This window comes from Chloroflexota bacterium, from assembly GCA_034717495.1.
Taxonomy (GTDB): domain Bacteria; phylum Chloroflexota; class Anaerolineae; order JAAEKA01; family JAAEKA01; genus JAYELL01.
Map to the genome: position 1 here is coordinate 145,218 of JAYELL010000001.1, position 57,671 is coordinate 202,888.

A 57,671-nucleotide genomic window follows, 5' to 3' on the forward strand; every position below is an offset into this window, starting at 1 on the left:
GCACCTGCCATAATTTACGGCGATCCCTACACCATCACGACACGGTACACCACCTCAGGCGTACCCATCGCCAAGGCCATCGATTACATGATCGAACGCCTGGAACGATTGGATCTGCCAGTGTCAACCCATACCTGGGATGTGACGAAACCCCCCAACATCATTGCCGAGAAGGCAGGTCGATCGCAAGAGGCAGGAATTTACATAATCTGTGCCCATCTCGACTCGAGAGCGCGGGGCTATCCCCACGACCCCGCCCCAGGCGCCGATGACAACGGCAGCGGTTCGGTTGCCGTTCTGGCTGCCGCCGAGGTGTTGGCTCCCTACACCTTCGATGCCACCATTCGTTTCATTTTGTTCACAGGGGAAGAGCAGGGATTGTATGGAAGCCGAGCCTATGCTAACATGGTACAGGATGAGGATATTCGCGCCGTGCTCAATATGGACATGATCGCATGGGACTCGGTTGGCGGACCCGAGATGGATCTCCATGCCCGAGACACCGTGCCTGGCAGCCTCGATATGGCCACATTGTTTGCAGATGTGGTAAGTGCTTATGGCCTGAACTTGACGCCGCAAATTATTCCCAACGGCGTCCCGGCCAGTGACCATTCGCCATTCTGGGATGAAGGTTTCCCGGCGATTCTGGCAATCGAGGATTATTTTGGTACCGGCGATTTCAATGCCTACTACCACACGGTGAATGATAAAACGATCTATTACAACCAGGCGTTTTTTGACCAGATGGTGAAGGGTTCAATTGCCACGTTCGGGCATCTGGTTGGCCCGCCCGTGGCCAGTTATTGGGCAGATCTTAGCTACGACGGCAAAGTGACCGTAGAAGATATAATGATGACTTCGAGGCGTTGGGGGGCAGAGATGGGCCAGTGGAACTACCATGTTGTGTATGACATCGATCGCAATGGTGTCGTGGACGCTGTCGATATCCAACTGATTGCGACCGAGTGGGGCTGGACGGAGAATCCATAAAAAGGGGGAACTATTCGATGAAGACCCATGCAAGGCTGGCACGGTGGAAGGCTGTGCTGGCAATCTCGCTATTGGTTGTTTTGGCGGTTGCGGGCTGCGGATCAAACCAGGACGTGACCGATGAGCCTGCCGGACAGGCAGCTCGAACCGATTACGGTTTTCCGGTGGCACAGTCCAGGGTTTCTGTTTCTGCGCTGCCCGATGAGGGGATGGATCCGTTTCTTGAGGCCATCGATGGCGCGCGGGATAATATCCGCCTCAAGGTTTATCTGATCACCGAAGATCGCGTCATAGACGCTCTTAGACGGGCCGCCTCGCGCGGCGTTGATACACGGGTGATGATCGAGCCAGAACCCCAGGGCGGCGGCGACAGCAACCGCGCGGCAAAAAACGAACTCGAGTCTGCCGGCGTCTATGTAAAGGATGCTCCCTCGACCTTTCGCATGTCCCATGAGAAGAGTCTGGTGTTAGATGGCAGCCGTGCCTGGATCATGACGCACAACCTGACCCATTCCTCGTTTTCGAAGAATCGAGAATACCAGGTGGTAGTAGATGATCCAACTCTGGTTGACGAAGTCAGCCGGGTCTTCGATGCCGACTGGGACCGGAAACGGGTGGATCTCGACCAGTCGCCACTGGTCTGGAGTCCTGATAACAGCCGCCAACGGCTCCGGGCCCTGATCGAAGGTGCCGAAAAGAGCCTGGACCTGGAGCAAACATCGGTACTGGATAACGACGTGGTGGCGTGGCTCATTGCCGCGGCCGAGCGGGGCGTGCGGGTCCGGTTGATCACGCCAGCCGTCACGGATCCTGACGACTGGGAATATGAGGATCTCAGCCGTCTCGCCGGCAATGGGGTGGCAGTCCGTTTTCTGGATGATCCCTACGTTCACGCCAAGACGATGGTGGCAGACGGCGCCGTTGCCTTCGTGGGCTCACAGAATCTGAGCGATTCTTCCCTGGATCAGAATCGCGAGTTGGGCATCATGTTTGACGATGCGGCGGCGGTCAACCGCCTTGCCAGCTATTTCGGACAGGACTGGAACCGGGCAGAGCCAATGGCAGGGTCCAGGTTGGACGTCCCTGAACCCAAGGCAGTCCTCCCACCCGCCAGCGGTGTTGTACCCTGGCGCGAGGCGGGAGACTATGTTGGCCAGACGATTACCGTGGCAGGGGTTGTTGTCGATGCCTACGACGCCGGGACGATCACTTTTCTGAATTTCGACCGGGACCGCACCTTCACCGTCGTAATCTTTGATGAAAATTATGATCGATTCCCCGCGCCACCCGCTGAACTTTATTTCGAGCAGCGCGTACTGGTAACCGGTGAGGTGGAATTGCATGACGGAGACCCGCAGATCGAGGTGAAACACCCGGACCAGATCGAAATTGAGGGTGGTTCATCCCAGGACAGGGCCAAGCCCAAGCCTGCGGCCACCAAACCCTCCAATGGAGCCATTCCGTGGCAGGAAGCAGGAGACCATGTTGGCCAGAAGATTTCGGTCGAAGGCGTTGTGGTAGATTCCTACGACGCCGGGACGATCACCTTCCTGAACTTCGATGAGGATCGCACCTTCACTGTTGTGATCTTTGACGATAATTACGATCGATTCCCTGAATCACCTGAAGACCTTTACTATAAGAAGCGCATCCTGGTGACGGGTGAGGTCGAGCTACACGATGGAGACCCGCAGATCGAGGTCGAACATCCGGACCAGATCGAAATCCTGGAAGACTTATCCCGCGACGGAGACAAACCGGCCGCGACGATCCCCTCCAATGGGCTCGTTTCGTGGAAGGACGCAACCAACTATATCGGCCGCAGGGTGACCCTGGAGGGCGAGGTAGTTCGTAGCTACAATAGTGGAAAGGTCGCTTTTCTCAACTTCGCCGAAAACTATAAGGACACGTTATCCGTAGTGATATTTGCCAGCGACTTCGCAAAGTGGCCTGAAGCGCCGGAGGACTTTTACCTGGGAAAGCATATCCACGTGCAGGGCAAGGTCAAGGAATACCGCGGTGCGCCTGAGGTGATCGTTGAAGCGCCAGGACAGATCGAGGTGATCGGCACATCACAGTCAGCAGATTCGGCAACGCCTGCGACCGGCCCGCCAATTTCATGGGAGCAGGCGGGTGCCCACGATGGCGAGCAAGTCACCGTTGCAGGCACGGTGATTGACAGCTACAAGTCGGATACCGTTATACTGCTCAATTTCAGCCCGAGCCGGGAGGCGTTCAAAGCCGTGATTTTTGAACGCAACTGGCATAAATGGGGTGAAACCCCGGATCGAGCATTGCTTGGGCGGGACGTTCTGGTATCTGGCAAGATTCAGCTGTATAAAGGGGTTCCGGAGATTGTCGTGAATAGTCCCTATCAACTGGAGATACTCGATTAGATGGCCAACCAGAAAGCGGTTTTTTTCGGCCTGAGGGAGGGCATTTGACAGGTGTGATACCGATCATTGACGACATCTCAGTTGCTGAAGAATCGATCCTCCGGCGCGCCGGCTGGGATGAGCAAAAACTGCCCCCGGCGTTGCTTGACGGGATTGAAAGCATCTTTGGGGAAAGGTTGACACCGGAAGAAGCAGTGGACCGCGTTCTGGCCGACGTGCGCCTTCGGGGTGACGCGGCGTTGCGTGATTGGTCTCAACGAATCGATGGTGCAAGCCCGGAGGAGTTCTCGGTGCCGGAGGTTGAGATCGAGCATGCCGTGGCTGGTCTGGCACCCGATATGCTTGAGGCTTTGACTATCGCGGCGGATCGCGTCGAGGCCTTTCACAGGAAGCAACCGATTGGATCGTGGATGGACGTCACGCCCGGCGGCACATTGGGTCAGCTCGTGCGGCCGCTTCGCCGTGTTGGCGTCTACGTTCCGGCCGGCACGGCGCCGCTGCCGTCGTCTCTACTGCATACGGCGATTCCGGCTCGGGTGGCCGGCGTGCCTGAGATCATCGTATGTACCCCTCTTGACCGCGCTACGGGCAAGGTTGCTCCGTTGACCCTGGCGGCGGCCCACATTGTGGGCGCCCAGGCTATCTATCGCCTGGGGGGTGCCCAGGCAATAGGCGCCATGGCCTATGGCACCGAATCGCTGCCCCGGGTGGATAAAGTGGTTGGACCCGGCGGGCTGTTCGTTACACTGGCCAAACGTCAGGTGTTTGGCCAGGTCGGTATCGACGGTCTGCCCGGACCCACGGAGACCCTGGTGATCGCCGATGAGACGGCCAGCCCTGCTCTGGTGGCGGCCGATCTGCTGGCGCAGGCGGAGCATGATGTCATCGCTTCCGCGATTTTGCTCACGCCGTCAAAGGACCTTGCTGCTCGTGTCCAGGTGGAAGTATCCCGGCAGCTGGACAATCTAAGCCGCGCCGACATCGCTGCTGCTTCGCTGGCGGCCCGCGGTGGCATCGTGATAACGGGCGATCTGACTCAGGCTATTGATCTCGCCAACGATTTCGCGCCCGAGCACCTCTGTCTGCTGGTCGCAGACCCCTGGGCGCTGGTCGGCAGGATCGAAAACGCGGGTGGTATTTTCGTCGGCGAACACAGTTTTGAGGTCCTGGGTGATTATGTGGCAGGTCCCAGTCATGTGATGCCCACCGAGGGCACGGCTCGCTTCGCCAGCCCGGTCAGCGTCGCTGATTTCGTCAAGCGCATCAGTCTGATTGCCCTGGAGCCGGCGGAAGGGCAGCGCCTCAGCGGTCCGGCGGCGCTGTTGGCGGACGGTGAGGGTCTGACCGCCCATGCTGCGGCCGCCCGGGCGCGCATGACGGGTCTGGATGCCTGAGTGCCGGACGAGAACCTTTTCGAGGAGTAGATACCTTGACCAGGATTACCAAAGCTGAAATTGACAGCCTCATGCGGCCCGAACTGGCTGCCCTGGAGCCGTATGTTCCCATCCATCCTTTCGAGGTGCTCAGCGGTCGGCTGGGCCGCGCGCCAGAGGATATCACCAAACTGGATGCCAACGAGAATCCATACGGCCCTTCGCCCCGCGTGATCGAGGCCCTGGCAAGCTATCGGTGGTATCAGGTGTATCCCGATTCCCAGAGTACCGCGCTTCGGACGGCGCTTTCCAGCACGCTGGATTTGCCCGTCGAAACCCTCATGGTTGGACACGGCGCCGATGAATTGGTCGATCTCGTTTGTCGGCTTTTCCTGTCACCGGGCGATTCGCTGCTCGATTGCCCGCCGACCTTTGGCATGTACCGCTTTGACGCGGCCATCAACGGCGCTCAGATCGTCGACGTGCCCCGCAAGGCTGATTTCAGCCTGAATGTGAAAGACATCGTCGATGCCATCGCAGCGAAGCGGCCCAAGCTGCTTTTTCTTTGTTCACCCAACAATCCGGACGGCGGTGTATTGGATCAGGATATCCTGGATACTTTGCTTGAACTGCCTATTGTGGTCATCGTCGACGAAGCCTATGTTGACTTTTCAGACCTGGATGCCAGCTACATCCACCAGGTATCGAATCACAACAATCTGGTCGTGCTTCGAACTTTCAGCAAATGGGCAGGACTGGGCGGCCTGCGAGTCGGGTTCGGGGTTTTCCCGGAGGGGATCATCCGGCAGCTTTGGAAGATAAAACAGCCCTACAACGTCAATGTTGCTGGGACCCAGGCTGCCCTGGCGTCGCTGGAGGACAGGGTGGCTTTGTTGGAGAATGTAGCCCGTCTCGTGGCTCAGCGCCAAAGACTGGTCGTGGAATTGGACCGCTTCACATTCCTGGAAACCCATCCGGGCAGTCAGTCCAATTTTGTTCTCTGTCGGGTGATGGGTCGGGACGCCCGCCAACTCAAGCTCGATCTGGAACGGCAGGGTGTACTGGTCCGCTATTTTGCCCGGCCGGGCCTGGAAAACTGTATCAGGGTTTCGGCGGGTCGGCCATTGGATACAGATCGACTGCTCGCTGCATTGAACACTCTATCCCAGACCGCGCTATATTGACATAATGATATAGCGGCATAATGACATCGATATCCCTTCCTCCTGGAGTATAACCTATGCGAAACGCCGCGATCGAACGCATTACGGCAGAGACATCTATCGAGCTTGAGCTAACCATCGATGGCACTGGTGAGGCCGACATCAAAACGGGAATCGGCTTCTACGACCACATGTTGACCCTTTTTGCCTCCCATGGACTCTTTGACCTTCAAGTGCGTGCCGATGGCGATCTCCAAGTGGATGAACACCATACAGCCGAAGATGTAGCGATCTGTTTAGGTATGGCATTGGATGAAGCGCTGGCAGACCGCGCCGGAATCGTACGCACAGCACATGCCTATGTGCCTATGGACGAGGCTCTGGGATTCGTCGCCCTCGACCTGGGTGGACGTCCCTACTGCGTCTTTGAGGCGGATTGGCGGACGCCGAGATTGGGCTCGTTGGGTACCGACATGATCGGGCATATCATGGAGTCCTTTGCGATTCATGGACGTCTGAACCTGCATGCCCAGCTGTTATATGCCAGGAACGACCATCATGCCTGCGAGGCGCTTTTCAAAGCGCTGGGCCGTGCGCTCGACGCGGCAACACAGGTTGATCCCAGGCGGCAGGGCGTTCCATCCACGAAGGGTGTGTTGTAGGTGAAGACGGAAATAAATCGGGCTATCGAGCCGGCTGGCACGGCATCTTCTGAGGGGGAAATCTGTACAATCACCAGCGGCGAGTGGGCCCGCTGGGCCGGTGCGGTGGGCTATCGTGCCGACGTGCTGTCCGATATCCTGGTGGAGCGCCTGGTGTGGGGCCCGGAGATCGAGGCCGATTCGGGCGACTTCCAAGGCCTGAAGGGCCCGGGTTTCGTATGGTTTCGCTTTTGGGTACCTCGGGATCAACAGATTGTCGAGCGCTATTTCGACAACGAGGGCCGTTTGCTTGGCACCCGGGTAGACGTGTGCACACCGTTCACGGAGGATGCTGGAAACTGGGTTACCAGGGACCTTCAGCTTGACATATGGATCGACCCCGGGGGACGGGTCACGATGCGAAACGAGGTTGCTTTCGAAGAAACAACTACAGGTGGTAGTCTGTTGCCTGAGGAGGCAGATCAAGCTGAAGAGCACGTCAGGCGTCTCACGACCGGGATATTCCAGGGAAATTTCCCGCCGGCGCTGGTGCGCAACTGGCAGCTTGATCTCAAGAGCCTGATGGAGTCCATTAAACCATGATCGCCATCATTGACTATGGCATTGGCAACCTGCGCAGTGTCGAGAAGGCTCTCCATTTTGTGGGCGCGTCTGCGATCTTGACCAGTGACAGCGAACAGGTTCGGCAGGCATCCGGTGTAATCCTGCCTGGTGTTGGCGCCTTTGGCGCGTGTGCATCGGGCCTCGAGAATGCCGGTTTTGTCCCCATCGTCAAGGAATTAGCCGCCTTGGGCCGTCCCTTGCTCGGTATCTGCGTCGGCATGCAGTTGCTTTTTGACGACAGTGAGGAGATGGGTTATCATTCCGGCCTTGGTTTATTGCCGGGCAGTGTACGTCGTTTCAACGATGATTTTGAGGGCCCGGATGGACACATCTTAAAGGTGCCGCAGATTGGTTGGAACCAGCTCTGGCATAATGATACAGATGCGCTTTTGAAGGGTGTGGCGAGCGGTAGCTATGCTTACTTTGTGCACTCGTATTACTGCGACCCCCGAGATTCCTCGGCCATCATCGCCCGGACCGATTATGGCATCGATTACGCTTCTGTGGTCAGGAAGCCGGCTGGCGACGTCTGGGGAGTGCAGTTCCATCCTGAGAAGAGCCACGACGTTGGACTTCAGATCCTGCGTAATTTCGTAGATATTGTGGAGATAGGAGAATCGACAGGTGACGGCAACTGAGCACCCTCGCATGAAACGGGAACGGCGAACCATTGGGGTGATGGTCGCCATTTACTGCCGCCAAAACCACGGGAACAAGGGGCAATTATGCGCTGAGTGCTCTGAACTCCAGGAGTACGCATTGCTGCGGCTCGACAAATGTCCCTTTCAGGAGGAGAAAACGACCTGTGCCAACTGCGCGGTGCATTGTTACAAACCTGAGCGGCGGGAGCAGATTCGTGAGGTCATGCGCTTCGCTGGGCCCCGCATGATCTGGCGACACCCCTACCTGGCGATGATGCATATTCTTGACGGGCGAAAGAAAGAGGCGGAACTACCGGCCCGCGCCAAAAAGCCGGCTTTAAAAGGTTGATCCCCAAATTTTTACGCGGCATCATGGAGACAGAGGATCAGGGGGTCAGAGTGGCAGAGGATCAGAATGTCTGAGAGTCAGAAAGGACCTGATACGGTTCCTCCGAGACTCTGAAACTCCGAGACTCCGCCCTGTGCCCATCCGAACAACCGGGCTTTTTGCCGGTCGGTGATTTGCTGCCTGGCTGGGATCGGGTTATACTGCGATGCTAAGGCTGGTAATCCATCAGGTAAGGACAGGTGTACAATGCGACAGAACATCGGCAGGTTGATGGAGGAGCGAAACCTTGACGCCGCAGTCGTGATGGGATCGACTGTCGAGAGTCCCACTGTGTATTATCTCACCGGTGGAGTCAAGCTGGAAGGCGTCATGTTGATCTTCCAGAAGGATGCACCATCTCTCTTGATCCACCACCCTATCGAACGGGATAATGCCGCCGAGACAGGCTACGACTGTCTGCCGTACACCCATTGGGATATTGGCAAGATCTTCCAGGCCGTTGAAGGCAACGCACTCATGGCCCGTGCCGAGCTGATTCGACAGATACTTGCCGAGTCAGGCGTGCGCGGCCAGGTGGGGTTCTACGGGCACGGGGAGATCGGTTCGGCCCATACCTTGCTTTCTGCTCTGCAAACAAGGCTACACGCGAGCGAAATCGTCACCGAATATGACCGGGACCTCTTTTCCCGCGCTCGGGAAACAAAGGATCAGGCTGAAATCGATGTGATGAAGGACTTGGGGCGGAGAACCTGTCAAGTGGTGGGGGCAGTTGCCGATCTTCTGACGAGCCGGCCTGTCTCGAACAACCATCTGGTGGCCAGCGATGGCGAGCCGATGACCATCGGCCATGTCAAGGATTTTATTCGTGGCCAACTGGCCAATCTGGGTTTGGAAGAGCCTGCCGAGAATATCTTCGCTACAGGCGCAGATGCGGGTGTTCCCCACAACCACGGTGATCCCAATGATGTCCTGGAACTGGGCAAGTCGATTATCTTTGATATCTTTCCCAGGCCGCAGGGTGGCGGCTACTACCACGATATGACGCGCACCTGGTGCCTTGGATATGCTCCGCCTGAGGTTGAACAGGCGTACGAGGATGTCATGACAAGCTTTGATCTGGCGGTGGCAGCTCTCAAGGTAGGGCGGCTGACCGCGGAGTATCAGGTGCTGACTTGTGAGTACTTCGAATCTCAAGGCCATCCAACGTCGATGACGGATTTTGCTTCGCAGTCGGGATATGTGCATAGCCTTGGCCATGGCCTGGGCCTTCAGGTACATGAGGCGCCAGGGTTCTCCCATCTGCCGGGGAATACCGCTACCCTTGAACCGGGGACTGTGTTTACGATTGAGCCCGGCCTCTATTATCCCGAACTGGGCTATGGTGTTCGGGTTGAGGATACCTACATTTGTGACCACGATGGCGTGTTTCATAGCATTACGCCATTCGCCAAAGACCTGGTTCTGCCAGTTGGCAGATGATCTGATTGGAGGATTTGTCCATGCAAGTATTGACTCCCGGGGGTCGCGCTCCCGATTTTGAATTGGTCGACATCACGGGCCAGCCGGTTCGCTTGTCGCAGGTTCTTGAGGTCGCCAGTGTGGCCGTTGTATTGGATTTCTGGTCCGTCGAGTGTTCCTGGAGCACCGAATACGATGAGTGGTTTGCCGAAGTGAGCGAGGATTGGGTCGGCGATGGAATCGTGTTCCTGGCAATCGCGTCCAATAGTAACGAGACCTTTCCGATGATCGCAGCTGCGGCCAAGGAGCGGAAGCTTGGATTTCCTATATTGCACGACAAGGGCGCAGTTGTCGCTGATATGTATGGCGCTTTGACCACGCCTCACATCTTCGTGGTTGATGCGAACGGTTTTCTTGCCTATAGCGGCGCAATCGATGATCGGACCCTTGACAGTCCGCAGGCAACGGTCAACTATCTTGAATCGGCGCTCGATGCGCTCATTCGCCGGCATCGCCCCGAGCCGGCCACTACGGAACCCTTCGGGTGTGTATTGGTGCGAACAGAGGTTGATTGATTAAATCGATTGATAGATTAGATCTATGGCGGTAGCTGAACCCACCCTTTCTCCAGAAGCCAAACCCGAATCCGGATCGCGGGAATGGAACCAGCCAATTGAGGTTCCATTCCTCTCCGTAGTTGTCACCCTCGTTCTGGCGGTTGCCATTCTTGGTGCGCTCGTTTGGGGATACTTTTCCACCGCTGCACCGGTTACCATCTCGATCGATGGTCTGACCGCGCGCGTTAACAGCCATCAGAGCACGGTGGGCGATCTCCTGGGCGAATTGCAGGTTACGCTGACACCGGAGGATCGAATCACGACCCCCCTGGGAAAGGGGCTCCTACCGGGATTGGTGATAGAGATCGTGCGGGCCAGGCCTGTGGTTGTACAGGGCGACAGCCGGGAACGCCATCTACGAACCCACCTGACTACGGTGGGCGGCGTCTTGAACGAGGCAGGTATCACCACGGGCCCCCACGATGAACTGACGCTGGCCGGACAACCTGCCAATGTCGATACGCTGTTACCCCTGCCCGAGTTGCTGGGTGGGCGCCAGTTCTCCGGGATTCCCGAGCCCTTGCCCTGGCAGGGCACAGAGCTTTCCGCGGTCGAAATTGCAATCGTGCGCGCCGTGCCGTTGGTGCTTCACGATGAAGGTCCCTCGGTCACCCTCTGGACGACGGCATCGACCATTGGGGAAGCGTTGACGGAACATGGCCTGCAGTTTTTCATCGGCGATCGAGTTCGGCCGGGGCTGGGGACACCCGCGAGCGCCGGTGCTCAGATATTCCTGGATCGTTCCAAGCCTGTCAGCGTCCGTTCCGGGGATGGAATCTGGCGTACCAGGACCCGGGCGGCAACGGTCTCTGATCTCCTGACCGAGAATGGACTGGTATTGGCTGGGTTGGATCGGGTAGAACCATCGCTGGAGACTGTCGTGACCGATGATCTGGAGGTCACCATCACCCAGGTTGAACATCGCTTTGACGTGGAGGAAGAAGTCACGCCATATTCGACGATCTGGCAGGCTGATCCTGAGCTGGAAATCGACCAGCGCCGCATGGAAAACGAGGGGGTTCGGGGTATCCAGCGCTGGCGTTACCGGACTGTCCTGGAGGATGATGAGCCTGTCGATCGTTTTCTTGAGGACCATTGGCTGGCCCAACAGCCAATTACCCGCGTGCTCAAGTACGGCACAGATATCATCCCTCGGGAACTGGAGACCACGGAAGGCACTCTAACCTATTGGCGCAAGGTACGCATGTTTGCTACCTCCTATTCCGCGGATGAAGCGGGAACCCCGGTGGACGCGCCCTATTATGGTCTCACCCGGTCAGGAACCCCGGTTGGCTACGGGGTGGCGGCCGTGGATCCAAGCGTGGTGAAACTTGGCAGCAAGGTTTATGTGCCCGGGTACGGGGTTGCCGATGCCCTCGACACAGGCAGCGCTATCAAGGGCCGGTGGATCGATCTGGCCTACGAAGAGGGTCAGTTGGTGCCCTGGAGCCGTTGTGTCGACGTGTATCTGTTGACGCCGGAGCCACCCTCCTATCAGATCGAGTATTTTTTGCCCGACCGGCCCAGGGTGCGTTGTTTGCAGCAGTAACAGGATCGCATAGAGGGGAAGCATGCTTGTCCTGATTCCCTCCAGGGGTGGGCATCTGCTTCCTTTCGACTGAGCGATCTCAAAATGATCGAAGTTGCGTATGTCGCAAGCCGAAAAGCCGAAGAAGCGCACGAGCGGTTGGTGGGTCGGTGCGTACCTTGTACTGATTCTACTGACCGCATTTTTTTTGCGCGTCTTTCACATTGATTGGGCAGATGGTCACCTTCCTCATCCGGACGAACGCTCGACCGTCGCTTTTTACGCGCCTTCAATTCACCTGCCACCTGACGGCATTAGCCTGCTTGACACGCGCCAGTCTCCCCTGAATCCTCTGTGGGATGTCAATAAACAGAGCCGGCGCAGCTATACCTACGGGCACTTTCCCCTTTACCTGGTAGTTCTTGCTGCTAACGGTCTTCACGAACTGGCACCACTGGCCGAAGGGCTGGGATTGCCAGGTGAGCTGGTCGAGACCTTGCGAACAGCCAATGGCGTGCCTGGATTTGCCCTGGTCGGCCGCCTGATCACAGCTATTGCCGATACCTTCACCGTGTTGTTGGTCTTTTTACTGGCTCAGCATATCTACGGGCGGCGGCGCTGGTGGGTGGGATTGCTGGCGGCGGGTTTTTCTGCCTTTACCGTGCTTCAGATCCAGCTCAGTCACTTCTTCGCCGTCGATCCCATCAGTACTGCGTTTACCCTGCTGGCGCTCTACGGCGCGCTTCGCCTCGTGGAATTGGCCCAGCGCGGTCGCGTCTCGTGGATATGGGCGGTCATAACTGGTATCGGCGCGGGTCTGGCCATCGCATCAAAGTTCAGTGCTTTGCCGGTATTGGCTGCACCTGTAGTAGCAGGCTTGATGATGCTGTGGCGGGGGCGTGGCTTCGAAGCAACAGATCTGGCCGGCGAACGACCTTCGTCTTCCCAGATTGCCCTTTTGGTAATCCTTGCCTTGCTCGTCGCTGTAGCGACCTTCGCTGTGACTTCCCCCTTTGTATTGCTCGATTGGGAAAACTTCAATCGGGCGGTGCTTATCGAGCAGGGCGCTATGGTACGCGGCGAGGCGGATTTCCCCTTTACTCGCCAGTATCGAGGCAGCGTGCCGTACCTCTATTTCCTGGAACAGCAGGTCAAGTGGGGAATCGGCTGGCCCCTGGGACTGCTTTGCATGGTTGCCCTGATGTGGGTGTTGGTCAAAGTGCTGCGTGGCCGTTCCCTGGCGGGCGAGCTGATCATCCTGAGTTGGGTCATACCCTATTTTGGCATGACCGGCCTCTTCCTGGCCAAGTTCAATCGCTACATGGTGCCCATTGTGCCCTTGCTCATGGTGTTCGCCGCGGGCCTGGTTGCTGCCATCGCAGGTGAGGTGCCTCGCAGGGCAAATTCGCCTGAACCCAGCGTCGTCGCTGAAGATGACGCGATTGTCCGGCAGTCGTCAAGCCGGCGATGGATGGCTGCTATTGTCGGTGGAGCTGCACTCCTGGGAGCTGTTCTCTGGTCCGTTGCTTTTGTCAATGGCGTCTACGGGCAGGAACATCCCTTCATCCGGGCCTCTCGTTGGATGTACGATACCATTCCTGACAACAGTGTCTGGATTACGGAACATTGGGAGGAGGGCTTACCCCTCTCGCTGCCCGAAGACGACGGCAATCCAGGCGCTCATGGCTGGCGTAATCTGACTATGCCCATGTACGAGGAGGATACGGAGCGAAAGTTCGAGACACTGAGGGATAACCTGCGCGAAGGAGATACCTACGTGCTGGCAACCAAGCGTCTATACGGCGCTCTGCCGAACTTGCCCGAGCGTTATCCCATGAGCAATCGGTTTTACGAGTTGCTCTTTGCCGGCCAGCTGGGATATGAGTTGGCAGCCGAATTCACCAGCTTTCCAGGTCTGTTCGGTGTGGAGATCGACGATCAAAGTGCCGATGAAAGCTTTTGGGTTTACGATCATCCCCGAACTCTCATCTTTCGCAAGGTCAGGGATCTGAGCGACGCCGAGTGGAATGCGTTGCTGGGCAACAGCTGGGCCGGCGCCAGGGCATGGCACGTAGGTGAGCCCACCTTGATTCAGCGCATATGGTCGGTGTTCGATGGCCAGGGAGTCAGCCGGCAACCACAGGAACTCGAGGAAAGTCCTGATCTCCTTCTGGATCAACCGCTGGACGAACTTCCGGTAGTTCAGGATTTCCGTTGGAATACTGCGGCCAGCAGGTCGGTGCCCCTGGCGGTGATCAGCTGGTGGCTCGCTCTTTTTTTCATCGGCTTGCTGGTATGGCCCTTTGCCTTCTCACTTTTCAGGAATCTGCGGGATCGTGGTTATCTGTTCTCCCGATCCTTGGGCTGGCTCACGGTCGGATATGGCGTGTGGCTTGCAGCCAGTCTGCGAATAGGCCAGAATTCGCTCGCTTTTATCCTGGTGGTAGCGCTGGGAGTTGCTGCAGTATCCTTCTGGTTTGCCTGGCGAAATCGAGAGGAGATGGCGGCCTTCTGGCGTTCGCGAAAGGGTATCCTGATTTTCGGTGAGGCGCTGTTCGGAGTCGCCTATCTACTGTTTGTTGTCGTTCGGCTCCTGAATCCCGACCTGTGGCAACCCTGGAATGGCGGCGAGAAGTTCATGGAGTTCGCTTTCCTGAACGCAATCCTGCGCAGTGCCAATTTCCCCCCGATTGATCCCTATTTCGCCGGCGGCACAATCAACTATTACTACTACGGCCATTACCTGGTGGCCCTGTTGGCCAAGCTCACGGGAATCTGGTCGTCGGTGGCCTTTAACCTGGCCGTTCCGACCCTGTTTGCCCTGACGATTGTCAACGTGGTCAGCCTGGGCTACACGCTGGCCGGAAGGCTGTCATGGAGGGGAACCGCCGAGCCTGTTGAACAGGATTCGACTGTGACGAAGGAGCAAGGAATTCCGTCGCCAGGGTCGGGCCGCCGGCTCGATAGCTTTTCCGGGCAGCCAGTCTCGTACGGGATTGGGTCTGGACTGTTGGCAGCTTTCTTCGTCGCGCTTCTTGGCAATGTCGATGGTGGTGGTCAGATGGTGCGCAACCTGGCGCTGGCTGCGGGCACCGGGTTCGAGAGTCGATTACCCGGTGTGCAGACGGCCGTTGGCGCCGTCGATGGACTGGTGCAGGTCGCCAACGGCACCGCTCGTGTGCGGGGTTACTGGTATTGGGATCCCAGCCGGGTGATTCCCTATACCATTAACGAGTTTCCCTATTGGAGTTTTCTATTTGCCGATCTTCACCCCCACATGATCGGCATCCCCTTTACCGTGCTTTTCCTTGCCATGGCCTACAGCATGTTAGTTGAGACCTCGCCAAAGGTCCTGACCATGGGAGCTACAGGACGGCAATGGTTGACATATGGCATTCGTTCGCTCACCGGCGACGGGCTTTTTCCGGCAATGGCGCTGGTTCTGGGTGCCCTGGCCGTTCTGAATACCTGGGACCTGCCGACCTACTTTGGTCTGGCTGTCCTGGTTTGGTTGGTGCGGGAGTGGCGCAGCGGCCGTCTCTATCGATCTCCCGGCAGGTCGCTGCTACGAACGGTGCTATTTGCCATCCTGTTGTTGGTACTGGCAATTGGGCTCTATCTACCCTTTTTCCTGAATTATAAGGCCATCGCGGCCAGTGGTGTGGGAATCGTTACCACGCCGACCGAACTGGGATTGTGGCTCAATATATGGGGCTTCCTCGGGTTTTTGCTTGTTACCTACATTCTTGTGGAACTTCGACGAAAACCTGGTGTTGGCCGCGCTCGCGAGCTGCCGATTCTCCGTTGGCTTGGCATCTCCCTCGACAGCCTCCCGGGGGTGCCCCGTCTCACAAAATTGACGCCTCGCCTGAGTACCAGCATATATCTCATACTTGCCCTGATTGTAGCTTTGGCGGTGTTGCTCTGGAGCGTCGATTGGCGGGTGCCTGCAGTACTGCTGTTACCGTTGTTTGGTGTTTCCCTCTTGCTTTTGCGCCGCCAGGTTAGCGCCGCCCGGGTCTTTTTGTCAGTACTGGTCTTCACGGCCCTGCTGGTTCTGTTCGGGGTCGAGATATTCTACTTGAAGGACCATCTTCAGGGTGGCGATTACCGGCGGATGAATACGCTTTTCAAGTTCTATATCCAGGTTTGGGTCATGCTCGGGCTGGCCCTTGGGGTAGCACTTCCCGGGATATGGCGCTTTATACACGAGCGCTGGCGCCTGGGCTGGCGAATCCTGTGGACAATCGTTTTTTTCTACCTGCTGCTTCTGTCACTGGTTTTCCTCTTTCTGGGCACTTCGTCGCGCGTCAACGACCGATTTCCGCAGCAGAATGGCGTGCCGTCCATTGGTACGCTGGATGGCATGGCCTACATGCAATCGGGAACGTACACCTGGCATCCCGATCCTGGCCAGGCGCCCAATTCGGTCATCGAGCTGGGATATGACTACCAGGCCCTGCGTTGGATGTTGGAAAACCTGGAGGGTACGCCCCTGGTTGCCGAGGCGCCCATTGGCTATTATCGAGAAGGAGGCCTGCGCGTCTCCAGTTTCACCGGTTTTCCCACCTTCCTGGGCTTTCATCAGGAGGGGGAACAGCGCTACGGCACTCAAACCGGTGCCCGCCGCTCCCTGGCAGAGGAATTCTGGCGTACGACCGATCTGGCGCGGGCAAGACAACTTATCGATGAATTGAAGGTTGATTACATCTATGTTGGCCAGCTCGAAGAGATTGTTGTACCACCGGAGGGGCTGGCCAAGTTCGGGCAGCTTGCCGAACAAGGCGACCTGGAGGTGGTGTTCCAGAACGATAAGGTAACCATCTTTCGGGTGGTGTAATGACAGCAATCCACGTGCATCATTACCAACGAAGGTGGAAGTGTAGCGAGGAGAGCAGGACTGATTGACGCCCACCAGTTTGCTGCCCGTTATCGGGAGTATCTGCCGCGGGTCCTGAATTTCATCAGGCTGCGCGTGCCTGACGACTCCCTGGCGCAGGATTTAACGGCGACCACCTTCGAACAGGCGTTTCGCAAGATTGATCAACTGCGCAACCCGGAAGCCTTCGGTGGGTGGGTGTTCCGAATCGCCCGAAATGAAGTTGGCCAATACTACCGGAGGCGGCGGGATCAGGTCAGCCTGGATGCGTTGCTCGAGCTTCCGGCGCGCGGCGAGACACCCCATCAAACAGCTGCCCGTCGAGAGGATCTATCGGAGGTATTGGCGGCGATCGACACCCTGTCTCTGCGGGAGCAGGAGATCGTTGCCCTGAAATTCGCTGGTGGTCTCTCAAATCGGGAAATTGCCCAGGCGATGGACTTGAGCGACAGCAACGTCGGCGTGATCCTGTTTCGCTCGATTCGCAAGGTCCGGGACCGGCTGGGCATTGAAGGTTGAGGAATTGCAGGTGGATGAGAAAGAACTTGCAGGGCAATTGAGCGACTTCCTGGATGACTCACCAGATTGGCCGCTGCCGGTCGGCCTGGATGCCGGCACGGTAGAGACTGCCGCCCGATTGGCAGCGCTGCCGACCTTGCTTCCCGACGCTGACCCAGTGTTCGGGCAGCGTGTCTGGGCCCGTCTGCAGGCCATCGAAACGCAGGCAGAGTCGTCTCAGCGTAAACTGGCGTGGTCATGGCCCGGTGGCTTCAACCTGCGATGGTTGGCACCGGTTGCAGCATTATTGCTTGTGATCGTTCTGGTGCTGCCCGGCCCGCGTCAGGCTCTGGGTAACTGGATGGCGCGTTTCTCCCTGGGCAGTGTCGACGTTGCTGTGGCTCCCGAGGAGACAGTTCGTCCAGCACTTGCCGCCACGGAGATGGCTTTCGATACATTGGCCGCAGCAGAGGAGAGGAGTGGCTTTGAGCTGCGGGCGCCCTCTTTCCTGCCCCATGGTTACCGCCTGACAGGTGTGGACATGGTGACATACGGTGCATTGCCGTTATCGTTGCAGCCGTTGTATGTTGAAAGCAGGTACGAGCCTGACTATCCTGCTGGTGATGTCGGTTTTTACGCTGTGTTGAGGCAGTTCAACGGGCGGCTCCCGTCGGGCGACTCGCCGTCGAGAATTGAATTCCAATCGCAGGATGTGCATTCAGTCAACGAGATTGTGATTGGCGAGGGGTTGCCCGCCGTAATGTTGGAAGTTGGGCCGCCGTCGCAGGTTCTCAGGCAGCTTGTTTGGCAACACGATGGTGTGACATTGGAGCTATGGAGTCAGGTGCTGACGCAAGAGGAGATGCTTCGCATAGCCGAATCGCTGCAATAGTATGGTTGATGTAATTCGCTTCTGGCTCGCCATTCAATTCATTGCCGTGGCAGCGCTGCCATTCGCCTGGCGTATCCTGGGGGTGCTTCCAAGCCGGGGCTACTTTCTCGCCAAACCCATCGGGCTTCTGGCCGTTACCTGGGTCCTGTGGATGGGCGCCAGTTTAGGATTCCTTCGCAACAACCTGGGCGGCATTTTTTTCAGTTGGGCTGTTGTTGCTGCCCTTTCATTGGTTGTGGGGCGCAGCGGTTTTGCGCGGGCCGCCAATGGCAGCCGGCCGTTTTTCGTGTGGCTGCGTGGCCATCTGAGCTTGCTGCTGGTAGGCGAGATTCTCTTTCTGGCCGGCATGATGATTTGGGCGTGGGTACGAAGCTATAGCCCCGATATTGCGACGGCAGGCGGCGAGAAGTTTATGGAGATCACCTTCCTGAACGGCATCCTGCGCAGCCAGCAGTTCCCGCCCCAGGATCCCTGGCTATCGGGGTATGGTATCAGCTATTATTACTTCGGCTACGTGATGCTGGCCTTGTTGACCCGACTCTCCGGTCTCGCTCCAGGCGTTGCATTCAACGTTGGTTTGGGAACATGGTTTGGGTTAACCCTTGTCACAGCCTTTTCTGTGGCTTATGACATGGTGGCAGTATTATTCCGGTCTCCATTCGATGAGACCGGCAGTGGATCGTCGTCTGTGTCGCCCGCAGCTGTGGGAGGCGGTTTGCTGGGCGCGCTTTTCGTTGCCGTGCTGAGTAACCTGGAGGGGTTCCTGGAGTCCATGCAGGGGATGAGCATTGGTTCTCTTGCCTTTTGGCGATGGTTGGATGTCAAAGATCTAAACTGCATGCGGGGACCTAATTTTGTGGAGGCACTGTCCAATTGCCCGACGGCAACCGGTATCGCTCCGGAGCGCTTTTTCTGGTGGTGGCGGGCCAGCCGGGTGATCAACGACCGCGACCTGCTTGGGAACTCGGTCGAGGTTATCGACGAGTTTCCTTTCTTCAGCTTTCTGTTGGGAGATATGCATCCCCATGTCCTTGGTTTGCCCTTTGTCCTGCTGGCGATCGGACTGGCACTGGCAATTGTGATGTTGGGCGCCCCGAGGATTCCATCTGGCGGAAAAGAGTCCAACGGTATTCCACCCTCTTTTTTTCATCGTATCATGGGCCTGTTTCCTGGTGGTAGCATCGGCTTCTTGCTCTATGCCTTGACTTTGGGTGGTCTGGCGTTTCTCAACACCTGGGATTTTCCCATCTATCTTTTTCTGACCATGTTGGCAGTCGCGGCCGTGTTGGCCTGGCAGTCGGGGGGCGCGACCGGGCGCGCTGTGGTTGACACCTTGTTGGTTGGTCTGGGATTGGCGATTACCGGTGTGCTGCTCTATCTGCCCTTCTATTTTGGGTTTCAATCTCAGGCAGGGGGCATTCTGCCCAACTTTATTTTTCCGACCCGGCTGTCCCAATTCCTGGTGATGTTTGCTCCTTTGCTTTTTGCCGCGATTTTGCTGCTGCTGGCGTTAAGCGGGAATGGCCGCAAAACCTTCAGAGATTTCCTGCATTTTCTGCCCTGGACCTTTCTGGCACCCATTCTTTTCCTGTTGACCATGCTGGCTGTGGGTCTTTGGACCGATGCCGGACAGGATTTCGTGCAGCGCCTGATGCAGCTTCCTGTTGTTCGGGAGCAGGTGGGCGAGGCATCGCTGCTCCAGCTGCTGCAGGGTGTGGTCGCCATACGAATTGGCTCACCCTGGACCTACCTGGTGCTGGCGGTGTTGCTGGCCTGGGTGCTTGGCCTGTTATGGAGCCGTCTCAGGATCACTGTCGGCTACGAAACCGATATTGACATTACTGAAAGTGCGGAGCAGGCCACCGTTGAGCCGGGACATTCCATCCTGATGACGGGAAGCTCCGATACCCTGGCTGTAACAACCTTCGCTCTGCTGGCGTTGGTGACTGCTTTCCTCCTGGTGTTCGGCGTCGAATTCGTCTACTTGCGTGATCTCTTTTCTACTCGAATGAACACCGTATTTAAGTTCTACTTTCAGGCCTGGATACTGATGGCGGTGGTCGCTGCTTTTGCCGTGATTTATGTGGCTCGGTATGGCAGGCCGTTGCTGCGTTACGGTGGCCTCGGGTTGCTGGCGTTGCTGGTAGTCGCAGGACTTTTTTATCCGGTCTTTGGCACGTATACGCGTGCTGGAAAGTTTGCCGGCGAACCCACTCTGGACGGCCTGAAGTATATCGAACGAAACAACCCAGGCGATGTGGCAGCAGCTCAATGGCTGCGGGACAACGTGCCCGGACAGGCCAACATTCTCGAAGCCACAGGTGGATCTTACACCTATTCCGGGCGCATGGCCGCCATGACCGGGTTGCCCACCTTGCTCGGGTGGGACTTCCATGAATTCCAATGGCGTGGCACCAGGGACGAGCAGAATCTCCGGCGACCAGATATCGACCGTATCTATCGCGATGCGGCCAATGCCGAGCTTGAGGCCCTGATCGATCAATGGAACATCGATTTCGTCATCGTCGGAGAGTTGGAGCGCAGCACTTATCAGGTGACCCCTCAGTCGGAAGCCCGGTTGGCGGCTCTGCTCGATCTGGTCTACGATCTGGATGGTGTGCGTATCTACAGGCGGCGAGGATCGTGATATGGCAGTGAGCGACTCCCTGGCTTCTGACCCGCGAGGTATGGACCAACCATCCATTCGCATGGGGTCCTGGTTCACAATAGAAAAGGCTGCTTACGCGGCGATCGCGTTATTAGCCCTGGTGGTCCGTTTCGCTGGACTCGGCCAGCGGCCAATGGGCCTTGAGGAGGCTGTCCAGGCCGCGGCGGCTCTCGATCTGGTCCAGGGCAGCCAACTCGATCCAGTCACCGCTATCAGCCCACTGCTGTTGAACCTGCAATACCTTGGCTTCGGTATCATGGAAGCCTCTGAGGGCCTGGCCAGATTCTGGCCGGCCTTGGTGGGGACCCTGCTCGTGCTGCTTCCCTATGGCCTGCGCCGCGAACTGGGCCGTACCGGTGCGCTTGTTTCATCCCTGCTGTTGGCGTTCTCCTCTTCCCTGGTCTTTTGGAGCCGGAGCGGTACGGGAGTTAGTGTTGCTCTTTTTGCTGCAATGGCCCTGATCGTCGGCCTGGCAGGATGGCGGCGGGATCGGGCACGCCACTGGATGGTGTGGAATGCAGCGGCTCTGGCATTGATGCTTCTCTCCGCGCCCGTTGGCTACGCAGCCCTGTTCTTGATCCTTCCCTACGCCCTCCTTGCTCTTGGCCGTTCTGACGGGCGAAAGCCTGGAGACTCTCTCTTTGGTCCAGGGCTCTCCACGGCCGTTTTGGTCGGGGTTTTAATCCTTTTCCTGGGGGCGACCGGGCTCTTTTTCAATCCCGCTGGTCTGGGTATCCTGGCTGACCTGCCGGTTGGGTTTTTGCAGGGATTTGTGGAGCCGGGCGGGTATCATCCGCTCTGGTTGCTGGTTCAGTGGATCAAGATGGAGCCGCTGGTCGTGCTGCTTGGATTGGCCGGGCTTGTTTTCGGTCTTCGTAAGCGCAATTGGATTGCCGTTGGGCTTGGTCTTTGGCTGGCGTTGGGCCTGATGTTGGTGTTGGTTCGTCCCGGTCGGGGACCGGCCGACCTGGCGCTGCTGTCGCTGGTTCTGGCTTTGCTGGGCGGCCCGGCCGTTGCTGCCTTTTTCCGTTCGCTGAATGTCGAGGACTTGACCGTGGAGGCCGGGGTGGGATTAGCGGCCGGTATCGCCATCCTGGGGTCACTGGCCATCTGGGTGGCAGAATTTTCCTCTGTGGGCGGACCGTCGCTTCAGGCAAATCCCTACCTGCTGAGCGCTATCGCTGCCGTTGGCATGCTGGCAGCCCTCCTGATGGCCTATCTGGTACTTTACGGCCAGGAGGTTGCGAAGAAGCTGGGCATTTCACTGGTACTGTTCGCCTTGATGTTGCTGAGCCTGCGAGGTACCTTCGAGATGAACCATAGCCAGCCGGGTGCCCGCTGGGGCTCCTATGAGCACACAGTTGGTACGACAGACGGTCGCAACCTGACCGAGTATTTATTTCGTTTGGCGTCGCAGCGCGGCGGCGACCTGCGCGATCTTCCCGTGGGCCTCGTGGTTATGCCTGGCAATGAAGCGCCGGCGTTGCTCCGGTGGCATGTGCGGACCGCAGATGTCCAGGAAACAACGGGCGTTACCGGACGGAATGGTGAAGTGCTTGTCAGCCTGGACGACCAGGCAATGATGACAGGGCAATCCCTGGCGGGCAGAAGCTATCGGGTTTCACAAACCTGGCGACTGGATGGGATAGACGATCAGGGATTCTGGAAGTGGTTGCTTTTCGGTCAGTCTGGGCCGATTCAGGACGAGCAGCGCGGGATTGTCTGGATCCCGGGCAAATAAATCAGAGAGATATGTATAGTCATTTAATATCATTATGAATGAATACCCTCAAGAAATTCCAATTGAAGAGATTCAGACCGAAGAGCCCCAGATCGCGGCAGCAGCCGATGAAACACTTTCTACTTCCTGGCTCGATCGTTCGGCAGCATCTATATTGGCCTGGGATTGGGAAAAGATAGCCTGGGCAGGTCTGCTGATCGTGGCGGTAGTTGTCCGCCTTGTCGCGTTGGACAACCGCAGCATGAGCCACGACGAAAGCGAACACGCCTGGTTTTCCTATAATCTTTATGCAGGCAAAGGCTACGAACACAGTCCCGTCTATCACGGGCCCTTTGCCTATCACGTGTTGGCGTTGTTTTATCTCATGTTTGGCGACAGTACCATAATAGCAAGGGTGCCGACGGCCCTGTTTGGCGTCGGTGTTGTCGGGCTCATCTGGCTGTTGCGATCCTGGCTTGGCAAGAGCGGCGCCTGGCTGGCTGCGCTGTTCGTCACCTTTTCGCCGGCCCTTCTTCACTACTCTCGTCACATCCGGCACGACATCTTCGAGATTTTCTGGGCGCTGCTTTTTATTATCGCGGTCTTTCGTTACATCGCTGCACCGGCCGGCGAGCACCGTTCCAGCAAGTGGCTTTACATCACTTCGGCGTCACTGGTGTTGATGCTGGCGACCAAGGAAGTGGCGTTTATCTACGGAGCCGTCGTAGGTGTTTTTGTGCTCGCCATCATTCTCTACCAGTGGCAGGGATGGCGTCTTGAGCCAGACATACCAGAGGAGGACCGGCAGGTACCCCTGCGGGTCTCGCGCGGGGACTGGCTCGTTCTGGCGTCGGCCGTCGTCGTGGCTTCTCTCGGTGCCCTCATCTTCCGGCTCTTCAATTTGGCCGACACGGTGGGAACGACGAGCAGTAACATCCTGGCGGTATTCGTGGTCGTGCTTCCAGCCCTGGCGGCTGTTGCTCTGGCGGCCTGGCACGTTCGGGGCCGAAGTCGCTCGGATACCGCGGTACAACCCTGGTTCAGCCCCGCCACTGACATCGCGATTCTGTTGGGCACGCTAATTCTTCCCTGGCTGGCACCCTTTGTCATCGACGCGCTGGGATACGATCCGCTGAACTATAACTTCCCGGGCGGAATTTTGCCTACGCTGTCAGTGCTGATCGGTATGATCGGCATGGCGATTGCTATTGGTATTCTCTGGGACTCTCGCCGCTGGCTGATTGCAGCCGGAATCTTCACTGGCCTGTTTGCCCTCTTATTCACGACCTTCTTCACCAATGGCAAGGGCCTTGCCACCGGCGTGGTTGGTTCCCTGGGCTACTGGCTTTCCCAGCAGGAGGTGGCCCGCGGAAGCCAACCCTGGTACTATTATTTCATCGTCACGCCCCTGTACGAGTTCCTGCCCTTACTACTCAGTATCCCGGTTATTCTTGGCGCGTTTTTCCGCCGCAGCCGCGTTTCTGTGATTCTACTGATGCTGGTGATCCTCTCGATTGCACTGTGGCTTGCTGTGATCACAATGGCCGGGGACGATCCGGGCGGCCTGGGATTGGTGGGTACGATAGCTGGTGCGCTGGCGCTTGGCAGTGTCCTTCTCGCCGCCATTTGGGGTGGGCTGAGCAGATTCCCACAGAGCGATCGTTACTTCCTGGCCTTTCTGCCTTTCTGGGTTCTCTTCACCTGGGTGGGCTACACCGTCGCCGGCGAAAAAATGCCCTGGCTGACAACACATATCGCATTGCCCATGTGTATTGCTGGCGGCTGGTGGTTGGGCCAGGTCGTTGAACGGGTCGACTGGAGGGCTTTCTGGCAGCGGGGTGGTATCTGGTTAGCGATCCTGGTCATACCCTTGGTGGCGGCTGTAGCCTCGTTGTTGGGCACTGAGCCCTTCCGCAACCGGACCATAACCGGCCTTAGCGACACGACCCAGTGGTTGGCAGCGGCGATCGTAATCGGCGTGATTCTCTACCTGATGTCCAAACAGATTAATCGCCTCGGTTGGAGCCAGGCCCGCAAGATTATCGGATTGACGATCGTGTTCATTCTGGGACTCTGGACGATTCGCACTACCTATATGCTGAACTTCATCAACCAGGATTACGTCAGCGAGTACCTGTTCTACGCTCACGCTTCGCCCGATCCCCGCCAGGACATGGCGGATATCGAGCGACTCAGCCAGCGGATGGCCGGGGATCAACAGCTCAAGGTGGCGTACGACGACGATTCCGGGTGGCCTTTCAACTGGTATCTGCGCGATTGGCCCAATGCAACCTATTTCGGCGCCAATCCCAGTCGGGACAACATGCTCGATGCACCGGTTGTGCTGGTAGGCAACAAGAACCTGGACAAAGCGCGTCCCTATCTGCGCCGAGACTATCAGGAATTCAGCCGCCGGCTCATCTGGTGGCCTGACGAGGGCTACAAGGGCACCAGCTTGCAGAAGATATGGCAGGGTATCAAGGATCCGGAGAAACGCCAGGCCTTTCTGGATGTGGTGATCTGGCGAAAGTATCCGAATCCTATGGCTCAATGGCCGCTGGTGCATCGCTATAGCCTTTTCGTGCAGAAGGACGCCGCCGCTCAGATGTGGGACTTTGGCGCTCAGCCCCAGGTTTTGGCAGCGATCACCGATCCCTACGAAGAAGGCTTCCGCGAGATCGCCAGTGCCCAGATGATCGGTTCCGGACCGGGATCTGAACCGGGCCGGTTGCAGAATCCTCGCAATGTCGCCGTTTCGGCCGATGGCGAGATATTTGTGGCCGACAGTGGCAACCATCGCATTCAGGTTTTTTCCTCCGAAGGTTTCCTTCAACGGCAGTGGGGAAGCCAGTGTGAACTGTACGCCGAAGGGCAGCCCGGCTGTATCGATCCAGACGGCAATGAGCCGCTGCAATTGGGTGATGGTCAGTTCATGGAGCCATGGGGCATCGCCATCGGACCCGACGGCAATGTTTACGTTGCCGACACGTGGAATCATCGCATTCAGGTCTTCGACACCCTGGGCAATTTTGTGACCAAGTGGGGCAACTTCGATACCACCGGCGGTGAGGCATTCGAAAAACCGGGCGCTTTCTGGGGCCCGAGAGCGATCGCCATCGATGGTGCCGGCAATCTGTTTGTGACCGATACCGGCAATAAACGCATCCTGGTGTTCGGTTCCAGCGGTGAATTCCTGGGCCAGTATGGTGGTGGTGGTGCTATCGAGGGACGGTTTGAGGAGCCTGTCGGTCTTGACATCTTCTCCCCAGGCGAGGGTCAGGCTGGCGGCGAACTGTTTGTAGCCGACACCTGGAATCGGCGCATTCAGAAGTTCAATGTGAGTTTCCAGGATGAGCTGTCCGGTTCTGGCGCGCCGCCCCAACCGATCTTCGTTTTTGAGAGGGAATGGCCGGTTGAAGGGTGGCTCGATCAGGGGATCGCCAACAAGCCCTACCTGGCCGTTGATTCCGAGGGCACCGTCTACGCTACCGACCCTGAGACCTGGCGGGTGCTGGTCTTCGACTCGGACGGAAACTTTGTCGCGACCTTCGGCAACTTCGGCACCGACGCACTCAGCTTCAAACAGCCCATCGGTATCGCTACCGATATGGATGATCGGGTCTTCGTGGCCGATGCCGAGAACCATCGTATCATGGCTTTCCCGCCGATCAGGTGATGCGGGAATGTCAGCATATCAAAATGTCATAAAGCTCAATCCATGATCTTCATCCGGAACACATTGCCATAATCTCCACCCATGGCAACGTTTATCTCGCCGTTCGATATCCCGTAAACGATGGACCATTGGGTGTTGGGCTGAGCCACATCGGCCAATAGGGCCATGGCTTCTGTTTCGGACAGGGCGCCATCGGAAGTCTGTAACTGGCTGCTGATGGTGTCATGGCGCCGGCACTGGACCTCGGCTGTGGCGCCGGCTGCGCTGCGCAGGAAGTTGGTGGCCGCCTGCCAGAGCTCGTCGTTGGGTATGACCACCATGTCTCCCCGGTAATACTCCACGAGCACCGACCTGCCTGCAGCATCGGCGATCAGGTAGTGAACCGACGGGCCACCGCCGAAGTCGATGTTAACCCCTTCCATGATCGCGACCGCCTCGCCCACTGTGGCGGCACCATCCAGAATTTTCCGCATGATGCCCAGAGATCCCACGGTGTCCTTTGCCGGGTCTGGCGATTTATTGCCCGGTGGCACGGCCGCCATGCCGACAACCAGACCTCTCTCGTTCATGCCGTCGAAGGGCAAAAAGGGAGCCCTCAGCAATGACCTTCGTTCATTCAGGGGCAGATCAAGCAAGTCGCGGGCGTTTTCACCGGCAAATCCCAGGTAGGCAATGTCCACCATGGAGACGGAACGGTGGCCCTCGGAGGGATCGGTGAAGAGCAGCAGGGCCGGGCTATACTGCCAATCGAAGTTGCGTCCGAAGAGCATGTTGTCGCGATCGCCCAGCACCGCAAAGAGCGAACAGGCCCAGTCGGTAGAAAACAGTGAGTCCCTTTCGGGTGCACATGCCGTCTCATTCCGAACATAATCACCGTGGTATTGCATGGTGTAGAGGGGATATGCATCGACCTTCTCCAGACTTGCCAATGTGGCTGCTTCCGAGGAGGTCAACCCGGTGGTGCCGGCAACAAGCGCATCACCAGGTGGCTGATCGCGCTGAGCTGGAGCAATATTGTCTACCGGTGCAAGGACGGGGACAGGCAACGTGCAACTGGCAGCAAGAGCGCACATCAAGAGGAGCAGGGTGATTCGTTTCGGCCTGATAGGGATTTGGGTCATACTACTATCACAATCCTATCGGGCGCTGCGTTCAATTCCTATCAGAGTGCCGGAGGGTCAAAGGGTCAGAATATCAAAGAGTCGGAGTCGCGGCATGGGCGCCGTTCGTGTATTCCTGGATCTATCCGCGGATGGCCCGGGCAGCACATCACCCCATGCCGCGCGCCCGCGCTTCGGCCAAAATCGCCTCCGTCGCCGTCGCGCCGACGCGGGTCACGCCGAGCGTCCGGACTCTCAGCAGATCATCCAGGGTACGGACACCGCCTGCAGCCTTGACCCTCACCTCGGGGGCGCTTTCCCTGCGCATGAGAGCCAGGTCGTGATCGGTCGCACCCTGATAGCTGTAGCGCCCATCGTCACCTTTGACGAACCCGTACCCGGTCGAGGTCTTGACGAAAGCTACTCCGTGTTCGCTGCAGAGATGGCAGAGATGGACCTTGAACTCATCCTGGGGAAGAAAGTCGTTTTCGAAGATGACCTTGAGCAGCGCGCCGTTGCTGGTGACCAATTCGTTGATCAGGCGAATCTCCCCGGAGACGGCGTTCCAGTCGCTGCTGAGAACTTTCCCGATGTTCACCACCATATCCAGTTCGGTGGCGCCATCCGACAGGGCTCTTTCCGCCTCCAGCAGTTTCACGGCGGGTTGACTGTTGCCATGGGGAAACCCGATCACGGTACCCACGGCAACATCGCTTCCCTTCAGCAGGTTGCTGGCAAGGGGAACGGCATAGGGTTTGATGCAGACCGAGGCCACATTGTGGTGCAGCGCTAATCGGCAGCCCGCGGTCAGTTCCTGGTCGGTCATGGTAGGGTGCAAGAGGGAGTGATCGATCATCTTGGCGATGGAGTGGAGGGTTGGTTTATTGGTCATGGAACTTTTTTGGCGCTTTTCGGGTAGGCGCTTAGCTAAACTTCCGGAGTCTTGTCTGACTCGACTATCAGCCAGGGCTGAACTGGCGCCGGTTCCGGAGTCCGGCCGTAGAAAAAATCGTCCAGCATCAACGCGGTAGATCGAAAGGGCCCGGACCGCTTTATGCCCCAGCGTACCAAGTTGTGGGCCAGGTTGTCCGGGTGGGAATAGGGGCACACGCTCATGCACCGGCCGCAATCGGTGCCAATGGTGCACCAGTAGGTGAAACAGCTCTGCGAGTCGATCTGCCAGCGCAGGGCGCCGTCGATCTCGCTGGCCTCGCCGAAGGGAATAGAACGACTCGGGCACGCATCGGCGCATTTATTGCAACGGGCGCAGAAATCCAGCATGGTCAGGTCGCGGGGACCATCACCGGTCTGCAGCGCCACGTCGGTCGTCACCACTGCCAGTCGCACACGCGGGCCCAGCTCTGGCGTCATCAGCAATCCCATGCGTCCGATTTCGCCCAGTCCGGCATCGCGGGCAACCAGGGGACAGATGACCCGGTAGTTGCCATCGATATGTGCCCGGGCCGAATAGCCGAGCTTCTTGATGAACTCAGCCAATTGCACGGCAATGGCACCCGATTCGAGATACTGGTGCGTTGATTCCATCACAATCGGCCCGAACGGGGCCCGATCGACCATCTCCTTGTCCATCTCTACCGTCAGTGCGATAGCAAACGGGTGGTCCAGGGTCACAGGTTCGCCGTAGCCGCGACCCCGGCCGATATGGCTGTAGAGATGGTAATCTCGCAGCAGAGTGATTCCAACCGACATGGCGCCCAGTTTCCTGGCCCACCATTTGACGAGGACTGACATCTGTTCAGGGTCGATGGCAATTTGCTGTTCTTGTGCCGCGTCATTCTCCAGGATGGGATGAAACGCGGCCACTGCGGCGAAGCTGGCTTCTGCCGCAGCAGCAGTGATGGGGTCGTAGTAAAGGGCGCCCGGTGCCAGGAGTCCAGGCCTGCGGCGAAACTTGTCATCCGGGGCAAGCCTGTCAGGGTGCTCGGCGTAGTAACGCTTGAAGCGTTCGCTGCCCGGTTGCAACAACCGGCGAGAGAACATGATATCCCGCTCGTCAAACCTTTTCCTGGGAGTGTCCTGTGGCTTGGCAAGATCGTTGCCAATGGGTAACAGAAAGAAGAGACCGGCTCCCAGGGTAAGACCGACCAGCAACCAGGCGATGATGTTCTGTACCGGCGAAGGTACGAGCAGAACTGCCAGATAGGGCAGGGGCAGCAGGAAAGCAAGCAGCAAAGCCCGGCCGGCTGCGCGTGGTTCGGCCTCGCTCCAGGAAACAATGGCAAAAAGGACCATAGCACACGCCAGGCCAAGACCAGTAAGTATCGAAAGCAGAACGGGGATCGGCATCCTGGCGTACTCCTGACGGAATGGTGAGGTCAATTGACGGCGATTCGAACGTCTTCGAAGCCGCGTGAGCGCAGGTAGTTTTCAAAGCTAAGCTGCCCGTAGCGAGCAGCCCATTCCAGCAGTCCCGCCTCCACCGCCGCCTGTCTGATGGCATCCTCGGCAGACTCGAGTGCCTCTTCCTGGAATGTCGGGTCGGCGTTGAGAAAGGGTGATTTGTGGTGAAAAACGATATGGGACCGTTCCGAATCGACCTGGGCATCCAGAAGGACCGGGGCAGGCAAATGCAACTGCACCCGGTTGCCGTCGAACCAGAAGTCAGACGCCTCCAGGTCGGCCGGGTCGAATCCTGCCTTGACATCGCCATACACCAGCAGTATGAGTTCTTCCCGAGCGCCCAACTGGCCCCAGATGTCGTCGGGAAATCGGTCACTGCGCACCTCGGCCACGGTCTGCTGGGAAACCATAGCCTGGTCGGCGACCTTCCTAAGCTCTTGAAGACTTACTGAAGGAGTTGACGTTGACGGCTCAGAACTCGGTGGCGGCGAGGATGCCAGAGATGACACCAGACCACGTCCGAGCAATGCGAGAACGATCAGGAGGAGAAGCAGGACCAGGAAGAAGGCGTTTTGTCGCACCCAGTGCATGATATCTCACCTATGGGGTTTCTGTGAACTTCGACTCGACCAGGACTGTGGCGTCGGTGAAACCCAGGGCTTTCAGGAAGGAGAGCAGGACCATCTGGCCAGTCTGCTCGGCCCTCTCCAGGATCCCCTGAGCCTGCGCCCAATCCCGCAGTTGTGATTCGGCAATCTGCCTTGCTTCTCCTTCCAGGTCCACGTCTGGTTTCAGCAGGAAGCCTGTCCGGCGTTCCTGGACGTAGGTTCTGTCGTTGTCCAACCGGCTGTAAAGGATCTGGGGAGGGGGCAGGGTAAGCTGCACCCGGTCACCTTCGACCACGATATTTCCAGGATCGATATCGGTCAGGTCGAAGCCTGCAACAACCTCGCCCCCGGCAACCAGCAGGATGGCATCGTAGCCCACCATCTGCTCCCAGGGCGTGCGAGGCTCGCTTTCCAGTGGGACCACCACTTGCACCACGTATTCCATGGTTTCAAGGCGGCCCAGCGACCTGACATCCTCCAGGATGATGCGAGGTGTCGGCGTTGGTGTGGGTGTTGCAGTTGGTGTGGCGGTGGCGGTTGGTGTCGCCGTCGGTGTTGAACTCGGTCCCGGTGTTTGGGTGGCAGGCACCGTTGCCGTTGGCGTTCTGGTCTTGATAGCCGTGGGCCAGAGTTCTGTGGGCGCCAGTGCCATTTCGTCAGTCGCTTGCCTGGCATTGCCAAACAGGGCCGACAGGATGAAAATCGCGGCACCGATGGCCACGATTGCCAACAGGATAACCTGCCACAGCTTCAATCCTTTGATTTCCATGCGATTAGCCTATTTCGACACTATTCCTTCCGTATGAACAAATGCCATTAAACTCCCACGAGCTCCTAACCTGGACAGGCCAGAGGAACGCAGATTTACGCAGACCTCCGGCGCAGATTCTCGCCGATCTTCTCTGATGTCTGATCAGCGTTTATCGGCGGTTATCTGCGGTTATGATTTTTCTCTGATTTCACCGCAGATTTACGCAGACCTCCGGCGCAGATTCTCGCTGATCTTCTCTGATCTTTTTTGATTGATCTGCGTCCATCTGCGTTGACCCTTCGACTACGCCCCTCGACAAGCTCGGGACAGCGCAGCGGTCATGTTTTTTTCTTTTCAGGTCCCTTCGACTGTGCTCAGGACAGCGCTGCGGTATATGCTTGTCTGGTTCGCCGATAATCTCCTTGCTCAGTGTGCAAGAATCTGACTCGAAAGGTAATAAGGTCCTCAATTCGCCTGTATCGCCTCCAGCGGCAATTCGTAGCTCCGCTTTGGCACCGCGCCCAGGTCTTCGGGCCAGCTACCCGTCAATTCCTGCACGATTCGACCCACATGGACGTGGGTGTTCTCGATGAACAACCGGTATTTCTCCTGGCGGCGGCCTGCAGCAGCGGTTCCCGCCAGATACAGCCCAGGCACGTTTGTCTCCATGGTTTCCGGGTTATACAGCGGTGTTTGCTCGGGGCCCTCCAACTCAATGCCCGCCGTCTCAAAAAGACTCATGTCAGCCTCAAAACCGGTAAGAAGAAGCACGAAATCGGCCGGTTGGGACAGGTATTCCCCGCTCGGCTGCAAGCCCTCGTCCACCTGGGCCAACACGACATCCCGGGGCGTTATCTCAACCGGTATTGTCGATTCGTGGAAGGCGATGTTGCCCAGATCGATCTGCGTCTCAAGGTCGGGCAGTATCCAGTGTTTGATGATCTTAGAATTGAAGCTGGGGCGCCTGTAGCTGATCGCAACCTCAGCGCCGGCTCTCCAGCAACGCAGGGCTGCCTCGACTGCGGAATTGCGGCCGCCCACGATCAATAACCGCTGGCGAAAATAGGGGTGCACGTCATGGAAATAGTGGCTGACGTGGGGCAAATCTTCGCCAGGTATGCCCAGCCGATTGGGTCCGTGCATGTCTCCGGTAGCAAGGACCAGTTTTCGGCAGGACCAATGGCGCTCGCCGCTGGCAGGCCGGGTTGTCAGCTTGAATCCGGATGCCCGGCTTTCGATGTTGATCAGCGGCTCATAGGCATTGACCTGGAGATCGAGTTGCTCGATCACGCTGCGAAGATAGACCAGGTATTCCTCACCGGTGGTACGCTGTTGGGCGGGATTCTGGATCGGTATGCCGGCGATCTCGATTCGCTCCGTCGTACTGAAAAACGTGGTGTTGCGCGGCCACCAGGAGATGGTGTCCCCGATCTGTTTTGCCTCGATATGTACATAGTCGACCCCCGCGCGTTTCAGGCAGGCGGCCAGCTCGATCCCGATCGGACCGGCGCCGACGATGGCCACCTCCGCTTCACTTTTCCGCGTGTTTTCGTTTTCTTGCATGGTATCTCTCACAGTATGTTTCCACTCTTTCTGTCGGACTTGAAATGGCCGAAGGGCTTGTCCTGAGCAGCGTCTTTTCCGGTGTTAAGTGTTTTCGGCTACTCGTCTATCACGCTCAACATATCAGGCGCGCTGTTGACTTGCCAGACGTAAATGAGCGGAAGGAATGCCAGAAATCCAAGGATGACAGATGCCAGGATGCTGAACACGCCGAAAACGACCAGTATCAACCTCACATCGGGCCAGCCTTCCGGAGGGGTCAAACGGGTCAGAAGAAAGAACAGCAAGCCCAGGATAAACGAGGCGGTCGCCAGGCCGCCAAGGACCGCTGTCCACGGCAATGCCCGCTGGATGGAAGCCCGTCGCACGCCATAGAGACGGCCCGATCGTCCATTGATTAGCACGGTTCTGGCTACCTCTCCATCGTGGTAATGGGTCAGGTAAACCGGGAATAACACCATGCTCCAGTTCATATCCCCGAACTCCGGTGACCAGTCGAATTCACGCCAGTGATCAGCCTGGCAGGCCTTTTGGCAATCTTCAGATGCCCTGGCGCGGATAATGGGCTCAGCATCGGACCAGGCGTCATCCGGCAAACGATCAGGCAGGCGCGTTACGGTATCTCTTGAATTGTCGGACAACGTTTCCGCTTGCTGGGTTGCGAACGGGCCGATCGTCGCGTCCAGCCAAGTGTCTTCCTCCAGCGCGGGCGCCTCGACATTGTGGTAGATTCGATCAAGGCGTCCGGCGCGAGGCTCCCAACGAATGCGGGTCTCCGTGATCTGCTGGGATCGCCATCCCGATGCATTGTCGCTATAGTCGTCCTGGTGGCTGACAACCTGGTAGTCGAAACCGGCATCGCCGTTCCATGTGCTGGACACACTGGTGTCCACCAGCCAGCGGGGAAGGAAAATCTTTTCCGCGCGATCGACAAGATTCTGCCAGTTCAGATCGCCCGGCGCGAACCACAGGCCGGAAACGAAGGACTTCAGGCTGGCTGATACCTGCTCGTCGGTCACTGAGAACGGGACCACCGACTCCACCGGATAACGAGCGGCCAGTGGCACGGGCCCATCCGCAGGCACCAGGTTGTCACTTCCGCATCTGGGACATGAATGCAGTTCGATGGTCTCCGGGAGCAGAAAACGCCACTGGCATCGCATACACTCGACGGTGGCTGATTCTGGCTGTGGTTGCGAAAAAGAACTGGTCTCGCTGTCCATTTGTTTCAACGGGCCTGGCTGAGGAAATTCTCAACGGATTCGACAGTCTGGTTGGCAACACCCGTGGTGTTGAGAGCGATGGCTCGGCGCAGGAGTTGGAGAGCTCGAATGCCGCCCACGATCAAGCCAACAAATGCCAGCAGGCCAAGCACCCCGGAAAGGCTCCCGTCGACGCGGCCGCGTGCAACTGCTGCAACGACAATCAGCAGTAGAGGCACGAGAATCCAGGCCGCAGTTACTGCCAGAACCCTGCGCCAGTCTACCGGTCGGGAACCTGTGATTGTCCCGGTCTCTCCGTTGACCAGCACCTGGTAGGTCTTGTCGTCGTAATTGTAGGCCCCCAGGTAAAAGGGCAGTAAAACGTAGCGCCAGGTCTCGTCGGCAAAATCGAGGCTCATGCTGAAGTTGCGGATCTGGCCCGAGCTTGGCTTGTCTTTGCAGACCCGGCGAATCTGTTCGCGCATCTCGTGCCGGGCGGTGGACCAGGCTTTTTCCAGCGATACTCCGTAGGCCTGGGCATTAATCCCTGCCAGGAAGGAGGGTTCGTAAGGCACCAGGCTATCCAGTTCGAAGTCCTTCAGGCGTGCCAACAGGGACGGTTCCACGTGCTGGCTGCCGTGGACCAGCAAATCATCAACGACCGATCTCTCCGTGCCATCTTCCCAACGCCACTCCTTTTCATCCTTTTTCGGGCGTTTTCTGAACTCAAAGCTACCCAGATCGAAATAAGTTTCCTCTTTATGGACGTAGACTTCCGCTTTCCATCGGGCAGCCAGCGTCGAGTCGAAAGTCCAGGCCGGCAGGTAGATGGCCTTGAGCGTCGCGCGACTGGCCACCCCTCGTAGCGCTCGCGGCAGCATCCAGCTATTTCCCAACCATTTCCTGGCGATGTCACGGACGGCATCTTGCTCCAGTTGAAAGGGGATCAGACACCTGGGCCGCAGTTCATCGCTCGGCGCCCTCCGTTGCACGACCTGATTGGAGGCGCAGAACGGGCATGTGTGGGAAAGGGCATTGGGGGGAATGGACGTTTCTGCGCCGCAATTCTGGCAACTCAGTTCCTTGCGCTCAATTCCCCAGCCAATTGCGGCCCGATTGACTACGTCGACAGTGAATTCGAAATCGGGCGCTGCCCGCCCCACAGTTTCCTTTTCGGGTCCCTGGTAAAATCCGCAATAGGTGCAGGCCAAGCCTCCCTGTGAGATGGCATAGGCTGTGCCACTGCCACACTGAGGGCAATCAAATGTGGTGATTCCGTGCGAGTCTCCCCAGCCGGACAGCGCAGGCAGAGCCGGGCAGAAGACTTCGATTCCTTCCACGGCCGAGTCGATGGAGACGTAACCTTCGGGGGGGAATTGGGCGGTCATGAGTCGTTCTCTTGTGAGTAGCGCACTTCGAAGTGTATTATACAGCCCTTTGCGGTGACCGGGAAGTCCGGAAGTGAATCGTCGGGGAAAACGGTTACTCAGGCGGGGCCAAGCCCTGCCCCTGCGAGTCGTGACGAAAAAAAAGTGCGCGGCATGGCATAACCATAATTAACCCAGCACTTGCCACGAGCTCACCTGCAGCCACTCGCTGTCCCATTGATCCCTCATCCAGCGGCCGGTGACCAGCAGGGGTTGCCACGGTCTTGGGTTGTCAATTCCCTTGGGCGGCATGGCAAGCACGTATCGGTTCCCGTTGGACAGGAAAAAGCCCTGCCCGCCGGTCCAGCCGGGTATACGATAACCTGCCGCAGTGATCCGGTGACCTGCATGCCCGCGCAGCATATCGAGTGGTGTACTGTCGGCCGGCAGATCGGTGACCAGGTCCAGCGGGTTAACGCCAATGGGGTCGCCCAGGAGATGTTTTTCCCAGTCGAATTGCTGCTGTGCTGACTCCGTTGGCACGTCAGGTGTCGGGAAGTCGAAGGCCAGTTGGGTCGCGCTGCCCGCCCGGCGGATCTCCCGCAACTCGGCCAGCAGCCCGTTGCGACTGGATGCCAACCCGTCCAGCGCGCCACACTGGATGAGATGGGTGATTTCCTTTTCCTGAAAGCAGACACGCTGCAACAGGTCCCGCAAGCTGCCGAACTTCCCGGCGCGACCGGTTTTCACGATGGCGGACACGGTCGCCCGTCGCAGGTCCCTCACCTGGCCCAGTCCCATCCATAACACCGGCTGTGCTTCCCGGTCCGAAGAGGCTTCGAAAGCCAGGGTGAACTCGCGTCCGCTTTGGTTGACATGGGGCGGCCACACATCGATTCCCAGCTGGCGCGCCTCCGCCATGTAGACGGCGGGATGGTGGAATCCTCCCCTTTCCGCCAGGCGGGCGCAGAGGAACTGGGCGGGGTAGTGGGTCTTCAAATAGGCAGAACGGTAGCTGACGTCGGCATAGGCGGTGGCGTGGCCCTGGTTGAAGCCATATCCGGCGAAGGGAATGATCTGGTCCCACAGCCTGTTGGCCTGCTGTTCGCTGAAACCAGACTCCTGGCAGCCCCGGATGAACACGTCCTGCGTTTTTTTCATCTCCTCCGGCTGGAACTTGCTCATGCCGCGGCGCAGGCGGTCAGCCTGCTGCCAGTCGAGGCCGGCGATCTCCGTCGCCACCCGCAGAATCTGTTCCTGGAAGATCAGTACGCCCTTGGTGTTGCCAAGAATCGGTTCCAATGTTGGGTGCAGGTACTCGACAGGTGCTTCGCCCCGGTAGCGCTGGATGAAGACCTGGGCCATGCCTCCGGCGGCAGGACCTGGTTTGAAAAAGGCGTTGGCCACGGCCAGATCTGCCAGAGTGCGCGCCCTGAGCTGGCGCAGGGTTCGCTGGGCGCCCGACGAATCGCATTGGAAGACGCCGATGGTGTTTCCCGCTTCCAGCATGGCAGCGGTGGAGGGATCATCCAACGGAATGTCGGCCAGGCGAAAGTTGGGATCGACATCGCGCTGCACCAGTTCCACCGTGTCGGCCAGCACGGTCAGGGCCCGAATCCCCAGCAGATCGATCTTGGGCAGGCCGATGGCTTCCACGTCCCGGTGGTCGAACTGGGTGATCAGGAAACCCTTGGCGGTCCACTGCACCGGCACGGTATCCGCCAGGGGCCCGGGTGTGATCACGATGCCGCCGGGATGCACGCTGAGATGGTGCGGCTGGCCTTCCAGCGCGTACGCGTTGGTCACGACCTGGCGCAGCTTTTCGGACATCCCGGGATCGTTGGTCAGCTTCTGCGCCTCGGCCAGCACCTCCTCCGCCGATTTCTTCGAGCGGCGCCGCGGATCGGGATGGCGCCGCCCTGGTAGCAGCCTGATCACCTGACCGGTCAGGTGATCGTCCAGGCCGTAGGCTTTGGCAGTCTCGCGGATGGCCGACTTCAGGCGCATGGTGCTGATGGTGCCCACCAGGGCGACCCTTTCCTCTCCGGGTGTTGTATTGGTCGCGGGCAGATCGTACGTTTCTCGTACATACTCCAGCACCTGGTCCCGGCGCCGGCTGCAGAAATCCAGGTCGATATCGGGGGGATCCAGGCGAGCCGGGCTGAGGAATCTTTCGAAGAGCAGGTTATGGGCAACGGGATCTACCGTAGAGATGCCGGTGCAGAAGGCTACCAGCGAGTTGGCAACGCTGCCGCGGGTGCTAACCGGAATATCCTGGCTACGGGCGAAACGCACAACATCGGCTACCAGCAGAAACAGGGGAGCGTAGCCGTGGTGGTCGATGCTGTCCAGTTCCCTGGTCAACCGTTCCTGAATATCGCCGGCCGGATTTGGCCCGTAGTGGCGAATCAGTCCCTCGCTTGCCAGGTCGCGGAGGGCAGCCCTGGACGTTTTCCCAGGGGGTAGCTTCAGGGCCGGCCAGATGGGACTGCCATCGGGCAAAGCTGGCTGGCATTGGTGGGCGACGTGCATGGTCGTTGTCAACGCCTCTGGGAAGGCCTCGAACCGCTCTGTCATTTCGGCTGGCGACAGCCAATGAAGATCGATCTGGCCGTCACCGAGATTTGGCAAAACGGCGGGTGGCACATCCTTGAGTTGCAGATTGTGATCGATGGCAGCCAGCAGACGAAGACGCGGGGTTTCTCTTCGGCTGAGCGTGTAAACCGGTTGGACGGCGACGGTTGCGATTCCGAAGCGATTGGCCAGCTCGACCATTTCCTGGTTGACCGGCAGGCTCTCGCGGCCATGGTTTTCCAGCGCCAGGTAGAGCCTGTCGTCGAACAGCCCGGCCAGCCGGCCCAGGATGGCCACAGCTGCCTGTCGGTTGCCCAATCGCAGGCTGCGTTCGATCCAACTGCGCCTCCCGCCGGCGATGCAGATCAGACCATCGCGCCAGTCCTTGAGGGTGTCCCAGCCGAGGCCGTGCCTGGCTCGGTCCAGCCGGTCGGGATGGCCCTGGATGGCCGTGGATAGCCGGCAGAGGGACCGAAAGCCGGCCGGTCCCGTGGCCAGCAGCACCAGGAGGTCGGGGCCCAGCTCGTCGACAGGGAGGAGGCCGGGTAGTGGTGCCAGGGAAAGAAGAAGGCCGGTGATGGGTTGGATATCGGCCTGTTGGCAGGCCTTGTTGAAGGCCACCGTCCCGACCAGACTGTTGGTGTCGGTCAGTGCCAGGTGACTCAAGCCATCGGCCACCGCCCGTTGGACCAGGGATTCTACCGAGGCAGTACTGCCCAGCAGGCTGTACTGGGAATGGACGTGCAGATGGGTGATGGGCGAAGGGGGTGGGCTGTTGGCGCTCATGCCGTCATTGTAGCGCATGAGGGGAAAGGGGCCAAGGTGTTGTCGCAAGAACCGATCACTGGTCTATCGAATTGACCGAGATAAGGTTCCAGCAACAAAAAGACACCGGCGGCAAACAATAGTATATGAGTACATGTATGCTTTGATCAACCTCGACGACCTGAGACATTGGGGAATTGTACCGCATATGATCCGGATCATATTCAACGTTGGGGAGGTGTGGTAGAGTCAGGACAGACAGAACAGGGTTCGAAGAAGGAACCGAGGGGTCGCCTGGCGGGGCCTGTGGGGTTTTGACGGCCAGGGGCAACCGGGGAACAGCGAACGGAAGGACGTCATGTCATCGCTGAAGGAACGGATGCTTCGATTTGTGATCTGCCTGGCACTGGTGATACCGGGTGCGCTGGTGGGACCTGGGGCAGCGGTAGTGGGACAGCCGACACCGAAAAGCCTGCTGGGTTCACCGACCCGCTTCAATAGGGCACTTCTCGAATCGAATCTCAGCGAGACAGTCGCGGTGCCGGAAAACCCGGTGACATCGGAACTGGTCGCTTCAATTGCTCAAACTTCGATCAAAGGGTTCGAGCCAATCAGCGGAACGATCGCATTTGTGTCAAAGAGGCGGAATTTCCGGGACCTCGACATCTGGCTGATAGATCCTGTTTCGGGAGAATTATTCCCAATCACTTCAGATGAGGCCCATGATACCCAACCACGTTGGTCGTCGGATGGTCGGCTGCTAGCGTTTCGGTCCCAATGGCCTGATTATCATTCGACTATTTGGGTTTTAGATGTGACCACTGGTCAGATGATCGAGATGGAAGCAACTTGCGAATATTGACTGATGAGCCCGGATATGATGGCGATGCAGCTTGGCAACCACCGCTTATTCAGGACAAGTAATAGGAGGTCAACGCCTCTTCGCTGAGCCCTTCTCTACCAACCCACCAGTCTCCCTGACAGGGAGGGCATCACCCGGCAGCGATGGCCCGTTTCACCACCCGCCATGCCCTGGCAGTGGCCTGCTGCAACTCCTCGGTACCGAAGGCTGGATTCCATGCCTGCCACAGCTCATCGCTGACGACCAGCAGGTTCGCCACCGACACGCCGCGAAAGCGCCCCAGCGCATACATTGCCGAGGTTTCCATATCAACGCCCAACACGCCTCGCGCGGCATACCCCTCGATGGTGCTGACCAGCTCGCGATAGGGCGCGTCGGTGGTCCACTGGGAACCCCGGTGGGTAACGCAACCTTCCCGCTCGGCAGCCGTTTCCAATCGATCCACCAGCGCTGGATCGGGCGCCAACGGCGTCCCTGGTGTCACGTAGTGCAGGGAGGTGCCTTCCTCGCTGAGGCAACTGGTGGGCAGCAAAATGTGGCCCACCGGCGCCGTTGGCTGCAGGCTGCCGGCCCATCCCAGGCCGAAGAAAGTTCGCGCGCCGCAGACAATCATCTCCTCCATGACCATGATTGTGCCTGGTGCGCCCACGGGCAGGTGGGCGATGGAAACCGGCCGGCCGTCGATCTGGCCCACGTAGAGCGGATTGCGCGCCTTGTAGGTCCAGTGTTCCGATGGCCGGGCGCTGATGTCGCCGGCAAAAAACTCAACAGCCTTGCGGCCCCAACAGACAACCACCGTGGGCGCGACGCCCAGGTCTTCGATCGAGATTCCGCGCCGATTCAGCGAGTATCTCACTGACATTTCGGGGGTAAAGCGTTCGGTCATGCTGTTTTCCTTCACGGTGAAATTTCCTGACCAGACCTGGTATGGATCGCAGACCTGTGCTGAACGTAGCCGAAGTGTGACGCCGATAAGCGCTGATCAATCAAACAGGATCAGAGAAGATCAGCGAGAATCTGCGCCGAAGGTCTGCGAAAACAGCGGCCCTCTGCCCAGGTCTGCGGTTTCTTTGGGTCAGTGCTCGGCGGCGTCTAGTTTTCGCGCCAGACTACTGTATGGCAAGGGGGATCGCCATCGTTTCCCGGAAGGTGATCGATGACGACCGCAGCGCTTGTCTGGTTTCCTGATGCATCGACGATGGTCAGTGTGTAGCGATTGGAAAAGTGGTTGAGGGGAAAGTCGAAGTGACCGAAATCGTCGCCACCGCTCTTGCTGACTGCGTCCGCCCGGTTGCCCCACTGGTCTTCCATGACGACGTGCACCCCTGCCACGGGGCCGCCCGCCGCGTTGAGCACCTGGCCGAGGATATAGTTGCCCGGGCACGAATGGTGGTGCTCAATCGGCTGGGCGAGAGAGTAGCTGCCCGAACCCGATCCAGACCAGATCGAAGCCACAGGAATAGCGTCTCCTCCAGGCAGAACGCCCACATTTGGATCCATTGCCGCTGCCATGTCAACCAACACCTGGATCGAGGGCTCACCCTTCGCAAGCATGAGGGCGAGGGCCCTGGGTGCGACCTCTCCCAACGCGTCGCAGGGGCCAAGATCCACCGCCGTGGGGTTGCGCAGGCTCCAGGCGGTGGCGTGCAGTCGCTCCCGGGCCAGATCCTCATCTACCTCAGACTGATTGCCATCGACCGATCCTGCTGTCGGAATTGGCAACCCCGGCGCGTTGGGAAGGGTGAGCACCGCACGTGCAACTGCAGGTTCCGCCTGGCAGAAGGCAGTCCACCGGGAGCCTTCGCCCTGGTCGGCAAACACGGGTGCCGTTGGCACCAGGTCTACGCTGTCCGCCAGGGGACCCAGTTCAGACCCGGCCAGTTCGGCGATCTCCAACCACTCCCGGGTGAACAGCTCGCCTCCCTCGCGGCAGGCTGCCCCCGGCGGGCATGCCGTGATCGCCGGTTCCGTTGGTTCATGCGGGTCAGGCCAGACCAGCACATCCTCCGGTTGGTTGAACTGCCAGCCCGTTTCGTCGAATGGTGCACCGATCCGCGCCATAAGAGCGGGGTCATCGACAACCCCCTCCATGAAATCATGCCAGATGGGGGCCGCGCCTGTCAGGCCACTGGTGTCTTTCATGGGATGCCCATCGCTGTTACCGGCCCATACGCCGGCAACCAGATAGGGGGTGTATCCCAGCGTCCAATTGTCTCGCCAGTCGCTGGTCGTGCCTGTTTTGGCAGCCGCAGGTTTGCTCAATTTGAGGGGGCTATTGTCGCTGAATGCCGGGGTGCGCGCAACATTGTCGCTGAGGATATCGGTCACCAGAAACGCGGCTGCCGGCGAGACCACCTGCTTCGGCTCGGTGGGCCCGTAGAGATCGACCACCTTTCCCTGGCTGTTGCGCATCGAGAGGACCGGTCTTGGCTCGACATAACGTCCACGGTTGGCCAGGGTTGAATAGGTCTTGGTCAGGTCCAACAAGGTCAACTCACCGCCGCCCAGGGTGAGGCTGAGCCCATACCACTCGCTATCGCGTGTCAAACTGTCTGCACCCATGGCGCGGGCGTTTTCCAGCATGTTCTCCACGCCCGCCATGTCCAGCAGTTTCACCGCCGGGATGTTGTAGCTGTTGGCCAGGGCGCTGCGGGCGGTCACCGGGCCGTGGAAGATCTCGTCGTAGTTGGTCGGGGTGTAGACGTCGGTAGCGCTGACGGTGAAGGTAACCGGAATATCCCACAAGATCGTTGCCGGACTGATCAGGTTTTCGTCGAAGGCTGTAGCATAGAGGATAGGTTTGATGGCGCTGCCTGGCTGGCGCGGGCTGATTGCCACGTTGACCTGTCCGTCGATCTCCTTGTCGTCGAAGTCCGCGCTGCCCACCATGGCCAGGATCTCGCCGGTTTGCGGCCGCGTGGCAACCAATGCACCGTTGGTCAGGTCGTGGCGAGGCTTCAGTTCGGCCACATTCTCCGCCACCACCGTCTGGGCCAGATCCTGGAGTTTCAAATCGAGGGTCGTGGTGATCTGATAGCCACCGCGGCGGACAGCACCGTCGCCCAGCCGTTCATCCAGGGCTGTTTCCAGGTAGTGCAGGAAGTGGGGCGCACGATCCTCACCAGGGCCAGTATCGTCAATCAGATGGACTGGTTCATCGTAGGCGGGATTGGCCTCACTGGGCGTGAGGTAACCGTGGCGGACCATCAGATCGAGCACAACCCGCTGGCGCGCCCGGGCGCCGTCCAGGCTCTTAAAGAGATCGAAGTTGGCAGGCTGCTGCGGTATTCCCGCGAGCAGGGTTGCCTCGGCCAGTGTCAGATCTTTGGCCGGCTTTCCAAAATAGACTTGGGCGGCCGCCTCGGGACCATAGGCCAGGTGACCGTAGTTGGCCAGGTTCAGGTACATTTCCAGCACTTCATCCTTGCCGAAAAGCAGGCTCAGTTCCTGGGCAAGCCCCGCCTCCAGCATCTTGCGGTCCATCGTCTGGTCGTAGCGGTCGTCGGCGCCGAGGAAGAGGTTGCGCGCCAGTTGCATGGTAATGGTGGAGGCGCCCGAAACGATCTCACCTTCCTGGACATTTTGCATTGCAGCGCCGGCGATGCGGGCCGGATCGATACCGGCGTTGTTGTAGAAGGATGCATCCTCGGTGGCAATGGTCGCATCGATTAGGTCCTGAGATATCCTGTCAAGCGGAAGCCAGGTGCGGCGACCCTCCTCCCAGAACTCGCCCAACAGGTCACCGTGCCGGTCGGTGACGCGGGTGGTCTGAAACACCCGCGGTTCTGGCCCTGGCTGGTAACGCTGCAAATAGATTTCGACGGAACCAAGCACATCGGGCGCGGGCCGTTCCCCCAGCTGATTGGTCTGGACGCAAGCAGCCGCGAGTAGTGATATCGACAGAATCCCCAACAGCAGCGACACCAGTCTTCTGGTTGTCAACTGTTTTCGCTCACGCCTGCTGTTTTTGCATTGCGTGTTATGGGAATCCATTCGGGTGCTCTTCCCTTCTGCCGTTAACAATTGATCGTTGACCACTGACAATTGACCATTAGCAAGTTCGTTACTGACTTTGATAGCGGCGAACGTTTTCCAGATGATCGTCATAGGTGCGGCTGAACACATGCCGGCCAGTGCCGCCCGGTTCGGCGACGAAGAAGAGAAAATCATGCTCCTCGGGATGGAGCACCGCCTCGATGCTGGCCAGACCCGGTGCCGCGATGGGACCTGGCGGCAGCCCTTCGTAGAGGTAGGTGTTGTATTGGCTGTCAACCCCTTTGTATTCGGAGAGGTAGACCGGCGTTTTCCACCACTGGCCCGAATCTGGCTGGTAGCCCATCGCATACTGTACGGTAGGATCCGCCTCAAGCCGCTTTCCAATGTCCAGTCGGTTGAGATAGACGCCGGCAATCGCGGGGCGTTCCTCATCCAGGACCGCCTCTCGCTCGACGATGCTTGCCAGGGTCAATACGTCGTGCAGTTCCATGGCCGTCGCTCCTGAGGCCACGGCGTCCCAATAAACCGGCATCACCCGCGCGCCGAATTCGTCCAGTTGGCGGCCCAACAGATCGGCCACCGTGGCGTTTTCGGCAAAAATTTCGTAAGAACTGGGGAAGAGATAGCCTTCCAGGCTGGCTCCGGCCGGCAGGAAAGCAAGGAAATCGTAGCTGCCTCGCCGATTGTCGTCAAGGATACTCAGGTCGGCGGCGCTGGCTGCCCGCCGGTACTCGGCACCATTCATGCCACCTCGTTGACTGAGATAATCGGCGGCCTGCTCCAGCCGCCAGCCTTCAGGAATCCTGACGGTAATGCCAGGCGCAAGGGCCTCTTGCAGGGCCTCAGCGATCTCTACCGGGGTCATGTGGGGGCTCAACAGGAACGATCCCGCCTCCAGTTTCCTTGCCAGCCCCGTCGAACGTACGTAGGCCTCAAAAAGCAGGGCATCGTTGATCAGGCCTTCTTCCTGCAGTTTCTGCGCGATGGCTTTGGCTGGCGTACCCGGTTCGATCAAAAAGGTCTGCGGGGCTGCTTGCTCGCTCCTGGCCCGGTGTAGATGTTCCTGGTTGGCCTCCAGGTAGACTCCCAAGGCGGAATCGCTGGAACACCCCATCAACGCGAGTCCCAGCAGAATCACCACGAGAAGGAGGGTGATCGATCTGGTCCGACTATCCAGTGCGCGCATATCCTGCAGTGATGTGTTCGTTGTTATCATCGATATCACGCTGCTTCCATGAAAAATGTTCAGGATAACGAAAAGACAATGACCTGGCCTGGTACCGGCATTATACCCGATTGCAGCCCTGGAGGAAACTTGAATCTTCCCTGCGCGCATGGTCCTTTGTCCCGAGGCTCGAAGGAACATCGACACCAGATTATCGAGGCATGAGGCCTGGCGCTGCTTGCTGGTAAACGGGACCTGTGCTACCCTTGCCCAAGAGGGAACTGACAGGTGCATGCACGTATGAAGGAGGTGAAGTCGTGGCCGAACTTTCAAATCTGAAGATGCGATCGGAACTCTATTACTATGTTGCAAACGTTACCGCCGTTTATGACGGCGATACTGTTACCGTCGACCTGGACTTGGGGCTGGGTGTCTGGCGAAAGAACCAGAAGATCCGCCTTTGGAAGATCAATGCCCCGGAAGTACGAGGGCCGGAACGTACGGAGGGCCTGGTGGTCCGCGATTATGTGCGTGGGCTTGTCCACGGCAAGACCCTTCTGTTGCGAACGATTCTGGACAAGCGAGGCGCGGATAAGACGGGCAAGTTTGGGCGCCTGCTGGGCGAAATCCTTGTCGACACAGGCGATGATGAGTCGCTCAACGTGAATCAGCATCTTCTGGATGAAGGCATGGTCCTGCCCATGACCGAAGGCGGGGCTGCGGCCGCTGCGCCGGGTCTGACCAGAGCCCCCGAGGCTATTGCCTGTCCCTACTGCGGGGAGATCCGGGCGGTCGATCCAGCCACACGCCTGGTCGAGGTTTGCCCCAACTGTCTCGACGGACCCTACGAGTACTAATTCGGTTGACATAAAACGTGCCTGGTTGCGGCGAATCTCCACACGGCACTTGCGGCGGGCTCAGTCATGAGACCGGCCCCAGCAGGGTAGACAAGACTTTCTTCGGTTTGATTCGCGGAATGCTCCCACGTTCAGGGTGTCCCATGCGGAACCTTCACCGACTGCTGTCAGGGCTTGTTCTGGTGGCTCTGACTCTGGTATTGACGGGGATGATGGCGGGACCTGCCTCCGCGGCCGGCGTCGTGGGGAACGGCACGCCCGGCAGCTGCACGGCTAGTGCGCTAGAGTCTGCCCTCACAGGTGGCGGCCTGGTCACATTCGACTGTGGTCCTGCTCCTCACACCATCACAGCGTGGAATCTATTGATTTCGGATGACACGACAATCGACGGCGGGGGGCTGATCACCATCGATGGCGGTGGATTCGGGGGCGTACTGTTTGTTGGACAAGGCACAACCCTGAACCTGCAGAACATCACGATAAGCGGAGGTTCTGGCTCGGTTTCAGGTGGCGTTTACAACGACTCTGGGACGGTTACTGTTCAAAGCAGCAGGATTACTGGCAATACAGCCAGCCATGACACCTTTGGGGGTGGCGGTATTACCAGCGCCGGCGAGGCGTCCATGCTGACGGTGCAGAACAGCACCATCTCCGGCAATTCAGGGGGCAACAGCGGGGGCATCTTCAACCAGGGCACGCTGACGGTGATCAACAGTGTGCTTTCGGGCAATACCGGCGGTTTTCGCGGTGGGGCGATCTTCAATAGTAGGACCGCACTGGTCGAGGCCAGTACCCTGGCCGGCAACACGAACGACCTGGGTGGCGGCATTTTCAACCAGGGCACGCTGACGGTGATAAACAGCACTTTGTTTGGCAACAGCGGTTCCAGCGGTGGCGGCGCTCTGTTCGAGGTGGGAGGCGGGGCGATGATCAGTAACAGCACTGTCTCGGCCAATACGGGCGGCGGTATCTCTAATCAGTTTGGCGTGGTGACTGTCAGGAACAGCATCGTTGCGCAGCAGGCCAGCGAAGTGGATTGCTTCAACGACTCCGGCGCTATTGTCTCAGAGGGTTACAATATCGAGAGCGCCATCAGTTGCAGTTTCACCAGCACGGGGGATCAACAGGGGGTGCTGGCCAGCGACCTGAAACTGGGCACCCTGGCGGACAACGGCGGCCCGACCCAAACCCAGGCGCTCGCCGAAGGCAGTGTGGCAATCGACCACATTCCGGCTGACGTTTCGGAGGCAAACGGTTGCGGTAGCACCGTCGTGGTCGACCAGCGGGGCGAACCGCGGCCGGCCAATGGCGACGGAAACGCCGGGGCAGCCTGCGATGTCGGCGCCTTCGAGGTGCAACCTCCCTGCAACGGCTCAACTGATGTCAATGGCGACGGTGTCGTCGATATCGTGGATGTACAGCGGGTGGCAGGCGACTGGAACAATCCCGCTTTCAATCCCTGCCACGATGTTTCTGAGGATGGCCAGGTGACCACCGACGATATCATCATGGTAGCCCTCGACTGGGGCAGTGTTTTCCTTGATTCTCGCACGGAAAAATGATAAAATGGGGATAGGCCTGTGGGCGCCTGTTCACAGGGACCAACTGCACTGCAGGAGGTGTATCATGACACGCGTTGCCAATACCAACCTGGTCGTCTGCGACGGTTGCGGAGTCGAGATCACCTGGGCACCGGTGGTCGTCGAAGGCCAGACCTATTGTTGTCGCGACTGTGCCGAGGGCCGTGTCTGCCAGTGCGACTATCCGCCCGAGGAACGATCCAAGACAGAGCCTGAGGCGAGCCACGCGCCTCAGTAGGAATAAGTCAGTTGACAATGATCGGGGGTTGTGATCTCGCGCCTGCCCACGGCGTGTCGAGGGGCGAAGTCGAACCTGTTGTCTAGCGGCCGCCCATGCCGGAAAGGGTAATTCCCTGTACAAACCATTTCTGCGCCAGGATGTAGATCGCCAGCACCGGCAATAACGCGATCACCGAACCGGCCATGAGCAGGTGCCACTCAGTGCTGTATTGTCCCTGGAACGAGCTAAGGCCGACCGGGATAGTGCGCATCGATTCACTGTTGGTGATCACCAATGGCCACAGAAAGTCATTCCAACTGGCCAGAAAGTTGAAAATTGCCAGCGTCGCCAGAACCGGCCCGCTCAGGGGAACGATGATTTGCAGCCAGATGCGAAACGAGGAGGCGCCATCCATGCGGGCCGCTTCATCCAATTCCTTGGGAATACCAAGATAATACTGCCGTAATAGAAAGGTGCTGAAGGCACTGAAAGCGCCTGGCAGGATCAGAGCCAGATAGCTGTTGTACCAGCCCAACTCCCGCACCAGGATGAAATTGGGGATCATGGTGACTTGAAAGGGGATCATCAGGGTGGCAAGGTAGATCAGGAAGAGAGGGTCGCGACCCTTGAAGCGTAGCCGGGCGAAGGCGAAGGCTGCCAGCGAGGCTGTCAATATCTGGATGAAGGTCGTGCTGATCGCGACAACGAGGCTGTTGAAGTAAAAACGTGCAAAAGGCACCGCCGTGAAGGTGTCGAAATAGTTCTGCAGCGAGACCTCATTCAGATCAAAGGAGCGCTGGAAGAAAGCTTCTTTGGGAAAGAGAGACACCAGCAACATAACGGCGAATGGCGCCAGCATGATGAAGCTGCCGGCGATCAGGAGGATATGCAGCCCAATGTTCCTGAGCCGTTTCTTTCCGGCAGCCCGACGCCTGCTCTGCGCCACACCGGTTGATTGGCTGGTTGTCACCATGATCAGTAGATCGCGCCCGCGACCGTCGGCCGCGGCTGCTCTAGTCCATTTCCTGATGAACCCAGCGGTTTTGAAGCCGGGTCTGTATCAGCGTGAAGATGAAGATGAAAGCGAAGAGGAACCAGGCAACGGCCGATGCCTTGCCCATGCGTCCCCATTCGAAGGCGTTCTGAAAAATGTAGTAGACCACGGTCAAGGAGGACTGAGCAGGCCCACCCCGGGTCATGGTGTAGGGCTCGGCGAAGAGCTGAAAGGCCCCGATCATCTGGAAGATGAAGAGGAAAAAGGTCGTTGGACTCACCATGGGGATGGTCACATGGCGGAAGCGTTGCCAGGCACTGGCGCCGTCCACGCTGGCCGCGTCATAGAGGGATTGGGGCACACCCTGCAGGGCCGCCAGATAGACGACCATCGTAAAACCGGTGTTCTTCCAGAGGGTCAACAGCACGACGGCAGGTTTCGACCATCTGGTGCTGGTGAGCCAGTCAGGTGGCTGGATCGGTAGGCCGGTTACCTCCGCCATTTTCCAGATGAGGGCAGCCAGCGGTCCAAAATTCCGGTTAAGGACGAAGGTGAAGACGATGGCCCCGGCGACGATTGTGGTGACCACAGGCATGAAGTAGATGACGCGATAGGCCAACACTCCCCGGATTGCCTGGTTCAACGCGACGGCCAGTAGCAACCCCAACGCCAACTGTAAGGGCACGATGGTGACCATGAAGAACAAGGTGTTTACCAGCACCTTGCGGAAAACTCGGTCGGTCGTAATCAACTGGATATAGTTGGCTAACCCGACAAACTCGGGCGGGCGCAACAGGTTCCACTTGACAAAACTTAGGCCGAAGGAGGAAACTACCGCCAGCACGACGAATACCAGGAATCCGACGAAACTGGGCAGCAAAAAAAGATAGCCCTCCCATTGCTGGTCGGGCTTCCAGCGAAACCAACGACGTTTTTTAGGTGCTTGTATTGTCGTCAACGTGTATTCGCCTTCATGCTGATGGGTTCAGGCCGCACCCTTCGACAAGCTCAGGATGCATGCTTCTCTTTCGGGCATTCAGTGACAGGAAAATGTGCCTTGGTCGGCACCCTTCGATACGGCCTGGCTCGTGCCTCGCGGCGGCCTACTCAGGATGCACGTTCTTGGGACAGACCTGTGCGCCGTTCGTTCTTTCAGGCCGCACCCTTCGATAGGGCCTGGCTGGCTAGCTCTCGCACCGTCTGCTACCTCACGGTACGCCTGTTGGCGTGACGTCACGCACAGCCCGCTGGCGTCGTGCCTCGCGGCGGCCTGCTCAGGATGCAGGTTTCTCTTTCGGGCATTCAGTGCCTTGGTCTGCATCCTGAGCAGGTCACGAGCTGCCCGAAAGGGCCGCCTGTCGGCGTGTCGAGGGACCGTGTCGAAGGGTGCCGGTGTATCTTTCAGGCCGCACCCTTCGACACGGTCAGGACAATCGGTTATTTCGGATAGCCATTGGTTGCCAGGAAGGCGTCCACTTCCTGGCAGATGTCTGCAACGGCCTCTTCGACGCTTGCCTCACCGGCCCAAATTCGCTGAAGCCCTGGGCTGATGATTGAACCGTCCAACTCACCCCACTCGGGGAAGTAACCGAAACGACCGACCCTGGCGTTTTCTCCCTCTGTCAGGAAGGCCTGGCGGTTGGCCGGCGGTTGTCCCGATTCAAGGAAGGCATCCGATCTGGCCGTCGACTGAAGCGCCGGGAAGATCTCGCCGGAGGCGGTGTAGATCTTTTGGCCACCGTCAGTGCTCTGGAGCCAGCTCAAGAACGTCCACGCCTCTTCCTTGTTGTCGCTGCCGCTGCTCATCACCCAGGCAGCGCCACCGGCGCTGGCCGATCGCTGGCCACCGTTGGGGAAGGGCACAACGGTCACGTCGTAGTTCATGTCGGCTCCGTTGAAGGCTGAGACGCGACTGGCGTTCTGGATGATCATTGCCACCTGGCCACTCTGGAACACGGCGGCGTCCCCGCCGGCCTGGCTCAGATTGGCATCCCGCATAGCGTAGTTGTTTTCCATCATGTCGCCGAAGAACTGAAGCGCTTCGACCGCCGCCGGTTCTGTCAGCGTACACTTCGATGGATTGCGCATGTCGTCCAGGATGCTGCCCCGGTTCTGGCCGACCCAGAGCTGGTATTTGCCCCCCTCCATGCCAAGGGCATGGCGAACCACCCGGCCGGTATCCTCGACGACAGTCAGTACTTCGCTTGCATCGAGAAGGGCATCCCAGGACCAGGTCTCATCGGGATAGGCCAAACCTGCTTCGTCGAAGACATCCTTGTTGTAGTAGAGCACCTCGAGTCCGATGTCTCTTGGAAAGCCAAAGACATTTCCATCGTACATGGCGGACTCCAGCAGGGCCGGCCAGTAGTCACCCAGATCGTAGCCGCTCTTTTCGATCCACGGATCCAGGTTTTCCAGCACGCCGTCCGCTGCGTAGCGGGGCGTTGGCCAGAGGAAGAGCACATCAGGAATCGCCGAAGAATCGCCGCTGGCCCAGAGGGTCTGAACCTTGGTGAAGTAATCGCTCCATGGCTCGACCATCAAGTCAATTTTGATATCCGGATTCTCGGCCATGAAAGCGTCGGCCACATTCTGGTGGGTCGTGGCTTCCTCGGGGCTACCCCAGAAAGCCCACAGCACTGATGTTGGCTCTTCTGCAGCCGGTTCGTCGGCCGCACCAGTGTCAGGGGCGGCTGGCGGCGCCACCGGTCCAGTGGGCGCGACGCACGCACCCAGCAGTAGTAGCGCTGCAATCAAAAGGGAAAAAAAGGTGAATGTTCTTCCAGGTCTCATGATTTCTCCTCCTGGTTGTGTCAGGAGTGGTCTCAAGCTGGACCACCACCGGGTTGATCGTACACTTCGTTTACCTCAGCCGCAACGGCAGATTGCGGCTTTGCCTGAAGTAACTGATTGAAGAGCGGTAGTTCGCCAGTGCGAACAGCATGCTCCGCGTAGAGAAACATGGCGGCCGACCATGCCTGCCGAGCATAGCCCATGGGATGGCCGCTTTCGCCATGCATCCACTCATTGAATTCCCACTGTGCCATCGTACCCTGGCGATTTGCCTCGGCAAGGGAGACTAGAAGGCGCCGGGCTTTCTCTTGCCAGCCATGTCTCACCAGTGCCGCGACGTGAAAGCCACCGATCATCGGCCAGATTCCGCCGTTATGATATTGATGCGGTAGATTGAGGTTGCGGCTGCGGTAGTATTCTCGCCAGTTGGCCTCGCTTGGATAGATGGGTGGGTGGATAGCCTTGGTTGGGTATGGTTCGGCCATTCCGACCTGGTGCATGTAACGCAGGATATGCTCGGCCCGGTGCCGGTCAGTCACACCGGTCAAGATCGCCAAAAGGTTGCCCAGGCTGTCACACCAATCGCCATACTCGCGGAAGGCGATCCATGGCAGATAAAAGGGTCTGCTGGAAATGGTGCCGACATTGTGATAGACCATGAACCATTCCAGGCGAATGGCCTTGAGCTTTTCCAGGTGTTCGGCAAAATGCTCCGCAACCCAGCAGCGGTCAACCCACATCAGCAGGTTGATGCGTTCATGGATCCCGGCAGCATCCACCGCTGGCGTCGGGCGCTCAGAATGCTCGGGCAGGACGCCAAACATTTTTTCAAAGGCAAGCATCGCCGCATAGTAGAGCACGTTGTCGTAGAGGACATTGTAGCGAACCGCCAGCAGATCCATCCAATCGCCGGCTTCCGGAACCTCCAGCAAGCCGCATTCATTCATATCCTGATACTCGAGCCACTGGATTGCGTCGCAGATATGCTTCCAGTGTGTTTGCACGAAATCGATATCGCCGGTTATTTCAAGGTGCAGGTAGTGGCCAAGAACGTACCAGAGGTTCGAATCCATGGCGCCTGCGTTTTCGGTGCTGACGTAGCCGGTATCGGGGTTAACGTTGAGTTGGATCATGCCCAGACGAGACTGGTGGGTGGACATCACCTCCAGCGAGGCACGTCCAGCATCCAACAGCTCAGAGTCGCCCGTGGCAGCGGCGCCGAGATAGATGATCATGCTGTCCCGGGCCCAGATCTGTGGATAACCGGATGCCAGGGCCGAGGCTTTGAAGCCGTGAGCGGTGGCGCAATCGCGTAAAATGTCCAAAGCCCGTTGTCGGGTTTCGTTGATTTTCAAGACTGAATCCATGGCGAATTGACAAATGCCAAAGCTTTTGTAGCCGGAAGGCTGCTACGAATGGTGATCTGGGTGTTCTGTGGTTGTCGAGCAGGTGTGTATTGCGTATGATAACATTTCTTTGCAAGTCCTGCAAGGTCTTTTCAATCCTCGCGCGTGATCTGTACGAGTTCGTTCTTTGCGATATCGTCGATAACTGAGCTACCACCGTCGGGCCAGGTGACCGTGAGCCTGGGGATCGTGGCATCCGTGGGGATGCCGAAATGTGTGCGGGCGGGATCCCCGGAGAGATAACCACTGCCGGCTCGCACTTCCCGCGTCAACAGGCCAATGCTGGTTTCCAGAGCAATGGTACTACCCAGGGCTCGGCTGTTTTTGCTGCCGGGCCAGAAAAGATCAACCTGGAGGCTATCACCTCCGCAGAGCCGATTCTCGAATAGCTGTGCCGGGCCACGCAAGTTGTTTACCACTGCGTCCAGGTCGCCGTCGCCATCCATGTCTCCCAGGCTCATGCCCCGTCCACTGCCGGTAGAACCGAGATTCCAGCCAGGCTCGGCCTGGAACTGGCCCATTCCCAGGTTGCGAAACACCTGGTCGGACTCAACCAGTTCGTGATCGGGAAGGTGGCTGAAAAGTCCTGCTTCGATCATGCCGTTGACGATATACAGGTCCAGCCAGCCATCCTGATCCAGATCAGCGAACTTACTGGACCAACTCCAACCTGTTGCTTCCACCCCTCGTGCCTCGGCATCTTCCTGAAAATCGCCACCCTGGTTGATCTGGAGAACGTTACGCATTACCTGCGGGTCATCGGGATCCATCTCATGGTCCATATCATGCATGATCGGTTCCCAGGCTGCCATGGTTGCCGGGTCGTCGCTGTAGGGCATCATGTCTGTGGCGAACAAATCGAGCAGGCCGTCGTTGTTGATATCGCCCGCGTCCAGGCTCATGGTACTGCGGGTGGTACTCGCGAAGGGTATGACCGCCCGCCAATCCCCGCGGTCGTTCAACCAGATCTGGTCCTGGACAGAAAAGTCGTTGCCCACGACAATGTCTTTCAGCCCATCGTTGTCGACGTCGAAGAGTATGATCGACATTGCCTGGGATTGCTCGGATAATGACCGGGGTCTGAAGGCGCCATCACGGTTTTCGTGGACCGTGACTCCACCACCGCCGCCGAGCAGGAAATCGTTGCCCAGATCGACCAGCAGACTGGCGTCGTAGGACCCGGTTACCAGGTCCAGGTCGTTGTCTCCGTCGAGATCACCCCAGTTCATCGCGTAGGCCAGCGCTGCAATACCCGGTAGAACCTCCTGCTGGAAACGTTCTTTTCCCGGTTGGCCTGTGTTTCGCCAGTAGTTGACGGCGCCAGTGCGGCGGGTAAACACGATGTCCTGCAACCCATCGCCATCTACATCCACGATGTAGACGGCCCTGGAGTCGCCATGGGGCAGTGTCAGGGTCTCGAACTCCAGGTTTCCCTGATTCAGCAGAATGGTATTCATGCCGGCGTGGTTTGCCAGGACAATGTCGAGATCATCGTCGCCATCCAGATCGTTGATTGCAACACCGGCGCCGTTGGCTTCGAATTGCTCCACGGCCTCGCCCGGCACGGTCGTTTCGTGGTCCAGGGTATGGACGAAGAATCTTTCAGCGCATGGCTCAGATGCTTCGAAAAAAGAAATCGACTCCGTTACTACCGGCACGATGTTGGTTGTGGCAACCGGTGGAGGGGCGGGGGTTGCTGGCGGATAGCAGGCGGTTGTCAAAAGGGCTGAAACCAGGAGGATAGCAGACAGGCGACTAACTGGCCTGGCAAGCGGGGAAAATGCGGGTATTGATTTCATGGGGCACTCCGGTCGCGAATCGTCGGGCGGAAAAAAGTGGTTGGCGGGCGATCAGCATCTTCACCGTTCCTGGCACAATGATACGATAGCTCGGACGAAAGAGAGTTTTGACAGGTGCTGACTTGTGTGTTAGCATCCGTCAAACTTCTCCAAACGTAACAGAGGGACATGATTCAAAAGTTGTTTACAAAAAGTGACACCGATACGGTGTGCCGTGTGACCTTTTCACTGCCAGAAGAGATATGGGCTTCTGAGGTATACCTGGTGGGCGATTTCAACGATTGGAATCGCAGGTCTCATCCCCTTCAGCAAGACTCGAATGGGCGATGGGTCGTCGTGCTTGACCTGCCCGCGGGGCCGGCCTACGGATTCCGCTATTTCTGCGATGGCGAGTGGTTGAACGATAACCAGGCCGATGCCTATTGGGAAAACCCCCACGGCGGTCATAACTCCGTTCTCTTCACCGAGGTTCCTTCGGCGAGCGACGAATGATGGGTCGTGCCTCGTGCGCAAAACGTTGGTTTGCTCAATAACCGCGTCGCCCCGCCGCTCTCAATCTGAGGCATTGGCGAAGACATCGATCAACCTGCCCACAACCTTGATTCCCTCGAAAAAATCATCCAGCCGAATGTTCTCATCCGGTGCATGGACGCGACTGCCATAGTATGCGACGCCGGTAGACGCTACCGGTACGCCATGAATGCCACAGAGTTCGTGCATGGGACCGCTGCCGGCAGCCGATGGATAGACCAACGGTTCGGCTTGATCGACTGCTCTCAACGCTCCAACAACCGCCCGAGCGATCAGAGCGTCGGGGGATGTGCGGGAGGGTATCAAGCCATCCTGGCAATTCGTGATTTCTACATCGTCAAAGCCGCGACGGTCGAGATGCTCTCTCAACAGGCCCAGAGCCAGATCGGGGGTAAGATCGGGGACCAGGCGAAAGTCGAGTTTCGCCATGGCGGTCGCAGGGACTACTGTTTTTGAGCCGGTTCCAGTGTAGCCACTCAACATGCCGTTAATTGAGCACGACGGTGCCATCAGGAGGCGTTCCAGGGCAGCGTTGCCGCTCAACCCGCCCAGCAGACCCTGGTGCAGTCCGAGGGAATTTTCAATCGCCTTGTCATCAAAGGGCAATGTCTCAAGCAGGGCTCGATCGGCCTGCGTTACAGGCCTCACGTGGTCCATGAATCCATCGACGGTGATCTGACCATCGGAGGCGCGAAGGGTGCCAAGTGCCTCGACCAATCGCCAGGCGGCATTGGGCAAGATTCCGCCATATCCGGAATGGGCATCGGTTGCCGCGGTACTCACCCGAAACTCCACCGGCAGAATCCCTTTGACGCCCAGATTGACCACCGGCCGGTCGTCGGTGCTCTTTTCGCCATATTCCCAGAGGCAGCCATCGGCTTTGCCGATCAGGTTCCCATTTTCGGCGGCAAAACCAAACAGGTGCGAACTACCCATCTCTTCCTCGCCCTCGATGATGTAGAGGATACGAAGGGGCAATGGACCTGACGTATCCTGGAAAGCCTTGATGGCGGTGAGCCGGGCCAACAGGTCTCCCTTGTTATCGGCCACTCCGCGTGCGAAGAACGTTCCGTCCCGGATCTCTGGCACGAACGGGGGCGAATGCCACTGGTCCAGTGGGTCAGGGGGTTGCACGTCATAGTGGTTGTAGATCATGAGGCAGCGGGGTCCGTCGCCGGCTTCGGCAATGATAAGGGGTGGTCCTCCACCCTGGGGAACCAGATTGGTGGTCAGACCTGCGTCGTGACACAAGTCAACGGTAAAGCCGGCCGCTTGCCGCATCGCGGGCCCGCCCTCCGCTGATACGCTGGCAATTCGACAAAATTCATCCAGGTTATCAAGGATGTTCTGTCGATTCTGTTCCAGATAGCTGTCAAATTGTTCGAAGTTCATGTTCAGGCTCTTTCCTGGTTCGAATGCGTCGCTGACAATCACTCAGCTTTTGCCTATGGGGCGAGGATGTGGCATACTCCTGCCCCGTTTTCGCGGTTTACTGGTGAACGATACCATAAATTGTGCAATTCCGGCAATTTGCCGGGCAGTGCAGGACAGGTGTTGGGAAGATGTGTTTTGCGGCACAGGACATTGTAGATTACCTGGGGAGCTGCCGCCAGGAGATGGCCTTGTTCCTGGGGCAACTGGCCCGGGCAGAATCACCAACTCTGGTACCGGAAAGCCAGAAGGTGGTTTTTGCCCTTCTTGCCGCCCAATTGCATGACATCGGTTATCGCATCCGCCACATCAAGCTGTCGAATAGCGGCGGTATTCTCCTCGCCCGACCTCCACGCCGCCGCTTCCAGCCTGTACAATTGCTTCTGGGTCATAGCGACACGGTGTGGCCGATTGGCACGCTTGAAGTCATGCCTGTGGAAGGTAGCGGCCGGATTATTCGAGGGCCCGGCGTGTTCGACATGAAGGGGGGGCTTACTCAGACCATTTTCGCTCTCAAGGCCATCCAGGCGCTGGGACTGGTGCCTGAAGTGACTCCGCTGGTGCTCGTCAATTCCGATGAGGAAACGGGCAGCATTGATTCTCACAGGTACATTCAGATGCTGGCGCGCGTGGCCAATCGTGCATTCGTGATGGAGCCGGCCCTGGGAGCACGAGGGAAACTCAAAACCAGGCGAAAAGGGTTCATGCGTTTCGATGTAACCATTTTGGGCAAGGCCTCTCATGCCGGATTGGCGCCCGAAGAGGGGGCAAGCGCAATTCTCGAGCTCTCTCACATCATTCAAAAACTGTTCGCTCTGAACGATCCGACCAGGGGCGTTACGGTCAATGTCGGCGTAGTAAACGGTGGATCGGGCGCGAACGTAGTAGCAGCCAAGTGTGTCGCTGAAGTGGACGTAAGATTTTTCACTTCGATCGAGGCGCTGGAGGTCGCTCACAGGATTCTGTCCCTGGAGACAGTGACCCCCGGTACCCGTGTTATGGTCGAAAAGGTGGGAGAAGCGCCGCCGCTGGAGCGGACACGCCGCAACCGAAAGTTGTGGCAGACAGCACGCGAATTGGCGAAGGCGATCGATCTGGATCTGGAGGAAGGGGCCTCGGGCGGGGGATCCGACGGCAACACGACCAGTCAGTTCACGGCAACACTGGATGGCCTTGGGGTCGTTGGGGACGGGGCCCATGCCCGGCATGAATTTGCTGACGGGGATGCAATGGTTGAGCGTGCTGCCTTGTTGGCGCTGCTGGTTCTGGCTCCTCCTCTTTAAGTACCAGGACGCCCGTTTTTTTTGCCCGGCGAGATAAAGGATCTGCCACCAATTGCATCTTGCCAGGACAAAATTGCATTTTGACCTACTTCTTCGCACTGATTCTTGCTCCGGATTTCATTTCATTAGTGCAATAGTGCAATTCGTGGCAAAAAGTCCTGTACTTCGGCTTCGTTCAGCACAGGTTCAGGCTTGTCCAGGTTAGGCAGCACAGGGAAGTCTGTTACCGTTAGGGCATAAGGCAGCGGCGGTCTTCGCGGGCGGTTGTTACTCTTTGCAAAGCCGTGGTGGGCGTGTTATACTCTCCATGACACAACGCGTCATCAACATGACACGTCATCAACATGACA

Annotated in this window: 41 protein-coding genes (1 of these 41 only partly in view); 23 read left to right on the forward strand and 18 right to left on the reverse strand. The window is 58.3% G+C overall.

Going from position 1 to position 57,671, the window contains the following annotated elements:
• The 17 genes from U9R25_00605 to U9R25_00685 form a co-directional block, all read left to right on the forward strand.
• On the forward strand, positions 1–990 hold the 3' portion of the coding sequence (locus U9R25_00605; GenBank protein ID MEA3334380.1) for a M20/M25/M40 family metallo-hydrolase. It extends 576 nt beyond the left edge of the window; 990 of the gene's 1,566 nt are visible here — the last part of the coding sequence; its start codon lies off the left edge, out of view; its stop codon occupies positions 988–990.
• Between the two features lie 17 nt (positions 991–1,007).
• Positions 1,008–3,386 (forward strand): phospholipase D-like domain-containing protein, encoded by a 2,379-nt coding sequence (locus tag U9R25_00610; protein ID MEA3334381.1) that lies wholly within the window; start codon positions 1,008–1,010, stop codon positions 3,384–3,386.
• A gap of 53 nt (positions 3,387–3,439) precedes the next feature.
• Positions 3,440–4,780 (forward strand): histidinol dehydrogenase, encoded by a 1,341-nt coding sequence (gene hisD, locus U9R25_00615; GenBank protein ID MEA3334382.1) that lies wholly within the window; start codon positions 3,440–3,442, stop codon positions 4,778–4,780.
• Between the two features lie 35 nt (positions 4,781–4,815).
• Positions 4,816–5,943: a histidinol-phosphate transaminase gene (gene hisC, locus U9R25_00620; protein MEA3334383.1), complete on the forward strand. Its 1,128-nt coding sequence runs from the start codon at positions 4,816–4,818 to the stop codon at positions 5,941–5,943.
• Positions 5,944–5,999: 56 nt separating this feature from the next.
• Positions 6,000–6,584, forward strand: a complete 585-nt coding sequence (hisB, locus tag U9R25_00625; GenBank protein ID MEA3334384.1) for an imidazoleglycerol-phosphate dehydratase HisB — start codon at positions 6,000–6,002, stop codon at positions 6,582–6,584.
• Positions 6,585–7,166: a DUF402 domain-containing protein gene (locus U9R25_00630; protein ID MEA3334385.1), complete on the forward strand. Its 582-nt coding sequence runs from the start codon at positions 6,585–6,587 to the stop codon at positions 7,164–7,166.
• Positions 7,163–7,825, forward strand: coding sequence for an imidazole glycerol phosphate synthase subunit HisH (hisH, locus tag U9R25_00635; GenBank protein ID MEA3334386.1), 663 nt, complete (start codon positions 7,163–7,165; stop codon positions 7,823–7,825). The genes U9R25_00630 and hisH overlap by 4 nt, the downstream gene beginning before the upstream one ends.
• Positions 7,812–8,177, forward strand: a complete 366-nt coding sequence (locus tag U9R25_00640) for a nitrous oxide-stimulated promoter family protein (GenBank protein MEA3334387.1) — start codon at positions 7,812–7,814, stop codon at positions 8,175–8,177. The genes hisH and U9R25_00640 overlap by 14 nt, the downstream gene beginning before the upstream one ends.
• 246 nt (positions 8,178–8,423) lie before the next feature.
• Entirely contained in the window at positions 8,424–9,656 is a 1,233-nt protein-coding gene (locus tag U9R25_00645) for a Xaa-Pro peptidase family protein (protein ID MEA3334388.1), read from the forward strand.
• A 20-nt stretch (positions 9,657–9,676) separates the two neighbouring features.
• Positions 9,677–10,210, forward strand: coding sequence for a redoxin domain-containing protein (locus U9R25_00650; GenBank protein ID MEA3334389.1), 534 nt, complete (start codon positions 9,677–9,679; stop codon positions 10,208–10,210).
• A 25-nt stretch (positions 10,211–10,235) separates the two neighbouring features.
• Positions 10,236–11,801 (forward strand): ubiquitin-like domain-containing protein, encoded by a 1,566-nt coding sequence (locus U9R25_00655; GenBank protein ID MEA3334390.1) that lies wholly within the window; start codon positions 10,236–10,238, stop codon positions 11,799–11,801.
• A 100-nt stretch (positions 11,802–11,901) separates the two neighbouring features.
• Positions 11,902–16,620, forward strand: a complete 4,719-nt coding sequence (locus U9R25_00660) for a DUF2298 domain-containing protein (protein ID MEA3334391.1) — start codon at positions 11,902–11,904, stop codon at positions 16,618–16,620.
• Positions 16,621–16,683: 63 nt separating this feature from the next.
• Positions 16,684–17,178, forward strand: coding sequence for a sigma-70 family RNA polymerase sigma factor (locus tag U9R25_00665; protein MEA3334392.1), 495 nt, complete (start codon positions 16,684–16,686; stop codon positions 17,176–17,178).
• Positions 17,179–17,188: 10 nt separating this feature from the next.
• Positions 17,189–18,049 (forward strand): hypothetical protein, encoded by an 861-nt coding sequence (locus U9R25_00670; protein ID MEA3334393.1) that lies wholly within the window; start codon positions 17,189–17,191, stop codon positions 18,047–18,049.
• Between the two features lies 1 nt (position 18,050).
• Complete coding sequence (locus U9R25_00675) at positions 18,051–20,696, forward strand: DUF2298 domain-containing protein (GenBank protein ID MEA3334394.1); 2,646 nt, start codon at positions 18,051–18,053, stop codon at positions 20,694–20,696.
• Between the two features lies 1 nt (position 20,697).
• Positions 20,698–22,458, forward strand: a complete 1,761-nt coding sequence (locus U9R25_00680) for a glycosyltransferase family 39 protein (protein MEA3334395.1) — start codon at positions 20,698–20,700, stop codon at positions 22,456–22,458.
• A 34-nt stretch (positions 22,459–22,492) separates the two neighbouring features.
• Complete coding sequence (locus U9R25_00685) at positions 22,493–26,113, forward strand: TIGR03663 family protein (protein MEA3334396.1); 3,621 nt, start codon at positions 22,493–22,495, stop codon at positions 26,111–26,113.
• Between the two features lie 35 nt (positions 26,114–26,148).
• Here the strand turns inward: U9R25_00685 and U9R25_00690 are convergent, their stop codons facing one another.
• The 9 genes from U9R25_00690 to U9R25_00730 form a co-directional block, all read right to left on the reverse strand.
• The gene (locus tag U9R25_00690) at positions 26,149–27,234 is read right to left on the reverse strand and encodes a C45 family peptidase (protein MEA3334397.1); all 1,086 of its coding nucleotides are present in this window, start codon (positions 27,232–27,234) and stop codon (positions 26,149–26,151) included.
• Positions 27,235–27,382: 148 nt separating this feature from the next.
• Positions 27,383–28,105: a deoxyribose-phosphate aldolase gene (gene deoC, locus U9R25_00695; protein ID MEA3334398.1), complete on the reverse strand. Its 723-nt coding sequence runs from the start codon at positions 28,103–28,105 to the stop codon at positions 27,383–27,385.
• 35 nt (positions 28,106–28,140) lie between these two features.
• On the reverse strand, positions 28,141–29,520 hold the full coding sequence (locus tag U9R25_00700) for a reductive dehalogenase domain-containing protein (GenBank protein MEA3334399.1): 1,380 nt from the start codon (positions 29,518–29,520) through the stop codon (positions 28,141–28,143).
• Between the two features lie 29 nt (positions 29,521–29,549).
• Positions 29,550–30,164, reverse strand: coding sequence for a DUF4230 domain-containing protein (locus U9R25_00705; protein MEA3334400.1), 615 nt, complete (start codon positions 30,162–30,164; stop codon positions 29,550–29,552).
• A gap of 10 nt (positions 30,165–30,174) precedes the next feature.
• Positions 30,175–30,951 carry a DUF4230 domain-containing protein gene (locus U9R25_00710; protein MEA3334401.1) on the reverse strand — a complete coding sequence of 259 codons (777 nt, stop codon included), beginning with the start codon at positions 30,949–30,951 and terminating at the stop codon, positions 30,175–30,177.
• A 447-nt stretch (positions 30,952–31,398) separates the two neighbouring features.
• Positions 31,399–32,496: an NAD(P)-binding domain-containing protein gene (locus tag U9R25_00715; protein ID MEA3334402.1), complete on the reverse strand. Its 1,098-nt coding sequence runs from the start codon at positions 32,494–32,496 to the stop codon at positions 31,399–31,401.
• A 98-nt stretch (positions 32,497–32,594) separates the two neighbouring features.
• On the reverse strand, positions 32,595–33,581 hold the full coding sequence (locus U9R25_00720; protein ID MEA3334403.1) for a hypothetical protein: 987 nt from the start codon (positions 33,579–33,581) through the stop codon (positions 32,595–32,597).
• 143 nt (positions 33,582–33,724) lie between these two features.
• Positions 33,725–35,086: a hypothetical protein gene (locus U9R25_00725; GenBank protein ID MEA3334404.1), complete on the reverse strand. Its 1,362-nt coding sequence runs from the start codon at positions 35,084–35,086 to the stop codon at positions 33,725–33,727.
• Between the two features lie 168 nt (positions 35,087–35,254).
• Entirely contained in the window at positions 35,255–38,473 is a 3,219-nt protein-coding gene (locus U9R25_00730) for a DNA polymerase III subunit alpha (protein MEA3334405.1), read from the reverse strand.
• A 289-nt stretch (positions 38,474–38,762) separates the two neighbouring features.
• Between U9R25_00730 and U9R25_00735 the strand changes: the two genes are divergently transcribed.
• Positions 38,763–39,266: a hypothetical protein gene (locus tag U9R25_00735; GenBank protein ID MEA3334406.1), complete on the forward strand. Its 504-nt coding sequence runs from the start codon at positions 38,763–38,765 to the stop codon at positions 39,264–39,266.
• Positions 39,267–39,396: 130 nt separating this feature from the next.
• Here the strand turns inward: U9R25_00735 and U9R25_00740 are convergent, their stop codons facing one another.
• The 3 genes from U9R25_00740 to mltG form a co-directional block, all read right to left on the reverse strand.
• Positions 39,397–40,152, reverse strand: coding sequence for a nucleoside phosphorylase (locus U9R25_00740; GenBank protein ID MEA3334407.1), 756 nt, complete (start codon positions 40,150–40,152; stop codon positions 39,397–39,399).
• Between the two features lie 206 nt (positions 40,153–40,358).
• Positions 40,359–43,208: a transglycosylase domain-containing protein gene (locus U9R25_00745; GenBank protein MEA3334408.1), complete on the reverse strand. Its 2,850-nt coding sequence runs from the start codon at positions 43,206–43,208 to the stop codon at positions 40,359–40,361.
• Between the two features lie 121 nt (positions 43,209–43,329).
• Entirely contained in the window at positions 43,330–44,478 is a 1,149-nt protein-coding gene (gene mltG, locus U9R25_00750) for an endolytic transglycosylase MltG (GenBank protein MEA3334409.1), read from the reverse strand.
• A 266-nt stretch (positions 44,479–44,744) separates the two neighbouring features.
• Here mltG and U9R25_00755 point away from each other — a divergent pair, with 266 nt between their 5' ends.
• The 3 genes from U9R25_00755 (at position 44,745) to U9R25_00765 (ending at position 47,102) form a co-directional block, all read left to right on the forward strand.
• Entirely contained in the window at positions 44,745–45,284 is a 540-nt protein-coding gene (locus U9R25_00755) for a hypothetical protein (GenBank protein ID MEA3334410.1), read from the forward strand.
• Positions 45,285–45,427: 143 nt separating this feature from the next.
• On the forward strand, positions 45,428–46,846 hold the full coding sequence (locus tag U9R25_00760) for a choice-of-anchor Q domain-containing protein (protein ID MEA3334411.1): 1,419 nt from the start codon (positions 45,428–45,430) through the stop codon (positions 46,844–46,846).
• Between the two features lie 64 nt (positions 46,847–46,910).
• Complete coding sequence (locus U9R25_00765) at positions 46,911–47,102, forward strand: hypothetical protein (protein ID MEA3334412.1); 192 nt, start codon at positions 46,911–46,913, stop codon at positions 47,100–47,102.
• An 82-nt stretch (positions 47,103–47,184) separates the two neighbouring features.
• Here U9R25_00765 and U9R25_00770 read toward each other — a convergent pair whose 3' ends face one another.
• From U9R25_00770 to U9R25_00790, 5 genes are all read right to left on the reverse strand, one after another.
• Positions 47,185–48,057 carry a carbohydrate ABC transporter permease gene (locus tag U9R25_00770; GenBank protein MEA3334413.1) on the reverse strand — a complete coding sequence of 291 codons (873 nt, stop codon included), beginning with the start codon at positions 48,055–48,057 and terminating at the stop codon, positions 47,185–47,187.
• 40 nt (positions 48,058–48,097) lie between these two features.
• Complete coding sequence (locus tag U9R25_00775; GenBank protein ID MEA3334414.1) at positions 48,098–49,036, reverse strand: sugar ABC transporter permease; 939 nt, start codon at positions 49,034–49,036, stop codon at positions 48,098–48,100.
• Positions 49,037–49,515: 479 nt separating this feature from the next.
• Positions 49,516–50,871 (reverse strand): sugar ABC transporter substrate-binding protein, encoded by a 1,356-nt coding sequence (locus U9R25_00780; protein MEA3334415.1) that lies wholly within the window; start codon positions 50,869–50,871, stop codon positions 49,516–49,518.
• Between the two features lie 32 nt (positions 50,872–50,903).
• Positions 50,904–52,226 carry a glycoside hydrolase 100 family protein gene (locus U9R25_00785; protein ID MEA3334416.1) on the reverse strand — a complete coding sequence of 441 codons (1,323 nt, stop codon included), beginning with the start codon at positions 52,224–52,226 and terminating at the stop codon, positions 50,904–50,906.
• A gap of 143 nt (positions 52,227–52,369) precedes the next feature.
• A complete protein-coding gene (locus U9R25_00790; GenBank protein ID MEA3334417.1) occupies positions 52,370–54,076 on the reverse strand; it encodes a CRTAC1 family protein in 1,707 nt (568 codons plus the stop codon).
• A gap of 180 nt (positions 54,077–54,256) precedes the next feature.
• Between U9R25_00790 and U9R25_00795 the strand changes: the two genes are divergently transcribed.
• Positions 54,257–54,568 (forward strand): isoamylase early set domain-containing protein, encoded by a 312-nt coding sequence (locus U9R25_00795; protein MEA3334418.1) that lies wholly within the window; start codon positions 54,257–54,259, stop codon positions 54,566–54,568.
• 60 nt (positions 54,569–54,628) lie between these two features.
• Here U9R25_00795 and U9R25_00800 read toward each other — a convergent pair whose 3' ends face one another.
• On the reverse strand, positions 54,629–55,999 hold the full coding sequence (locus U9R25_00800; GenBank protein MEA3334419.1) for a M20/M25/M40 family metallo-hydrolase: 1,371 nt from the start codon (positions 55,997–55,999) through the stop codon (positions 54,629–54,631).
• Positions 56,000–56,169: 170 nt separating this feature from the next.
• Here U9R25_00800 and U9R25_00805 point away from each other — a divergent pair, with 170 nt between their 5' ends.
• Positions 56,170–57,321: a M20/M25/M40 family metallo-hydrolase gene (locus tag U9R25_00805; protein ID MEA3334420.1), complete on the forward strand. Its 1,152-nt coding sequence runs from the start codon at positions 56,170–56,172 to the stop codon at positions 57,319–57,321.
• Positions 57,322–57,671 lie beyond the last annotated feature (350 nt).

Bases quoted from the DNA above. Each gene is read 5' to 3' on its own strand.
- U9R25_00805 (MEA3334420.1), top strand. From the start codon at position 56,170: ATGTGTTTTGCGGCACAGGACATTGTAGATTACCTGGGGAGCTGCCGC.
- U9R25_00800 (MEA3334419.1), bottom strand. From the start codon at position 55,999: ATGAACTTCGAACAATTTGACAGCTATCTGGAACAGAATCGACAGAAC.
- U9R25_00610 (MEA3334381.1), top strand. From the start codon at position 1,008: ATGAAGACCCATGCAAGGCTGGCACGGTGGAAGGCTGTGCTGGCAATC.
- U9R25_00650 (MEA3334389.1), top strand. From the start codon at position 9,677: ATGCAAGTATTGACTCCCGGGGGTCGCGCTCCCGATTTTGAATTGGTC.
- U9R25_00675 (MEA3334394.1), top strand. From the start codon at position 18,051: ATGGTTGATGTAATTCGCTTCTGGCTCGCCATTCAATTCATTGCCGTG.
- U9R25_00770 (MEA3334413.1), bottom strand. From the start codon at position 48,057: ATGGTGACAACCAGCCAATCAACCGGTGTGGCGCAGAGCAGGCGTCGG.
- mltG (MEA3334409.1), bottom strand. From the start codon at position 44,478: ATGATAACAACGAACACATCACTGCAGGATATGCGCGCACTGGATAGT.
- U9R25_00700 (MEA3334399.1), bottom strand. From the start codon at position 29,520: ATGCCGATCCCCGTTCTGCTTTCGATACTTACTGGTCTTGGCCTGGCG.
- U9R25_00705 (MEA3334400.1), bottom strand. From the start codon at position 30,164: ATGCACTGGGTGCGACAAAACGCCTTCTTCCTGGTCCTGCTTCTCCTC.
- U9R25_00710 (MEA3334401.1), bottom strand. From the start codon at position 30,951: ATGGAAATCAAAGGATTGAAGCTGTGGCAGGTTATCCTGTTGGCAATC.
- U9R25_00765 (MEA3334412.1), top strand. From the start codon at position 46,911: ATGACACGCGTTGCCAATACCAACCTGGTCGTCTGCGACGGTTGCGGA.
- U9R25_00735 (MEA3334406.1), top strand. From the start codon at position 38,763: ATGTCATCGCTGAAGGAACGGATGCTTCGATTTGTGATCTGCCTGGCA.
- U9R25_00655 (MEA3334390.1), top strand. From the start codon at position 10,236: ATGGCGGTAGCTGAACCCACCCTTTCTCCAGAAGCCAAACCCGAATCC.
- deoC (MEA3334398.1), bottom strand. From the start codon at position 28,105: ATGACCAATAAACCAACCCTCCACTCCATCGCCAAGATGATCGATCAC.
- U9R25_00780 (MEA3334415.1), bottom strand. From the start codon at position 50,871: ATGAGACCTGGAAGAACATTCACCTTTTTTTCCCTTTTGATTGCAGCG.
- U9R25_00740 (MEA3334407.1), bottom strand. From the start codon at position 40,152: ATGACCGAACGCTTTACCCCCGAAATGTCAGTGAGATACTCGCTGAAT.
- U9R25_00645 (MEA3334388.1), top strand. From the start codon at position 8,424: ATGCGACAGAACATCGGCAGGTTGATGGAGGAGCGAAACCTTGACGCC.
- U9R25_00660 (MEA3334391.1), top strand. From the start codon at position 11,902: ATGTCGCAAGCCGAAAAGCCGAAGAAGCGCACGAGCGGTTGGTGGGTC.
- U9R25_00680 (MEA3334395.1), top strand. From the start codon at position 20,698: ATGGCAGTGAGCGACTCCCTGGCTTCTGACCCGCGAGGTATGGACCAA.
- U9R25_00715 (MEA3334402.1), bottom strand. From the start codon at position 32,496: ATGCAAGAAAACGAAAACACGCGGAAAAGTGAAGCGGAGGTGGCCATC.
- hisH (MEA3334386.1), top strand. From the start codon at position 7,163: ATGATCGCCATCATTGACTATGGCATTGGCAACCTGCGCAGTGTCGAG.
- U9R25_00690 (MEA3334397.1), bottom strand. From the start codon at position 27,234: ATGACCCAAATCCCTATCAGGCCGAAACGAATCACCCTGCTCCTCTTG.
- U9R25_00685 (MEA3334396.1), top strand. From the start codon at position 22,493: ATGAATGAATACCCTCAAGAAATTCCAATTGAAGAGATTCAGACCGAA.
- hisB (MEA3334384.1), top strand. From the start codon at position 6,000: ATGCGAAACGCCGCGATCGAACGCATTACGGCAGAGACATCTATCGAG.
- U9R25_00790 (MEA3334417.1), bottom strand. From the start codon at position 54,076: ATGAAATCAATACCCGCATTTTCCCCGCTTGCCAGGCCAGTTAGTCGC.
- U9R25_00725 (MEA3334404.1), bottom strand. From the start codon at position 35,086: ATGACCGCCCAATTCCCCCCCGAAGGTTACGTCTCCATCGACTCGGCC.
- U9R25_00760 (MEA3334411.1), top strand. From the start codon at position 45,428: ATGCGGAACCTTCACCGACTGCTGTCAGGGCTTGTTCTGGTGGCTCTG.